Below are 57,671 nucleotides of genomic sequence, written 5' to 3'. Positions count from 1 at the left end.
AGCGCTTCCGCAACCGCCCGACGCTCAAGCCGCTGCTGGAGGAGGTGTTCCGCACCCGCAAGACCGCGGAATGGCTGGCGCGGCTGGAGGAGGAAGGGGTTCCGGCGGGGCCGATCTACCGCATGGACGAGGTCTTCGCCGACCCGCAGGTCGGCCATCTCGGCATCGCCGTGCCCTGCGAGCATCCCGCGCGCGGCGCCATGCGCCTCGTCGGGCAGCCGGTCGGCCTGTCGCGCACCCCGGCCCGCATCGAACGGCCCGCCCCCGACGCGGGCGAGCACACGGCGGAGGTGCTGGGCGCCATCGGCCTGTCCGCGGCGGACGTCGCCGCCCTCAAGGCACAGGGGATCGTCTGATGGCCGAGCAGGAACCGGGAGCGGTTGGCGGCGTGGTGGGGCTTGACGTGTCCGGCGGAATCGCCCGCTTGACGCTCGACCAGCCCCGGCGGCTCAACGCGATGACGCTGGAGATGTGGCGCTCCCTGCCCGAGCGCATCGGCCGCGCCGTGGCCGACACCGCGGTCCGTGTCCTGCTGGTCCGGGGTGCTGGGGAGCGCGCCTTCTCCGCCGGGGCCGACATTTCCGAATTCGGCACCGTCCGCGCCGACGCGGCCCAGGCCGCCGCTTACGAGGAGGCGGTGTCGGCGGCGACCGAGGCGCTCCTCAACGCCCCGGTGCCCACGGTCGCGGCCATCCGCGGCATCTGTTTCGGCGGCGGGCTGGAACTGGCGCTGTGCTGCGACCTGCGGCTCAGCGACGACGGCGCGCGCTTCCGCATGCCGGGGGCCCGGCTCGGCCTCGGCTACGGCTTCCCCCTGGTGCGCCTTGTGGTGCAACGGATGGGCGCCGCGGCGGCCGCCGACCTGCTGTTCAGCGCGCGCATCGTGACGGCGGACGAGGCGGCGAGCCTCGGCATCGTCCAGCGCGTGGCCGCCGCGTCCGCCTTCGACGGCGCTGTGGAGGACTATATCGGCCTGATCGCCGGAAACGCGCCGCTGACGCTGCGCGCGGCGAAGCGGGCCATGCTGGAAGCGCTGCGGACCGACGGTCCGCCCGACACCGAAGCGGTGGACGCCCTCGTCGCCCGCTGCTTCGCCAGCGCCGATTACGCGGAGGGGCGTGCCGCCTTCGCGCAAAAAAGAGAACCCGGTTTCAAGGGAACGTAAGGCGGAGGATCGGCCCCACGGGGCGGCGAACCATAAACAGGGAGACAAGTCATGAACTGGAAGCATCTGGGTCTCAACACCATCGGCGCGGTCATCGCCGGATGTCTGGCCTTGTCGCCCGCCGCGCACGCGGCGGAACCCGCTCCCCTGCCGAAGCCGGTCGAGCTGACGGTGGGTTATCAGAAGGTGGGCCATCTCGCCCCGGTGGTGATGATCACCGACGACCTCAAGAAGCTCGGCGTCGAGCTGAAGACGGTCGAATTCGCCCGCTACGCCGACGCGCGCACCGCGCTGCTCGCCGGCTCCCTCGACATGGCCACGGTCGGGCCGGCCGACCTCGCGATCTCGCTGGCCCAGGGCGCCACCGACATGGTCGGCGTCATGGGCGTCGGCAGCTCGCCGAAATACGTGATCGGCCGCAAGGGCGTTAAGCTCGACAGCTGGGACGACCTGAAGGGCAAGAAGGTCGCCATCGCCCCCGGTTCGGCGGTGTGGTTCCAGTTCGCCGCGACCCTGACCGAGAAGAACATCCCCTACAACAGCTTCCAGGCCGTCAACATCCAGGGCGGCGGCGCCAACTTCGATCAGGCCCTGCAGCGCGGCGAGGTCGACGCCATCGTCACCTGGGAGCCCTTCGAATCCATCCCGGTGATGGAGGGCTACGGCTTCTTCGCCAAGAATCTCGAATACAGCCAGTCCAAGTCGGTCGGCGCGGAACTCGGCATGCTCGCCGCCAACCGCAAGTCGATGGCCGAGAAGCGCCCGGCCATGGAACGCTTCGTCTGGGCCTATCTCCAGGCGCAGAAGAAGCTCGCCGCCTCGCCGGACGAGTTCACCAAGGCCTACGCGTCGCTGACCGGCCTCGACACCAAGCTCGCCGCCGAGGCGTCCAAGGTGATCGAGCTTGGCTCCGTCACCACGGTCGACCAGATCAAGCGTCAGGCCAAGGCCTTCAACGAGCTGGGCGTCATCCCGAAGGACGTGTCGGGCGAGATCGAGAAGTACTGGGACGCCTCCTTCGTCGAGAAGGCTCAGTGATTTGGAACGCCGCCGCCCGCTTCGGCGGGCGGCATTCCGACCGTGTGGCGGCCGACAAGAATGGCGGAGGACTGGAGTGATGAATGACGCGCCCGCAAGAGCCTTGGACGCGGCCCCCGTGCCGGCGGCTCCCAAGGTGAAGAGCCGGGGCCTGTTCCCGGCGGGACGCACCGGGGCGGCGATGCGCGCGGCGCTGCTGCCTGTCCTGGTGATCGTGGCGTGGCAGCTCGCCGGATCAGGCGGCTCGCTGGCCGGCGGCGTCCTGCCGACCCCCGACCGGGTGTGGGACGCCTGGGTCGTCTGGGCCTTCGGCCCGCAGGGCATGGGCCTCAACCCCTACAGCGGCACCTGGCTGAGCAACGTGCTGTTCTCGTCCATGCGCGTCGCCCAGGGCTTCGTGCTCGCCATGGCCATCGGCATCCCGGCGGGCGTCATGATCGGCTGGAGCCGCGCCGTGTCCGGCACGGTGGACCCGACGATCCAGCTTCTCCGCCCCATCCCCATCACGGCGTGGCTGCCCTTCTCCATCGCGGTGTTCGGCATCCAGGACATGGGCGCGATCTTCCTGATCGCACTCGGCGGCTTCTACCCGGTCGTGGTGAACGCCACGCACGGCGCCCGCGACGTCGACCGCAACTGGATCCGGGCGGCCGAGATGATGGGAGCCAGCCGCTTCGACGTGCTGCGTCGCGTGGTCCTGCCGGCGGCGCTGCCGGCGATCTTCACGGGCCTGCGCATCGGTCTGGGCATCGCCTGGACGGCGGTGATCGTCTCCGAGATGGTCGCGGTCAAGTCGGGGCTCGGCTACGTGCTGTGGGACGCCTACTACGTCGGCCGCATGGACGTGGTCATCGCCGACATGCTGTCGATCGGGGCCATGGGCCTGCTGAGCGACCGCCTGATCGTCACCGTCGAGCACTGGGCCCTGCGCTGGCGCCGCCTCCAATCCGCCTCGCGCTGAAGCACGGAGACAAACATGGGCACCATACGTTTCCGCGAGGTCGTCAAGACCTATCCCGGCAAGCAGCCGGTCATCGCACTCGACCGCGTCAATCTCGACATCGGCGAAGGCGAGTTCGTCGCCCTGCTCGGCCCTTCGGGCTGCGGCAAATCCACCCTGCTCAACCTGATCGCCGGCTTCGAGGAGATGACCTCCGGCGCGCTGTCCTTCAACGGCGGCACGGTCGACAGCCCCGGCCCGGAACGCGCCGTCGTTTTCCAGGAGGCGGCCCTGCTGCCCTGGCTGACGGTGGAGCAGAACATCGCCTTCGGGCCGAGCGTCCAGAAGCGCCCGCGCGCCGAATACGAGCCGAAGATCCGCGAGCTTCTCCGCCTCGTCGGGCTGGAGCGCTTCGCCCATTCCCTGCCCTCGCAGCTCTCCGGCGGCATGCGCCAGCGCGTCGGCATCGCCCGCGCCCTGGTCATGGACCCCAAGGCGCTGCTGATGGACGAGCCGTTCGGCGCGCTCGACGCCCAGACGCGCATGAGCATGCAGCAGCTTCTCCTCGACGTCTGGCAGTCGCTCGGCACCACGGTGCTGTTCGTCACCCACGACATCGACGAGGCGATCCTGCTCGCCGACCGCATCTGCATCATGTCGGCCCGGCCGGGGCGGATCACCCGCGAGATCACCGTGGACCTGCCGCGGCCCCGCTCGGTGGACCAGCTCACCGACCCGGCCTTCATCCGGCACAAGGCCGCCATCATGGCCGAGATGCGCGAAGCCCAGAAGGAACACGCATGACCAACCCCCGGATCAGCTACCGCCTGTCCGACGCGCGGCCGGCTCTGCCCGACTTCCAGGGGCGGCGGATCATCGCCCATCTGGTCGTCAACGTGGAGAACTGGCGCTTCGACGAGGCGATGCCGCGCACCATCATCACCCCGCCGCACGGGCGGGAAACGGTGCCGGACGTGCCGAATTTCAGCTGGGCCGACTACGGCATGCGCAGCGGCCTGCCGCGCATCCTGAAGCTGTTCCGCGACCGCGGCGTGCCCGCCTCGACCAGCTTGAACGCCGGCGTCATCGACGCCTACCCGCAGGCCGCCGAGGCCATGCTCGCCGCCGGCTGGGAGTTCATCGGCCATGGCATGCACCAGAAGGCGATCAACCACGCCGGCGACGGCGAGGAGGCGCTGATCGAGGCGGCGCTGGACCGCATCGAGCGCTTCACCGGCACGCGCCCGCGCGGCTGGCTGAGCCCCGGCCTGCGCGAAACGGTGCAGACGCCCGACCTGCTGCGCCGCCAGGGCATCGACCATGTGTTCGACTGGGTGGTCGACGACCTGCCGAGCTGGATGCGCACCGCCCACGGCCCGCTGCTCGCCATGCCCTACAACCTGGAAATCAACGACTCCATCGTCTATGCCATCGAGAAGCACGCGACGGGCGAGATGCTGAGCCGGCTCGGCCACACGCTGCGGCTGTTCGAGCGCGAGTGCGCGGAGAACCCGTGCGTCCTGGCCATCGGCCTGCACCCGCACCTGATCGCGGTGCCGCACCGGCTGCACGAGCTGGAAGCCATGCTCGACCTGCTGCAGGCCTCGCCGCACGTCGCCTTCGCCACCGGCCCGCAGATCGCGGACTGGTACGCGGCGGCAGAACCGGCAACCGACCAAGCGGAGGGCTGAGCAATGGACTTGAACCTGTCCGGCAAAAGGGTCCTCGTCACCGGGGGCTCAAAAGGCATCGGGCTCGCCTGCGCCGAGGCCTTCGCCGCCGAGGGCGCCCTGCCCGTCCTGGTCGCCCGCGACGCGGCGGCGCTGGAGACGGCGGCGGCGGGCATCCGCGAGCGTCACGGCGTGGCGGTCGAGACGATGGCCGCCGACCTTGCGAACGGTGAGGCCCGCGAACGGCTCGCTGCGGCGCTTCCCGACATCGACGTGCTGATCAACAACGCCGGGGCGATCCCCGGCGGCAGCGTCCTCGACCTCGGCATGGACGAATGGGAAGCGGCGTGGAAGCTGAAGGTCTTCGGCTACATCCACATGACGAAGCTCTTCGTCGAGGCGATGCGGAAGCGCGGCGGCGGCACCATCGTCAACGTCATCGGCATGATGGGCATGACGCCGCGCTGGGACTACGCCTGCGGCTCGGCGGGCAACGCGGCGCTGATCGCCTTCACCCAGGCGGTGGGCGCCCGCAGCACCGACTGGAACGTCCGCGTCTTCGGGGTGAACCCCTCGGCGACGCGCACCGACCGGGTCGCGGCGGTCTACCGCAAGCGCGCCAAGACGCGCTTCGACGATGAGGAACGCTGGGCCGAAGCCCTGGGCGATCTTCCCTTCGGGCGCCTCGCCGAACCGACGGAGATCGCCTCCCTGGTCACGCTCCTCAGCTCGCCGCGCGTCACCTACCTGTCGGGCGCGGTGGTCGACATGGACGGCGGCGGACGCTTCCGCTGATCCGGATCGCGCGACGGCCCTTCCCGGTCATGCCGGCCAGTCAAAACGGATGGGCCGCGTGCGATCGCAGCCGCTCGGTCAACGCCTCAGCCAGTTGGGCGACGGCGGGCTCCCAGTCGCCGGGGCCGGGCTGGTGGAACAGCCGGAGCGTCGGGTACCAGGGGCTGTCCGCACGGTGTTCGAGCCAGCGCCAGCAGCCGGAGAACCGCGACAGCACCCACACCGGCAGGCCCAGCCCACCGGCCAGATGGGCCACCGACGTGTCCACCGTGACGATCAGGTCCAGACAGCGCATCAGCGCCGCCGTGTCCGCGAAATCCGTCACCGCGTCCATCGGGTCGATCAGGTCCATGCCGGGCGGCGGCTCCTTGGCCTGCTCCGCGGGGGTGCCCTTCTGCAGGCTGACGAACAGAACGTCCCCGGCGGCGGCCAGCGGCGCCAGGGCGGCCAGGGTCAGGCTGCGCCGCCGGTCGACCGCGTTGGCCTTGGGGCTGTGCGGGCGCGGGTCGCCGGACCACACGAGCCCGACCTTGAGCCGCCCGTCCGCGGGCAGGCGCGCCCGCCAGTGCTCCACCTCCGCCGGATCGGCGGTCAGGTAGGGGACCGCCGTGGGGATGCTGCCAAGCTCCGTTCCGAAGGCGCGCGGCAGGCTGAGCAGCGGGCAGTGGAACTCTGTCGCCGGCAACCCGCCGTACAGGTCGTACACCCCCTCCAGCCCGGGAAGGCGCTCCATCAGGCGCCGCAGGCCGTTGTGCACGGCCAGATGGACGCGGCCGCCCCGCGCCGCCACCAGCGGGGCGTAGCGCGCGAACTGCAGCGTGTCGCCATGCCCCTGCTCGGCGTGCAGCAGGATGGTGCGTCCCTCCAGCGGTTCGCCGGTCCACAGCCGGCCGGGCGCTTTGGGAACGGGAATCTCGCCGATCCGCCAGCGTTCCTCGTAATGCTCCCACCCTTCGCGCAGGCGGCCGCTGGTCAGCAGGACCAGCGACAGGTTGAAGCGGGCCTGGGCGCTCCCCGGGTCGCGGTCGATGAGCGTGCGGAAGCCGGCTTCGGCCTCCTCCAAGCGTCGCAGGTCCAGGCACAACACGGACAGCGCGTTGAGGGCGGCGCCATGGTCCGGCACCAGCGTCAGGGCGCGGCGGCACAGCGTCTCCGCCGTCCGGAAATCCGCCAGCCCGGCCGCCGAGGCGCGGATCGTCTCGCCCATGTTGGCGTAGGCCACCGGATGCTCGGGGGAGAGCGCCACCGCGCGCCGGTAATGATCCAGGGCCTGGGCGGTGTCGCCGCGCTCCTGCAGGGCGCTGCCGGCGTTGTTCCAGGGGTCGGGGTAGCCGGGGCGGAGCTGGATGGCCCGGCGGTACTGGCGCCCCGCCTCCTCGCGACGGCGCAGCCCGAGCAGCGCCCCACCGCAGTTGTTGAGCGCCTCCGGGAAATCAGGAGCGAGGGCGAGCGCCCGTTGCAGCATCGGCAGGGCGGCGGCGTGCCCGCCGCCCTTCAGGCACAGGTCGGCGCGCTCGCGCCACGCCGGCGCCGACTCCGGGGCGAGGCGCAGGACGCGCCCGAGCAGCCGTTCGGCCAAATCCCGGTCGCCGCGCCGGCCGGCCAGCCGCGCGGCGTGGCCCAGCGCCTCCGCGTCGGCGGGGGCCAGCGCCAGCGCCCGTTGGGCGGCCCGCTCGGCCACGGTGGCCGCGCCCTGCTCCAGCGCCGCCTGAGTGAGGCCGCGCCAGGCGTCGGGCAGGCCGGGCGACAGACGCACCGCCCGACGGGCCAGACGGACGCCGTCGCCCGGCCGGCCGGCGGCGACCGACAGCTTGGTGAGGTTGACCCACGGCTCGGCATAGCCGGGGTCGAGCATGGTGGCCTGACGGTAGGAGCGGCCGGCGGCCTCGGACCGGTCGGCGGAGCGGTGTCGCTCGCCCAGCGAGTTGCGGAAGACCGCGCGCGCCGGCTCGACGGCGACGGCACGGTCGAGCCAGCGCCCGGCCTCCTCACGATCGCCGCCCCGGTCATCACCGGCCAGAGCTGTCAGCCCGAGAAGATGCAGCGCGTCGCCCCGCGCCGGATCGGCGGCGAGCGCCCGGCGGTAGCCGCCCGCAGCCTCCGCCAAGCGGCCGGAGCGGTGGGCGGCGAGCGCCGCCGTCAGCCCCGCGCCCAACGGGTCCGGCGCCCGTTCCGCCACCCGTTGCGTCGCCTGCCGGGTGTCCGGTCCCGGCAGGGCTCCGCGCTCGGCGGCCAGAGCGGCCAGAGCGGCGGCCAGCCGGGCGATGGGCGGCTCCCAGACGCCCGGCTCGTCCTGGTAGAACAGGCGCATGGTCGGGTACCAGGGGCTGTCCTCGCGGTGACCGAGCCAGCGCCAGCAGGCGTCGAAGCGCGACAGCACCCACACCGGCTTGCCCAGCCCGCCCGCCAGATGGCAGACCGAGGTGTCCACCGTCACCACCAGATCCAACTCGTCGATGAAGGCCGCGGTGTCGGCGAAGTCGCGGATGTGGCCGGTCCAGTCGACCACCGCCATCCCCGGCGGCGGCGCCTTGGCCTGGGCGCCGGCCTCGCCGATCTGCAGGCTGTAGAAGGCAACGCCCGGGATGCCGGCCAGCGGGGCCAGGGCATCGAGCGTCAGGCTGCGCCGCCGATCGACCGAGTTGGCCTTCATGTCGCCCTTGCGCGGTTCGCCCGCCCAGACGAGGCCGACCTTCAGCCGCCGCTCGCCGGCCAGCCGCTCCCGCCACGCCGGGCGGTCGGCCGCGCTGGCGCGCAGGTAGGGCATGGCGGCGGGGATGCTCTCCAGCCGGGTGCCGACCAGCCGGGGCAGGCTGAGCAGCGGCGCGCACAGGTCGCAGGCCGGCGGTTCCTCGTCCATGCCGTGCACGGCGGTGACGCCGGGGGTGTTGGCGAGCAGCCGCTTCAGCAACGGCTGGACATGCAGGACCACGCGCCCGCCGCGCTCGGCCAGCAGGGTGGCATAGCGGACGAAATGCAGGGTGTCGCCGTGCCCCTGCTCGGCGGTCAGCAGGATGCTGCGGCCGTTCAGCGGGCCGCCGTCCCAGGCCGGGGCGTGGCTCGGGTAGCTCGCCCCCCACATCGACCAGCGCGCCTCGTAGAGCGACCAGCCGCGGGCGAAATCGCCCCGCTGCAGCAGCGACATCGACAGATTGAAGCGGGCCACGGTGCTGGTGGGGTCCAGATGCAGGACGCGCAGGCTCCAGCGGACGCTCTCGTCGCCGCCGTTCCCGGCGTGCAGGAGCAGGGCGGCGTTGGTCAGGACGCCGGGGTTTCCCGGGTCCAGGGCCAGGGCGCGCCGGATCGCGGCGGTGCCGCGCCGGAAGTCGCCCATCATCATCCAGGTCAGGGCATCCTGCGCGTCCGCCGCCGACGCCATCGGGTCGATGCGGCGGCAGCGCGACGACGCCAGCAGGGCTCCGTCGGAATCGCCGGCGTGCATCAGCCCGGAGGCCAGCTGGCCCAGGGGCTCGGCCCCGCCGGGTGCCAGCGCGACGGCGCGGCGCAGCGCCTCCTGGCCGCGGCGGGCTTCCTTGATCTCGCACAGGGCGATGCCGTGGGCGGCCTGGAGACCGGCGTTGCCGGGATCGGACAGCACCGCCCGGCGCAGCAGCCGGACCATCGCCTCCGGCTGGTTCAGGGGCTGGAGCAGCATCGCCAGATTGCGCCATCCCATCGCGAAGGCCGGGTCGGCGATCAGGGCACGGGCGGCGAGGTGCCGCGCCCCGCGTCCCGTGCCCTGATCCTGCATCATCAGCGCGAAGGCCGTCAGCGCCCTGGGATAGTCCGGACGCAGCCGCAGGGCCCGCGTGAAGGCGATGGATGCCCGCCCCTTCCGCCCGGTCAGGCGCAGCGATTCGGCGAGATTGTGCATCGCCTGCGCCCGGTCCGGCGCCAGAAGCATGACGCGGGCGAAGCAGCGCGCGGCGCGACCGTGGCGCCCGTCGGTGAGCGCGAGGCCGCCCAGCCGCAGCCACGCCTCCTCGTTGGTCCCGTCGGTGGCCAGGATGCCGCGCAGCACCGCCTCGGCGGCGGCGGGACGACCGGACCGTTCAAGCCGGATCGCCTCGGCGACGGGGCTGGCGAGGACGGCGGAACGACCGGGAATGGAGGAGAGCGGCATGGCGGCGGTTCGCGGCTGGAGGGTCTCGATCGGCGAACCTGGAGTACAGCACATCCACCGCCGCCAACGCACGCGGCTTCGCGGCCCCGCCGCCCCGGAAAACGGCGGGGCCGCGAACCGTAGTTGTGGTCAGCCGCGCGAGCGCCGCTCCCGCCACAGCAGGGCCAGCGTCACCACCAGGCCGGTGGCGAGCACCGCCACCGCCGGCGACGGCGCCCAGCCGAGCAGCCCGGCCAGGTCCCGGATGGCGGCGGACACGCCCTGCGCCTGGGCCGCCACGCCCTGCGCCTGCCCGGCGAGGTCCTGCACCTGCTGGGTCACCTGCAGCACCGGGCCCAGCGCCTCGGCCACCACGCCGAGTGAGCCGCCGACCGCCAGCGTCCCTGCGGCGGCGCGGACGGCGGCGGTCGTGACGGACGGCACCGCCGGCTCCACCGCCTGGGCCATCGGGCCGTCGTTGAGGGCGCTCCGCCAGTCCGCCCCGCGGAACAGCAGCTCCTCGGCGCGCCGGCGCCGCACAAGACCGGGCAGCAGCCGGCCACCGCCATAGACCCAGGCGCCGAACGCGCTGGCGGCCCCCTCGGCGTCGCCGGCGTTCAGCTTGCGCAGCAGGGTGGACGGCTTGCCGCTGCGCAGGCGGATGAAACCGTCCCTCCCCGGGTCCTTGCCCTTTTTGGCCCGGCCCGGCCCGACGTTGAAGACGAAGTCGATCAGCGCGGCCCGTTGCCCGTCGGTCAGGGGAACGGTCACCGCGCCGTCGACCAGCGAGGCCGCCTCGGCCAGATCGTCGGCCAGCAGGCGCTCGGCCCGTTCGGTGGTGACGGCGTCGCCGGGGGCGACATCGCGGGTGTGGCCGTAGCCGATGGTCCACACACCGGCGGGGCAGCGGTAGGCGGTTCGGGACAAGCCCTCGAAATGGCGGGCCAGATCGAACGCGGCGGGCGGCGGTGCCGCCCGGACGGTGGAGGGCGGCGAAGCCGCAAGGAGGGTGGTCATGGTCGCTCCTGCGAAGGGTCGGGACGGTTCCACACCGGTCACGACAAGCACGGCCGAAAACGACGACGCCCGCCGCGGCGGAGCCGGGCGGGCGCAGTTCGGGCGTTGATGCCCGTAGTAAGGATTATTTTCCTTTTCGTGTAAAGCGTTTTCTTAACATCGGGCGGTTCAGCCGAACATCACGTCCGGCACGGCCAGCGCGGCCAGTTCCGGCAGGTCGCGGGAGCGGGCGTCGGTGACCAGCGTGTCGATGCCCTTCACCGGGCAGAAGCTGACCCGGCTGGCCTGCCCGATCTTGCTGTGGTCGGCCAGGATCACCGTGCGTCCGGCGTTGCCGACCATGGCGCGGGCCACCTCCGCCTCGCGCGGGTCGAAGCTGGTGGCGCCGTAGCGGGGGTGCAGCGCCACCGGCGACAGCAGCGCCATGTCGGCGCGGTAGCGGTGGATCTCCGCCACCGTGCCTTCGCCGAAGGTGGCCGGCAATCCCTCGTCCACCCGGCCGCCCAGCAGCACCACCCGGCTGCGGTTCTGGTTGGCGACGGTCTGCGCCACGTCGAAGGAGTTGGTGACGATGGTCAGGCCGGGCAGGCTCGCCAGTTCCTCCGCCAGGGCCGACACCGTGCTGCCGAAGTCGAGGAACAGCGTCTGGCCGGGCGAGACCAGCCGCGCCGCCGCCTTGGCGATGGCCCGCTTCTCCTTCAGGCGGACCTGGCTGCGCACGGCGATCGGGGGTTCCGGCTCCGGCCCGACGGCGACGACGCCGCCATGGACGCGGCGCAGCTCGCCGCGCGATTCCAGCTCCACGATGTCGCGCCGCACCGTCTCGCGCGACACGCCGAGGTCGCCGGCGATGCGGTCGGTGGACACCCGGTGAAGCGCCGTCAGCAGGGCGCGGATGCGCTGGTGGCGTTCCTCCTGAAGCATCGCTCAGGCCGCCTTGCGCCGGGTCGCCAGCGCCAGGGCGCCGCGCATCGCCAGCGCCGCTGCCGCGACCGCCGCCATGATGCAGGTTGAGAAGGCCGCCGCCTGCGACACGAAGCCGGCCTCGTCCAGCCGCATCACCGTCACCGCGGCGAGGTTGGTCGAGGGCGTGACCAGGAAGATGATCGCCGACAGCGTGACCATGGAGCGCATGAACAGGAAGAAGAAGACCGACAGCAGCGTCGGCACCATCACCGGCACCACCACGTCGCCGAGCACCCGCAGGACGCCGCCGCCGAGGCAACTCGCCGCCTCCTCCAGCGCCGGCGGCACGGCGCGCATTCCGGTGACCATCGTGAGGAAACCCTGCGTGTGGTAGTGGTAGAAGTTGCACAGCGCCAGCAGAAGCACCGTGCCATACAGCATGTGCAGCGGCGTTCCCGCAAGGTTGAAGGCGAAGATGTAGGACAGGCCGAGCACCAGGCCGGGCACGCCGACCGGCAGGACGGCCAGCAGATAGACCGCCTTCGCCACCCCCGGCGGCATCCGCCGCAGCCCCAGGACCAGGGCGAAGAGCAGCGCCGTGCCGATCGCCGCCGCCCCGGCCGACACGGCGAGCGAGGTCCACAGCGGGTCGTAGCCGCCGCTGAGCGTGATCGAGTAATGCTTGAGCGTGAGGTCCAGCCGGTAGGGCCACAGCCGGACGAAGCTGGCGAAGACCACCGTCGCCACCACCGCCACGATGGACAGGGCCAGCGTCATGGAGGCGAGGAACAGCGGGATGTCGCGCACCGGCACGTAATCGGGGACCGGCGGCAGGGCGCTTTCCGAGGCGGTGCCGAACTGGCGCTGGGCGGCCACCCGCTCGATGTAGACGGCGATGCCGGTGGGCAGCAGCAGCAGAATGCCGACCGCGGCGCCGATGCCGAACCTCATCTGGCCGGTGACCTGATTGTAGATCTCGGTCGCCAGGACGGAGAAGTCGCCGCCGATGGTCACCGCGTTGCCGAAATCGGTGATCGTCACGGTGAAGACCACGAAGCCGGCGCTGAGCAGGCCGAACCTCACGTTGGGCAGGGTGATGCCGAAGAACTGCTGGAGCCTGGTCGCCCCCATCACCTCCGCCGCGTCGTAGTAGCGGGCGTCGGACTGGCGCAGCGCCGCCTGGATGATCAGCACCGCCTGGGGCAGCGCGTAGAGCACGTTGGCGATCAGCAGGCCGGGGAAGCCGTAGATGTTCAGCCGCGTGCCGATCAGGTTGCTGACCAGCCCGTTGCGGCCCAGCAGGAAGATCAGGCCGAGGCCGAGCACCAGCGACGGCGCCAGCAGCGGCAGCGACAGGGCCGCCGCGACGAAGCGCTTGCCCGGGATGCGCGTGCGCTGCACGGCGTAGGCGACCATGAAGCCGAGCAGCAGGCAGACCACCGTGGTGGCGCCGCCGACCAGCAGGCTGTTGCCGACCGCGCGCAGGATGCCCGGCGTCTGGAACAGGGCCAGATAGTTGGCGAGGCCGACGCCGCCCTCCTCCTCCAGGACGCTGCGCCAGACGATGGTGCCCAGCGGCAGCAGGAAGAACAGGACCAGCGCCACCACCGGCACCAGCACGCAGGCGCCGTAGAGCAGCCTCTCGTCCAGCGGGCGGCGCAGGCGGCGGGGCCGGGCGGCGTTGGGCGTCTTGCCGGGAAGGGTCAGGGCGGGCATGGTCATGCGCGCACCCAGGCGCAGGCCTCCGCCGCCACCGACACGTCCACCGTGGCGCCCGGTCCGACGCCGGGGTCCTGGTGGGTTTCGGCCAGCAGCTCCCGACCCCGCCAGGACAGGCGCAGCCGGCGGATGTTGCCGAGGAAGGTGAGGTCGATCACCCGCCCCTCCCCATCCGCCGCCGGGGCGACGGCAATCCGCTCCGGACGGACGCAAGCCTCATAGGCGTTCTCCGCCCCATCCGGGCGGCCGGGCAGCAGGTGGGGCATGGCGTCGCGCACCCAGCCGGTCGGCAGCAGGTTGCTGCTGCCCATGAAGTCGGCGACGAAGCGGGTGCGCGGGCGCAGGTAGAGGTCCTGCGGCGTGCCGACCTGCTCGATCAGCCCGTGGTTCATGCAGACGACCTTGTCGGCCAGGGTCAGCGCCTCCTCCTGGTCGTGGGTGACCATGATGGTGGGGATGCCCAGCCGGCGCTGCACGTCGCGGATCTCCGCCCGCAGGTCGGCGCGCACGCGGGCGTCGAGCGCCGACAGCGGCTCGTCCAGCAGGATCAGCGACGGATCGACGGCCAGCGCGCGGGCCAGCGCCACGCGCTGCTGCTGCCCGCCGGAGAGCTGCCAGGGGTAGCGGTCGGCGAGTTGCGGCAGTTTGATCAGCTCCAGAAGCTCCTTCACCCGCGCCGCGATGCGGTCGCCGGGCGCCTTGCGGATCTTCAGGCCGTAGCCGATGTTCTCGGCCACCGTCATGTTGGGAAAGAGCGAATAGGACTGAAAGACGATGCCGAAGCCGCGGTCGCGCGCCGGCACGGCGCCGAGGTCCCGCCCGCCCATCCGCAGCTCGCCCGTGTCGTAGGGCATCAGCCCGGCGACGATGCGCAGCAGCGTGGTCTTGCCGCAGCCGCTCGGCCCCAGCAGGCAGACGAATTCCCGCTCCTCCACGGTCAGGTTGATGCGGTCGAGGGCGACGAAGCCGTCGAAGGTCTTCAGGAGGTTCTTGATCTGCAAATCCATGGCGCGGCCATCTGGAGCGGGGGATGACTCCCTCTCCCGCCCCGGGAGAGGGAAGGGGCCCGCGCGAAAGCGCGGGAAGGGTGAGGGTGCCGCCAAGACTGCGTGCCTTGATTCTTGCGCGCCCCTCACCCGCCCGCGTTCGCGGGCACCCTCTCCCGGGACGGGAGAGGGGAACAGGCCTCAGCGGCCGATGCTGCCCTGCCAGGTCTTCAGGATGGCGTCGCGCTCCGCCGCGGACTTGGCGAAGTCCATCGGGTAGAGGACCTTCTGCACATCCGCCGGCAGGCCGGCCTCCTCCGCCGCCTTGGCGACCGGGGCGCCGGGGATCGTCACGATCTCCTTGTACTTGGTGTAGAGCGCGGCGGCCTTGGGCGACAGGGTCCAGTCGAGGAAGCGCTTGGCGTCCTCCTTGTTCTTCGACGTCTTCATCAGAGCCGACGCCTCCAGCTCGTAGCCGGCGCCGTCCGTCGGAATGACCATCTTGAGCGGGAAGCCCTCCTCGACCGACTTGATGGCCGCGAAGGCCAGCGAGGCGCCGATGGCGAACTCGCCCGAGCGGGCCGACTTGCAGGGCTTGGAGCCGGACTTGATGTACTGGGCGACGTTGCCGTCCAGCGTCTTCAGGAACTGCCAGCCCTTCTCGTTGCCCTGGCTCTGCAGGATCGCGGCGATCTGGAGATAGCCGGTGCCCGAGGAGACCGGGTTCGGCATCACCACCTCGCCCTTGTAGACTGGGTTGGTCAGGTCCTTCCAGGAGGTCGGGACCGGCAGGTTCTTGGCCTTCAGAAGCTCGGTGTTGACGCAGAAGGCGGCCATATAGCCGGTGGCGGCGAACCAGCGCGCGTCCGCCCCCTTGTAGGCGGCCGGCAGCGCGTCGGAGCCCTTGGCGGCGTAGGGCTCGACCAGCGCCATGACGCGCGGGTCCAGCATGTTGGTGACGGCCCAGCCCCAGATCACGTCGTGCTGCGGGTTGGACGCCTCGGCCAGCATGCGGGCGCCGAGGTCGCCGGTGGACAGGCGCAGCACCTTCAGGTCGATGTCGGGCAGGTCCTTCTTCGCCGCCGCCACATAGTCGGCGATCTCGTCCTCCTCCAGCGCCGTGTAGACGGTCAGCGTCCCCGCCTGCGCGACGGCCGGCAGCACCGCCGCCCCCATCAGAACCACGCCGGCCAGCAGCGACTTCCCAGCAAACTCCACCATCGCCAACCCCTCTGTTCCGCATGCCCTTTCCCGGCGCCCCGGCCGGTGGCGAGCCCGTGCCCGCCGTGGATTTAAGTGGAGGTTTGCACTTCTGTGCGTTTGTGTCTACCATGATTGCACAGTTGGCGTGCATTTGCGCAGCCGCACAGAAATAAGGCAAATCATGAGCCCCACCACCAAGGACGCGACCATCGACCGTGCGGCGTTGACCGGGGAGTTGGCCGGCTTCGCCGCCGCCCTGGCGGACGAGGCGCGCGCGCTGTCCCGCCGCTGGTTCCGCACGCCGGTCGCCATCGACACCAAAGCCGACGACAGCCCGGTAACCATCGCTGACCGCGAGGTGGAGGCCGCCCTGCGCCGCCGCATCGCCGAGCGCTTCCCGGACCATGGAATCTTCGGGGAGGAGCATGGCCGCGACCGGCTCGACTCGGAGATCGTCTGGGTGATCGACCCCATCGACGGCACGCGCAGCTTCATCAGTGGCTGGCCGGTCTACGGCACGCTGCTGGCGGTGCTGGAGCGCGGGGTCCCGGCGGTCGGGGTGATCGACATGCCGGTGCTGGGCGAACGCTGGACGGGACGCGCCGGCACCCCCACACTCTACAGCGACGGGACGGGAGCGGAGCGGCCCTGCCGCACGCGCGACTGCCGCCGGCTGGCCGACGCGACGGTCTACACCACCTCGCCCGACGCCTTCGACGCGGCGGGCCTGCGGGTGTTCGAAACGGTCAGCCGGCAGGCGCGGACGCGGCGCTTCGGCGGCGACTGCTACATCTACGGGCTGGTCGCGTCCGGCCACATCGATCTGGTGATCGAGGCCGGACTCCAGCCCTATGATTATCTGGCCATGCAGCCGGTGATCGAGGGGGCCGGCGGGCTCATCACGGACTGGGAGGGCAAGCCGCTGACCATGGAGTCGGACGGCCGCGTGGTCGCCGCCGCCACCGCCGACCTGCACGCCGAGACCATCGCCGCCATCGCGCGGGCGGCGGGTTGAGCGGACGAACCGAGGAGGGGGAGAGGGGACGCCATGGCATTCGCCCACACTCTGGCCGGGACGCGGCACCAGTTTCCCGATCTGAAGACGCTGCTCGCCCGCGCCTCGCCGCCGCGCTCGGGCGACGCGCTGGCCGGGCTGATCGCCGCCAGCGCGGCGGAGCGGGTGGCCGCCCAGATGGCCCTGGCCGACCTGCCGCTGCGCCATGTCCTGACCGAGGCGGTCGTCCCCTACGAGGCGGACGAGGTGACCCGGCTGATCGTCGACGGCCACGACGGCGCCGCCTTCGCCCCGGTCGCCCATCTGACCGTCGGCGGCTTCCGCGACTGGCTGCTGTCGGAGGCGGCGGACGCGGCGGCCCTGACGGCCCTCGCCCCCGGCCTGACGCCGGAGATGGTCGCGGCGGTGTCGAAGATCATGCGGCTGCAGGATCTGATCGCCGTCGCCGCCAAGACCCGCGTCGTCACGCGCTTCCGCAACACCATCGGCCTGCCGGGGCGCCTCTCCACCCGGCTGCAGCCCAACCACCCGGTGGACGACCCGCGCGGCATCGCCGCCAGCGTCCTCGACGGGCTGATGTACGGCAGCGGCGACGCGGTGATCGGCATCAACCCAGCCACCGACAGCGTGGAGACGATGACGACCCTCCTGGAGATGCTGGAGGAGCTTCGCCTGCGCACCGGCGCGCCGATCCAGTCCTGCGTGCTGGCCCATGTGACCACGGCGTTGAAGGCCATGGAGCGCGGGGCGCCGGTCGATCTGGTCTTCCAGTCCATCGCCGGGACGGAGGCGGCCAACCGCGCCTTCGGCGTCTCGCTGGCCCTGCTGGACGAGGCGTGGGAGGCTGGCAAGGCGCTGAACCGCGGCACGGTCGGCGACAACCTAATGTATTTCGAGACCGGCCAGGGCAGCGAGCTGTCGTCCGGCGCGCATGAGGGGGTGGACCAGCAGACGGTGGAGGCGCGCTGCTACGCCGTCGCCCGCCGCTACCGGCCGCTACTGGTCAACACGGTGGTCGGCTTCATCGGGCCGGAATACCTCTACGACGGCAAGCAGATCACGCGGGCCGGGCTGGAGGACCATTTCTGCGCCAAGCTGCTCGGCCTGCCGATGGGCTGCGACGTCTGCTACACCAACCACGCGGAGGCCGACCAGGACGACATGGACGCCCTGCTGACCCTGCTCGGCGTGGCCGGCTGCACCTTCATCATGGGGGTGCCGGGAGCCGACGACATCATGCTGAACTACCAGAGCACCTCCTTCCACGACGCGCTCTATGTGCGTCAGGTGCTCGGCCGCCGCCCCGCGCCGGAGTTCGAGGCGTGGCAGCAGGCCGCCGGCATCGCCGATTCCGCCGGGCGCCTGCGCTTCGACCCCGCCGCGTCGTCCCTTCTGCCCGCCCTGCCCCTGCCGGAGGAACAGCCATGACCGAGTCCGAGCCGGTGCCCCTTTCCTCCCCCGCCCAACCGGGCCCGGCCCAGCCCGATCGCTGGGCGCATCTGCGCCGCCACACCGACGCGCGGATCGCGCTGGGCCACGCCGGGAGCGGCCTGCCCACCGCCGCCCACCTCGCCTTCCAGGCCGCCCACGCCCAGGCTCGCGACGCCGTGCACACGCCGCTCGACGCCGCGGCGCTGCTGGCGGCGCTGGCGGAGCGCGGCTGGCCGGCGGTCGCGGTGACCAGCGCCGCGCCCGACCGCGCCACCTACCTGAAACGCCCGGACCTCGGCCGGCAATTGTCGGAGGAGTCGCAGCGCCGCCTGTCGGAGCCGGTCCGCGCCCCCGACGTGGCGCTGGTGGTCGGCGACGGGCTGAGCGGCACCGCTGTCCAGGCCAACGCCGTCGCGGTGCTGGAGGCCCTGATCCCGAAGCTCCAGGCGGCCGGGCTGCGGGTCGGGCCGGTGGTGGTGGCGGAGCAGGCGCGGGTGGCGCTGGGCGACCCGGTCGGCGCGCTGCTCCAGGCACGGGCGAGTGTCGTCCTGATCGGCGAGCGGCCGGGACTGAGCGCCGCTGATTCATTGGGCCTCTATCTGACCTGGGAGCCACGGCCGGGCCGGGTGGACAGCGAGCGCAACTGCATCTCCAACGTCCGAGTCGGCGGCCTCGCCCCCGCCGCCGCCGCCGCCCAGGCGGCCGCATTGCTCGGCGCGATGTTCGCCCAGCAGCGCTCGGGTATCCGGCTCGATAGCCCGGCTCCCGCCGCCCCGCCGGAACTGCCGGGGGCCGGCGCCCCGTAACCGATTCGCACCGGTGCGGCGGCGGAATGTTCGCATTCGTCTTAATCCCATTGCGACAACCGGCGATGCCAAGCACAATCCCCCGGCAAAACAACCGGGGGCTCGGGGTGGCTGCGATGGGAAAGACGCGTGTGCTGGTGCTGGGCGGCGGGCTTGGGGGCGTGTCCGCCGCGCTGACTCTCACGGCGACCGAGGCGTTGCGCGAGAAGTTCGACGTGACGCTGGTCAGCCATGGCTGGCGGCTGGGCGGCAAGGGGGCCAGCGGCCGCAACGCCAAGCAGGGCCAGCGCATCGAGGAGCACGGGCTGCACATCTTTCTGGGCTTCTACGACAACGCCTTCCGGATGGTGCGCGGCGCCTACGCGGAGTGGGACGAGCCCGCCGACTACGCCTTCCAAACCTGGCAGGACGCCTTCCGCCCGCTGTATCAGGTGACGCTGATGCAGGACATTCCGCGCTTCGGAAAGACCCGCTGGCACTCCTGGAACCTCGATTTCCCCGAGCGCTCCGGCACCCCCGGCGACCCGCGGTCGCTCGGCCCGAACGGCTTTGAGGCCTTCCTGATCGGTGCGCTGCAGAACTTGGTCGCCAAGCACGACCATCTGCCCGGCCACCTCACCGCGAAGCTCGGGCTGGACGCCCTTGAGAAGGCGCGCGCCCACATCGAGGAAGCCGGCGACGGCGCCCTCGACCACGGGCTGATCGTCGATCTGCTCAAGCTCGTCCAGAAGGGCTTCCAGGCGGTCCTGGAACCGCTGCTGAAGCTGTCGGACGAGGGCTGGGAGTTCGCCTGCTTCGCCGATTTCGGCCTCGCCTTCGCCATCGGCTGCTTCGCCGACGTGCTGCCCTACGGCAAGGACGGCTTCGACCGCATCAACGGCGAGGACTTCCGTGAGTGGCTGCAAAAGAACGGCATCTCCGACACCTTCGCGTGGTCGGCGCCGGTGCGCCTGCTCTACGACATGTGCTTCTCCTACAAGAACGGCGAAGCGACCGACGGGCCGGAGAACGCGCGCTTCGCCGCCGGCGCCGCGGCGGAGATTCTTCTGCTGATGGGCTTCGCCTACAAGGGCGCGCCGCTGTGGAAGATGAACGCCGGCATGGGCGACACCGTCTTCACGCCCGCCTGGTTCGTGCTGAAGCAGCGCGGGGTGGACATCAAGCTGTTCCACCGCCTGACCAAGCTGGAAACCTCGGAGAACGGCGCCTGGGTGGAGCGGGTGCGCCTGAACCGGCAGGTCGATCTCGTCAACGGCACCTATGACCCGTTCGTCAAGGTCGGCTACGGCGACGACGGGAAATGGCTCTACTGCTGGCCGTCCGAGCCGGACTGGAGCCAGATCGTCGACGGCGACAAGATCCGCGACGCCGGCATCAACCTGGAATCGGTGTTCTGCCACTGCACCGCCGGGGAATCGGTGCTGGAGGTCGGCAAGGATTTCGATCTCGTCGTGCTGGCCATGCCGCCCGCCGCGCTGGCCGACCCGGCGGCCGAGCTGATGGACGCCAATCTGCGCTTCAAGCAGATGGTCGAGGTCACCCCGGCGGTGCCGACCCAGGCGGTCCAGCTCTGGATGACGCCGAGCATCGAGGAAATGGGCTGGAAGGCCGGCCCGACCGCCATGACCAGCTATGTCGAAGAACTCGACAGCTGGGGCGAGATGAGCCACCTCATCCCCGCCGAATCCTGGCCGCCCGGCACCGTCAAGGCCGTGGAGTATTTCTGCGGCACCGCCCGCTGGCCGGCCGGCGCCCCGCCCTACGCCTGCGGCCTGCCGCAGCGGATGGCCGCGGACGTCCGCCGGGATGCCACGCAGTGGCTGAACGCCAACATCGGGGTGCTGTGGCCCAACACCGTCAAGGACGGCGTGTTCGACCAGAGCCAGGTCTATTCCTCCTACTACCGCTACAACCTCGATCCGTCGGAGCTCTACGTGCAGTGCTTCCCGGCGACGGTGGAGACCCGGCTGAAGCCGGGCGACAGCGGCTTCGTCAACGCCTTCCTGGCGGGGGACTGGACGCGGACCTGGTTCAGCGCGGGCAGCGCCGAGATCGCCGTGCTCTCCGGAAAGCAGGCCGCCGAGGCCATCGCCCGCCAGACCATCGACCTCACCCCGTCCGATTGAGAATCCTGATTCAATGCGCGTGATCGCAGCCTTTGCCGCGGCGGCCACTCTGGCCGCCGCGTTTCCGTCCCATGCCACCGACGTCTACACCTTCGAAGGATTCGGGGCCGTGTCCATGGGCATGGGCGGCACCGGGGCGGCGTCCGACATCGGCGGCGCCGCCATGATCCTCAACCCGGCGACCCTGACGCAGCGCTCCTCCTCCTATGTGGAGGGCGGGCTGGTGGTCGCCGCCCCGACCGGGCTGCGCGCCACGCAGACGCGGACGGGCGAGGTGGCGCACGGCAAGGACACCTTCCCCTTCCAGGGCTACTACATCCCCCAGGGCGGGTTCGTCTGGCGGCACGAGACTCTGGCCCTCGGGCTTGGCGCCTACGCCCAGGGCGGTTTCGGCACCGAGTACGGCGAGGGCAGCTTCATGGCCCGCCTGCCGTCCGGCGTCGACACCGGGCTGCGCACCGGCAGCGAGGCGATGTTCATGCGCGTCCCGCTGGCCGCCGCCTGGGACGTGACGCCGAAGGTTACGGTGGCGGGCGCCATCGACTACGTCCGGGCGGGCCTGGGCTTCCGCGTCCTCCAGGGGGCCGACCAGCTCGGCGCGTTGGCCACCACCGGACGGCTGACCGGACAGGGGCCGATGCTGGGTGCGGCCAGCGCCATGGTCGGGATGGGCGGCGGCGTCTATTTCGACATCTTCGATCCGTCGATCGCCCGCGCCGGCGTGGAGGGCGATGGGGTGAGCGGCCGGTTCGGCCTGACCTGGAAACCGCAGGCCGACACCACCGTCGGCGCCTTCTACCAGTTCCGCACGGCGCTCAACAACCTGACCGGCGACGGCTCGGTGATCGTGCTGGCGCCCGACGGCTCACGGCTGACCCAGCCCGCGAAATACACGCTGGGGAATTTCCAGCTCCCCGCCGAGTTCGGCATCGGCGTCAGCCACCGGCTGCGGCCCGACCTGACCGTCGCCTTCGACTACCGGCGCGCCTTCTGGGCGCAGGCGCTGCGCCAATACAACATCCGCGTCGACGTGCCGGGCCTCGGCACGGTGTGGGAGACGCTGCCGCAGCGCTACCGCGACATCAACATCTTCGCGGTCGGCGCCGCCTACCGGGTGACCGACGCGTTGACCCTGCGCGCCGGCTTCCGCTGGGCCGACAAGGCGGCCCCGGCACAGGACATCGTCTCGGTCGTGCCGGTGGTCATCACCAAGCACGCCGGCCTCGGCGTCGGCTACGCCGTCTCCGAGACGGTGCGGCTGGACGCTGCCTTTTCCCACGGCTTCCAGGAATGCGTGAGCAACGGCACGCCGCCCAACGGCTCCGCCGTCAATCCGGGGAAGTTCTGCAACGGCACCGACATCGTGGCGCTGAACGTCAGCGTCGCGTTTTAAAAAAAGCGCCGGCCCTTTCCGGGGCCGGCGCCCTGTGCCTCACTCCGCTTGCCAGACCACCCGGCCGGGGTTGGCGCGGAAGTCCATGTGGATCTGCATGGCGAAATCCACATGGACGGTGGCGCTGCCGTCCGGCCCGGCCGCGAAGCCGAAGTCCGAGATGACCTGATGGCTGGCGTAGTCGGCCACCCGCAGCGTGAAGTCACCCCGCATCGGCCACGCGCCGCGGAAGCGGTCAACGTGCATCGGGCAGTCGATCAGCGCCTGATAGCAGGCCAGCTCGCTGTCCGGGGCGCCGCGGAACTGCTTCAGGTTGATGACCGGCACCGTGCCGGCCAGCAGCGATTCCACCGCCTTGACGGCGACCTCCACCCCCTCGACCAGACCGCCGGGGCGCAGCAGGGCCTTCAGCGCGTCGCCGAGATCGGCGGCAAGATCCTCAAGGCTCTGCCACGCCGAACCGGGGGTCCACGGCCCGCCCTCCACCGTCAGCAGAGGGGCGAACACCCCCTCGCAGTCGGAGGACAGGGTGCGGAACAGCGTCGTCTCGCAGACGAAACGCGGCGCCTCGGCCCCCTCCTCCGGCAGCGTGATGCGGCCCAGCGACTTGGCGAAGCCCCAGCCCTCCCGCCCGCAGACCAGCGGAATGGTCGCGTCCGGGAAGACGTAGGGCATCCACAGCACCAGCCGCGGCCAGTGGCCGGGCCGATGCTCGATCAGCGGCAGCCACAGCGAGGCCTCCCGGTAGGGAATCCAGCCGAACGGCTCGGTCGGGCTGGTGCAGCGCCCCACCGACAGGAAGGTGCACAGCGCCACCGGCCCGGCCACCGTGTAGCGCACCGCCCCGGCGGGCGCCGCGTTCAGCAGCGTGTCGACCAGCGCCTGGGTGTTCACCGGGTTGCTGCGCACGACGAAGGCGGTGGCAAGGCTGTCGGTGAAGACGCCGGGTGCGGCGATCGACACCTCGCCGTGCCCGGCGAAGGAGACGTAGCGGGGGGCGGTCACGACGGCGCCCCGTTCAGGAAGTTCTCACCGGAGATGAACAGCGGCGTTCCGGAGATGGCCCGCGCCGCCTGCATGCCGGACATCACCGTCGCCTCGATGCAGGAGGTGTTGAAGCCGGTGCGGACCCAGCAGCCGGCCAGGAACAGGTTGTAGAACCCGCTCGCGTCGGTGCGCAGCCGGTACTGGGTGGAACCGGCGGCGCTGCCCGGCAGCGTTTCGGTCGGATCGACGTTGGCGCGGATGATCTGGTGCGACAGCCGCTCCCGCCCGGTGCCGTTCCACGGATCGTAGAGGACGTTCCAGTTGAAGCCGACACCGCCATGGCCGGACACCGTCGCCTTCGGCCAGAAGTTGCCCATGTAGGCGTCCAGCCACTCCGCCGCGCTGTTCGTGACGTTGTCCAGCGCCTCCTGCGGCACCGCGAGGTCGGTGGTCGGCCGGGCGACCAGACCGGTCTGCCAGACGCCGCAGATGTAATGCACCGACTTCGGCGCGCCGGTCTCGCCGGGGCGGAACTCGTAGGGCAGCGTCTGCCCCATCTCCGCCCAGATCGACCACGGCTCCGGCCCGGCGACGGCGGCCGGCTGGCCCGGCTCCCAGCCCAGCCCCTGGAGGTCAGGACCGCACCACAGCTGCATGGACAGCGTCGGGATGATGCCGATGTTGCTGGTCATCGCGTTGAAGGCCGGCGAGGCCGCCTGCAACTCCGCCGCCAGGGTCGGCTGGTCGTTCATCGCCTTGAAGCCGCCCATGGAGATACCGAGGACGGCGACGTCGAAGTCGCGGCCGCGCTGCAGCGTCTCGGTCCCGACCGGCTCCCACGCGCACCAGTGCGACTCCAGCGAGGAGTTGTTGGTGGCGAGCGCCGCCTGGACCTTGTCGGCGTCCTTGATCTGGTCCCACAGCGGCTCCAGCGGCCAAGCCAGCAGGAACTTCCTGTCCTCCAGCGGCACGGTGATCAGCGGCTGGTAGTCGTCCCCGCCGTCGGCCAGATCAACCTGCCGGGCGAGACGCACGGTCTCGACCAGCGCGCGGTCGTCGGACAGGCCGATGTCCTCGACGCGGCGGAAGAACTTCACCTTCACGCCGTTCTGCAGCAGGGTCTGGTAGATGGGCGCGATGATGACCTCGCCCATGCCCGCTTCCATGTTCCACATCACCGATTCGCGGCAGGTGGCGAACATGCGCACGCAGGACTGCGCCGCGACGCCGGCGCCCCAGTTGGGCTGACGGTAGTCGCCGTCCTTGTACTGCATGAAGGTGTCGTAGCAGGTGCGCAGCGAGCAGCTCTGCTTCAGCGCCGCGGCGTCGCCGCCATGGCGGATCAGCCAGTCGGTGAATTCCAGCTCGTCCAGCGAATCGGCGGTGCGCTTCTCAATCCCGAAATCGGCGATGATGCCGACGGTGAAGGGAAGCACGAAGGCCAGCAGGTCGCGCGCCACATGGTTGCTGGGCAGGGTGGCCGCCGCGGCCTCGATCAGCCGCAGCAGCGTCATCAGGTCGTGGAAATGCTCGACCGGCGGAGCCGCCGACGGGTTGGACCCAGGCCTATTTTGCGCCCCGTCGGCCAGCGCCCGGATCAGCCGGTGGGCGGCGATGGCGGCGTCTTTCGCGGTGGTCACGGCGGCGCCCTTCACCAGCGCCTCGGCCTGCGCCAGATGGCGGACCTCCCGGTCCTTCCAGCTTCGGATCGCGTCGGCGAAGCGGGTGGCGAGCGAGGCCGGAAGGACCTGCTGGTCGGCCGGCAGGACGGGCATCGGCGCGACGGTGCGGCCGTCGATGTGGACCAGCTTGCCGTCGACGATCAGGCCGCTCAGCTCGTCCCAGTTCTCGAACACGTCGCGCACCACGCCGACCAGCGACGCGATGGCCTGCGGCAGGGTCGGCATGACGTTGGCCGAGCCCGGCTCGCCGCCCAGCACCGGCCAAGTCAGCGGCCAATAGGCCGGCTTGCCGCCGTCCAGCACCATGCCGATGGGGGTGAAGCGCTGCGGCTTCAGCACGTCGCGCCAGGACTGGAAGGTGTTGTCCGGCGAGCGCTTCCAGACGTCGAAGACGTCCTGGAGCATCTTGAAGGCGTTGTTGTAGAAGCCGAACCAGACGTGCAGGCCATGCTCCTGGATGCGGTTCCACTGGTCGCGCCCGGTGGCGCCCTTGCCACCCAGCCGCCAGCCCATCTGATAGATAGTGACGTCGTAGCGCGCCCGCTTCTCGTCCGTGTCGGACAGGAAATGCGCCGTGGTGAGGGCGCCGACGCCACCACCCAGAATTGCAACCCTCGTCTTCGCCATGCTCTCCCCCGACCGATCCGGCATCCCCGCGACGGCGCCGCGGAGTTTTCCCGGCACTCGTCAGAAATTGTGGGGGAGGTTAGCATAAATTGTCGTACCGCGATTGAACTATTACGCCGTTTCGCCGATGCTCCCGTCCTATGACCCGTGCGATCGCAAAGCAAAAATCGTGCAAAGACCCGGCTGCCACGCCCTGCGCTTGCTCCACCCTGGCGCGACCTTCTATAACGGATGTCGCAACCACGCGACATGAGGATGCTGCGTCGTGATCGGGGCCATCCCAACCGCAACCGTGCCGGCGTTATCGGGCTTCCGCGTTGTCGAGACGCTGCATGTGGGGTCGCGCTCCACCGTGCTGCGCGCCGTCCGGCGCGACGACGGCCTGCCCGTCATCTGCAAATTCCTGTCCGGGGCGGACATCGGCGGCGAGGACAAGGCGGCCTTCCTGCGCGAATTCGCCATCACCCGCCGGTTGCGCCACGCCGGGGTCGTGGAGGCGCTGGACTGCGTGCCCCACGGCACTGGGCTGATGATGGTGTTCCGCGACATCGGCGGGACCGCGCTGGACAGCCTTCCGGACGTGCGGACGGAGGACGTCGCGGTCTTCCTGCGAATGGCGCTCCAGGCGGTCGACGCGCTGGCCGCCGTGCACGATGCCGGCGTCGTCCACAAGGACATCAGCCCCGGCAACCTGATCTGGAACCCGGCGACCGGCCAGTTCAACCTGATCGACTTCGGCATCGCGTCGGAGCTGTCGCGCGAAGAAGCGGGCGACCCGGACGTCGGCACCATGGAGGGCACGCTCGCCTACATGGCGCCGGAGCAGACCGGGAGGATGAACCGGTCGGTGGACTATCGTGCCGACTTCTACGCCCTGGGCGCCACCTTTCACGAATTCCTGACCGGCCAGCCGCCCTTCCCGTCCGGCGACCCGCTGGAGCTGGTGCATTGCCACATCGCGCGGACCCCCGTCCCGGCGCACAAGCTCAACCCGCTGGTGCCCGAGCCTCTGGCCGCCATCGTGGCCCGGCTGATGGCGAAGAACCCGGAGGAGCGCTACCAGAGCGCCTTCGGCCTGCGCGCCGACCTTGAACGCTGCTTGAGCGAATGGCGCAGCCACGGCCGCATCGAGCCCTTTGCGCTGGCCAGCCGGGACGTCCGTCCGGTGCTGCGCATCCCGCAGAAGCTCTATGGCCGCACCGCGCAGTTCCGCGTCCTTCTCGACGCCTTCGGGCGCGCCGCCGCGGGCGGGTTCGAAGCCCTGCTGATCTCCGGCTATTCGGGGGTTGGCAAATCGGCGCTGGTCCGGGAACTGCACAAGCCGGTGATCGCCCGCCACGGCTTCTTCATCACCGGCAAGTTCGAGCCGCTGAAGCGCGACATTCCCTACGCCCCGGTGATCGAGGCCTTCAAGACCCTGGTGCGGCAGACCTTCGCCGCCGGTCCGGAGTCGCTGGCGCGCTGGCGGGCCCGCCTCCTCGCCGCGCTCGGCCCCAACGGGCGGGTCATCACCGACGTGATCCCGCACGTCGAGCGGCTGATCGGCCCCCAGCCGCCGGTGCCGGAGCTGGGTCCGGTGGAGGCGCACGAGCGCTTCATCTATGTGTTCCGCAATTTCGTCCGCGCCTTCGCCGGGGCGGGGCACCCGCTGGTGCTGTTCCTCGACGATCTGCAATGGGCCGACCTCGCCACGCTGAAGCTGCTGGAAGGGTTGGCGGGCGACCCGGACCTCGGCCATTTCCTGCTGGTCGGCACCTGCCGCGACACCGAGGTCGACGCGCTCCACCCGCTGCGCCACACCATCCAGACCTTTGGCGAGCGTGGCGTTCCGGTGCGCGACGTGTCGCTCGGCGGGCTCGACGCCGACGCGGTGGTGGCCCTGCTGTCCGACACGCTGCACGCGGCCCCCGACGACGTGCGCCCCCTGGCCGAGCGGCTGATCGCCAACACGCTGGGCAACCCCTTCTTCCTCGGGCAATTCCTGGAGTCGCTGGAGCAGAGCGGGCTGATCGCCTATGACGGCCTCGCCGGGGTGTGGAACTGGAACCTGGAGGCCATCGAGTCCCAGCGGATGGAACGGATGGTCGACGACGTCGTCACCTTCGTGGTCCGCCGCATCCGCGAGCTGCCCGCCGAAACGCTGACCGTCCTCCAGACCGCCGCCTGCATCGGCAGCGCCTTCGATCTCGCCACCCTGGCCGACGCGAGCCGGCGGACCTCCACCGCGACGGCGGCGGCGCTGTGGCCGGCCCTGCGCAGCGGGCTGGTGGTCCCGGTGGGCGACGCCTACCGCTACGCCGACATGGACAGCGTCTCGCCGCGCGCCACCTACCGTTTCGTCCACGACCGCGTGCAGCAGGCGGCCTACAGCATGCTGCCGGACGCCGAGGCCCTGGCCTGCCACCTCGCCATCGGCCTCGTCCTGGAACGGGGCGGCGATCGGGCCACGGATCGGCTGTTCGCGATCACCAACCAGTTGAACCGCGCCGTGTCCCTGCTGTCGCCGGAGCAGCGGGAGCGGCTGGCCCGCTACAACCTGCTGGCCGGACAGGCGGCGCGCGCCTCGGCGGCGCTGGGGCCGGCCTTCGACTATCTCATCACCGGGGTCGGGCTGCTGCCCGCGGACGGCTGGTCGCGGCTGTACGAACTGGCGCTCAGCCTCCACGCCGAAGCGGCGGAGATCGCGGCGGTGAACGGCGACGTCGCCGCGGCGACGCCGCTGGCCGACGCCATCGAGGCCAACGCCCGCACCGTCCTCGACCGTGCCCTGGCCTTCGAGACACAGATCCAGATGCATGTGTCGCGGCAGAACCTGCCGGCGGCGCTGGACGCCTGCCGCACCGCTCTGGGCCAGCTCGGCAGCCCGATCCCCGAGCGGGCGGACACCCGGCATGTGCTCAAGGAACTCGCCACGACCAAACTCGCGCTGCGCGGCAAGGGCGAGGAGGATCTCGTCAACCGCCCGCCCCTCACCGACCCGCGCCTCCTGACGATCGGCCGCATCGTGTCGCGCGTGCTGGCGAGCGCCTATCTGCACGACACCAACCTCTACACGGTGCTGCTGCTGCGCATGGTCCGGCTGTCGGCGACCGAGGGTATCCTGCCGGCCTCCGGCATCACCTACGCCACCTACGGGCTGCTGCACTGCGCGATGCTCGGCGACGTCCCGGCGGGCGCCATGTACGGGCGGGTGGCGCTGCGCGTGCTCGACCGGCTGAACGCCAACCAGGGCCGCGCCCAGACGCTGTTCGTCGTCCATCTGTTCATCGAGGTCTGGCACCAGCCGGTGGCCAAATCACTGGCCGGCCTTCTCAACGCCCACCGGATCGGCCTGGAAACCGGCGACATCGAGTACGCCGCCTATTGCCTGAACAACGCCGTCGCGCAAGGGCTGTTTCTCGGCCATCCGCTGCGGCAGCTCCAGCAGACCGCGGCGGGCCACGCCGCCGCCATCGCGCGCCTGAACCAGCAGACCGCGGCGGGCGTGCTGCGGCCCCACCAGCAGCTCATCGCCAATCTGCTCGGCGAATGCGACGACCCCACCGCCTTCGCCGGACCCCACGTCACGGAAGCAAGCGACGTCCCGGCCCTGGCCGCCAGCGGCAACCGCCTTGCCCTGGACACGATGCACAGCCACCTCGCCTATCTGAACCTTTTGTTCGGTCGGATCGACGAGGCGCGGCGCTGCATGGCGAAGCGCCGTCCCTTCGCCGACGCCTCCATGGGCATGGTGATGAACCTGCGCATGCGGGTGATCGCCGCGTTGATCGACTTCGCCGCCTGGGACCGCCTGCGCCCCGCCGAGCGGCTGCGGGCGCGGGCCGTGGCGCTCGGGCTGGAGCGACGGCTGCGCGGCGCGGTGCGCCACGCCCCGACCAACTTCCGCCACCTGCTGGCGCTCGTGGTGGCCGAACGGCTGCGCGCCACCGGGCGGCTGGACAAGGCGCACCGTCATTACCAGACCGCCGCGGAGAGCGCTCGCGAGCAGGGCTTCACCCACGACGAGGCCTTCGCCTGCGAGCGGGCCGGCGAGGCCGCGCTGGCGCGCGGCGACCGCTTCACGGCGAAGGCGATGCTGTTCCAGGCCCGCCACGCCTACCGGCGCTGGGACGCGCTGGCGAAGGTCCGGGCGCTCGACGCCCGGCTGGCCGAGCTGTTCGGCGAGACGGCGGCGGACCAGGGTCCCGTCGACGACGGCTTCCCGCCGCGACGCCCGGTCACCGCCACGTCGCGGCGGCGCTCCTCCTCCTCCGGGTCCAGCTCCCACATGGTGGATGTCGAGACGGTGATCCGCACCTCGCAGGCGCTGGCGCAGGACATCCGGCTGGGCGACCTGCTGTGGACGCTGATGAAGCTGGTCATCACCAACGCCGGGGCGACGCGGGGCTGCCTGCTGCTGCCGACCGACGGCGCGTGGCGGATCGAGGCCGACGCCACCAGCGAGGGTGAGGCCGCGGAGGTCCTGCAGTCCCGCCCCCTCGACGACGCGGCGCCGATCCTGGTGCGCGGCGTCGTCGACGCGGTCATCCAGACCGGGGAGCCGGTCGTCCTGGCCGACGCCGCCAACGACGGCGATTTCCAGTACGACGCCTACACGCGGATGGCGCAGCCGCGCTCCGTGCTGTGCCTGCCCTTGCGCAACCGCAACCAGATGGTCGGCATCCTCTATCTGGAGAACAACCTCGCCGCCGACATCTTCAGCCCGGAGCGGCTGGAGCTGCTCAACCTCCTGTCGGTGCAGATCGCCATCTCCATCGAGAACGCCCGCCTCTACGACGGGTTGGAGCGGCTGAACCGCACGCTGGAAGCCCAGGTGGCCGAGCGGACCCGCGAGGTGGCCGAGCAGTCGCAGCTGCTGCGCGCGACGCTGGCCAGCATGTACGACGGCTTGGCGGCCTTCGACGCCGAGGAGCGGCTGCGCGTCTGGAACGAACGGGCCATGGCCCTCTTCAGCCTGCCGGACACGCTGCGCCGGGTCGGCCTTCCCTACCGCGAGCTGAGCGCCGCGGTGAACGCCTCCGGCCAGCTTCTGACCGCGCTGATGCCCTCGCCCCTGGTGAGCAGCCCCAGCGAGATCGAGTTCGCCGACGGCCGGGTCATCCAGGTGCGCAGCAATCCCATGCCGGACGGCGGCATGGTCCAGGTCTATGTGGACGTGACGGTGGACCGCAGCCGTGAAAGCGAGCTGCGCGATGCCCACGAGCAGCTCCACACCGCCCATGGTCAGCTCAAGGCCGCCCAGCAGCAGCTCGTCCAGGCGGAGAAGATGGCCTCGCTGGGACAGCTCGTCGCCGGTGTGGCGCACGAGATCAACACGCCCATCGGCATCGTGATGACCAGCGCCTCCTATCTCGGCGAGAAGATCAGCGCGCTCGAAACGCTGTCCGACACCGGCAAGATGCGCCGGGCCGACTTCCAGGACTTCATGCAGGCCGCGCGCGACGCCGCCACGCTGATGATCAGCAACGCCACCCGCGCCGCCGATCTGGTGCAGAGCTTCAAGCAGGTCGCCTCGGACCAGACGCGCAGCGACCGCCGCCGCTTCGACCTGCGCGGCTATCTGGAGGAGGTTCTGGTCAGCCTGCGCCCGACCTGGCACCGCCCCGGCCACGAGGTGCGGCTGGAGTGCCCCAAGGGCATCGAGCTGGACAGCTATCCCGGCGTGATCGCCCAGATCGTGACGAATCTCATCACCAACTCGGTCAACCACGCCTACCGGGAAGGCGAAAAGGGCCGGATCGCCATCACCGCTCAGGCGGTGGAGAACGACGGGGTGCGGCTGGTCTACCAGGACGACGGCTGCGGCATCCCGGCGGAGAACCACGGCAAGGTCTTCGAGCCCTTCTTCACGACGCGGCGGGGCACCGGCTCGACCGGGCTCGGCCTGCACATCGTCTTCAACCTCATCACCAGCCAGCTCGGCGGCACCATCCAACTCGACAGCCAGCCCGGCGAGGGAACGCGATTCACCGTCGAGTTCCCCAGCCGTGCCCCCGGAAAGGCCCCTCAGGCCTGAGCTGGTACCATTGGCGACCTTGCGGGTGACCGGACGGGCCAGCCTTGTGCCTGGGCATTGCTCGCCGATCATCTGGACGTGGCGGTCGTGTTGGCTGGCGGCGCCCCGGCCAGCTCCAGCGAGGAAGCTGAATCCTTCACCCACAGTCCGTCCCGATCGCCAGACCGGCGGTTTTCCCACCAACGCCGCGCCGATCCCTCTTTATAGAGGCTGACGGCTGCAACCTTCGCGTCCTGTGGAACTGTGCCGATCCATGCAACCATCGGTGCGCCGGCAACGGGAGCGGAGACGGTCATGACAGGGGCAAGGACAGGCGGGGCCGCCTCCCCCAGCCGGATGAAAGCCGCTCTGGCGGCACTCCTTGCCGCAATCGCGCTGATCGGCGGCCTGTGGCTGGCCGGCCCGTCCGGCGGTAACCGCGCCCGCGCCGCCGAGACCGCCCAGAACAGCCAACCCCCGCCGGTGACGGTCAGCCCGCCGCTGCGCAAGGAGATCGTCGAATGGGACGAGTTCACCGGCCAGTTCCAGGCGGTGGACTTCGTGGAGATCCGGGCGCGGGTCAGCGGCTATCTCGACTCCATCGCCTTCCAGGACGGCCAGATCGTCAAGCAGGGCGACCCGCTGTTCGTCATCGACCCCCGCCCCTTCGAGGCGGCTCTGGCCTCGGCGCGGGCGGAGCAGCAGCAGGCCGAGGCCAAGCTGGACCTGTCGAACCGCCAGCTTGCCCGCGCGTCGGAGCTGCGCCGCAGCGACAACGTCGCGGCCAGCGTGTTCGACGAGCGCCAGCAGCAGGTCCGCGTCGACGCCGCCGGGGTCGAGGTGGCGAAGGCCGCCGTCCGGACGGCGGAGCTGAATGCGAACTTCACCCGCATCACCGCCCCGATCGCCGGCCGCATCAGCCGGCGCGAGGTCAGCGTCGGCAACCTGATCGTCGGTGGCGACAGCGGCACGACGACCCTGCTGACCACCATCGTCTCGCTCGACCCGATCTACTTCACCTTCGACATGAGCGAATCCGATTACCTCGCCTACCAGCGGGCGGCGGCGCGCGGCGCCTTGAGGTCGCAGCGTGACGGCGGCATCGAGGTCGAGGGCCGCCTGTTCGACGAGCAGAGCTGGACCCTGAAGGGCACGCTCAATTTCATCGACAATCAGGTGAGCCCCGGTGCCGGCACCATCCGCGCCCGCGCCGTCTTTCCCAACCCGTCGCTGCTGCTGACGCCCGGCCAGTTCGGGCGGCTGCGCCTGCCCGGATCGGACCGCTACACCGCCACGCTGATCCCCGATCAGGCCGTGGTCAGCGACCAGGCCAACAAGATCGTCCTGACGGTCGGCAACGACGGCACGGTGGTGCCGAAGCCGGTGCGCCTCGGCCCCATCGAGGACGGGCTGCGCGTCGTGCGCTCCGGGCTGGAGGAAACGGACAAGGTCATCATCAACGGCCTCGTCCGGGCCCGGCCGGGCACCAAGGTGACCCCGCAGGACGGACGGATCGAGCCGCCGAAGCCGCCGGCCGGTTGAGCGGAGCCGGGACCATGAACATCTCGCACTTCTTCATCAACCGGCCGATCTTCGCGGCGGTCCTGTCCATCTTCATCACGCTGATCGGGGTTTTCGCCTATCTGACCCTGCCGGTCGCGCAGTATCCGGAGATCGCGCCGCCGACCATCGTCGTCAACGCGACCTACCCCGGCGCGTCGGCGCAGGTGGTCGCCGACACCGTGTCCGCCCCCATCGAGCAGGAGGTCAACGGCGTCGAGGACATGCTCTACATGGCCTCGCAGGCGACCAGCGACGGACGGCTCCAGCTCACCATCACCTTCAAGCTGGGCACCGACCTGGACAACGCGCAGGTGCTGGTGCAGAACCGCCTCGCCGTGGCCGAGCCGCGCCTGCCGGAGGATGTGCGGCGCATCGGCGTGACCGTGCGCAAGAACTCGCCCGACATGCTGATGGTGATCCATCTGAACTCGCCGGATGGAACGCGCGACCAGCTCTACATGTCCAACTACGCGCTGCTGCAGATCAAGGACGTGCTGGCGCGCCTGGACGGGGTGGGCGACATCCAGGTGTTCGGCGCCCGCGACTACGCCATGCGCGTCTGGCTCGACCCCGACCGGGTGGCGGCGCGCGGCCTGACCGCCGGCGACGTGGTGCGGGCGATCCAGGCGCAGAACGTCCAGGTGTCGGGCGGCGTCATCAACCAGCCGCCAGTGCCGGCCCCCGGCGCCTTCCAGCTCAACGTCGAGACGCTGGGCCGCCTGACCGACCCGCGCGAGTTCGGCAACATCATCGTCAAAACCGACGGGGCCGCGGTCACCCGCCTGCGCGACGTGGCGGGCGTCGAGCTGGGCGCGCAGGACTACAACCTCAACGCCTATCTGGACCGCCAGCAGGCGGTGCCGCTGGTCATCTTCCAGAGGCCGGGCTCCAACGCGCTGGAAACCGCCGACCGCATCCTGGCGACCATGGCGGACCTGTCCAAGGGCTTCCCCAGCGGGATGCGCTACGACGTGGTCTACAACCCGACGGAGTTCATCGCGCAGTCGGTGGAGGAGGTCTACAAGACGATCTTCGAGGCCGTGGCGCTGGTCGTCATCGTCGTCATCCTGTTCCTTCAGACGTGGCGCGCCTCCATCGTGCCGATCGTCGCGATCCCCGTTTCGCTGATCGGCACCTTCACGGTGCTGGCAGCACTGGGCTATTCGCTGAACACGCTGTCGCTGTTCGGGCTGGTGCTGGCGATCGGCATCGTCGTGGACGACGCCATCGTCGTCGTGGAGAATGTGGAGCGGTTCATCCGCCAGGGCATGAAGCCCAAGGACGCCGCGCACGAGACGATGAACGAGGTCGGCGGCGCGCTGATCGCCATCGCCCTGGTGCTCACCGCCGTGTTCATCCCGGCGGCCCTGGTCAGCGGCATCTCCGGCCAGTTCTTCCGCCAGTTCGCGGTGACCATCGCGACCGCCACGGTGATCTCCTGCCTGGTGTCGCTGACCCTCAGCCCGGCGCTGTGCGCGCTGCTGTTCAAGCCGCACGAGGCGCACCCGGCCAAGCCGTCGCCGCTGATGCGCCCGGTCAACGCCTTCTTCGGCGGCTTCAACCGCGGCTTCGACCGTTTGTCCAACGGCTACGCCGGGCTCACCGGGCGGCTGGTGCGGCTGCCGGTGATCGTTCTGGCGGTCTATGGCGTGCTGCTCGCCCTGACGGGATGGCAGTTCAGCCGGGCGCCGACCGGATTCATTCCGAACCAGGACCAGGGCTATCTCATCACGGTGGTGCAGCTGCCGCCCGGCTCGTCGCTGGCCCGCACGGACGAGGTGGTGCGCACCGCGGTGGACACGCTGCTGAAGACGCCGGGGGTGATCCACGCCGTGCCCTTCGCCGGCTTCGACGGCGCCACCTTCACCAACGCGCCGAACGCCGGGGCGATCTTCGTCACCCTCGCCCCCTTCGCCGACCGCATCCCGAAGGGCCAGACCGCCGAGTCCGTGCTGGGCGACCTGAGAACCCGGCTGGGCGCTATCGAGGACGCCTTCATCATCACCATCCCGCCGCCGCCGGTGCGCGGCATCGGCAATTCCGGCGGCTTCAAGATGATGGTGGAGGACAAGCGGGGCCGCGGCCTGCCCGCGCTGGAGGAGGCGGTGAACGAGCTGGCCGGTGCGGCGAACCGCATTCCGGGCCTCGTCGGCGTGTTCTCGCTGTTCAACACCAAGACGCCGAAGGTCTTCGCCGACATCGACCGCCAGCGCGCCGAGATGCTGGGCGTCACCGCCGACCAGGTGTTCGAGGCGCTGCAGATCTATGTCGGCTCCTCCTTCGTCAACGAGTTCAACCTGCTGGGCCGCACCTACCGGGTGACCGCGCAGGCCGACGGGCGGTTCCGCCAGACCCCGCGCGACATCGCCAACCTGAAGACCCGCAACGCGCAGGGCGACATGGTCCCGATCGGCGCTGTGGCGGAGTTCCAGAACATCACCGGACCCTATCGCGTCGCCCGCTACAACCTCTATCCGGCGGCGGAGCTTCAGGGGAACACACTGCCCGGCTTCTCCACCGGCTACGCGCTGGCGGCCATGGAGAAGGCGGCGGCCGACACCCTGCCGGACGGCTTCGGCTTCGAATGGACCGAACTGGCCTACCAGGAGAAGGCGGCGGGCAACACCGGCCTGCTGGTGTTCGGGCTGTCCGTCGTCTTCGTCTTCCTGGTGCTGGCGGCGCAGTACGAGAGCTGGGCGATGCCGCTGTCGGTCATCCTGATCGTGCCGATGTGCCTGCTGGCCTCGGTGACCGGCCTGCTGATGCGCGGGCTGGCGGTGGACATCCTGGCGCAGGTGGGATTCGTCGTGCTGGTCGGGCTGGCCGCCAAGAACGCCATCCTCATCGTCGAGTTCGCCCGCCAGAACGAGCTGTTCGAGGGCAAGGACCGTTTCGAGGCCGCGGTCGCGGCGGCGCGCACCCGGCTTCGCCCGATCCTGATGACGTCCTTTGCCTTCATCCTGGGCGTCGTGCCGCTGATGATCGCCCAAGGAGCCGGGGCGGAGATGCGCCAGTCGCTGGGCACCGCGGTGTTCATGGGGATGCTCGGGGTCACCCTGTTCGGCCTGATCTTCACCCCCGTTTTCTACACGGTGATCCGCCGCCTGTTCAGCGGGCCCCTGGCCGTCAACCAGCATCCCGCCGACCAGCATCCATCGCGGACCGCGGAAGCGCCCGCCCGGGGGCCCGTTGCAGCGGACCCCGCGGCGTCCGGGAGGTACAATCCGGCGACCCGTGAAATCCCGGGAACCCCCGCCCCCGAGCGTTGATCCCCGGAGCGTTGATCGGGTGCTGCCGCGCGGCTGTGGCGCGTCCCAGAGGCGCCGGCCGGAAGCACCCGTCCTTAACATGGGAAACGATCATCCCCCAGGCGTCGCGCCGTCACCACGGGAGACCATGCGCAGATCGATCAGCGCCCGGCGTGCCGAAGTGCCGAGGTTGCAGGCAGCGCCCGCAGCAACCGATCGACCGCTCCCATGGCGCTCGACGTCCGGATTGCCCCGCCAGATGTTCCTACCCGCACACCGGTCTCCTAGCTGCGGTCGTAAGCCGCGAGCGCTACCGGCAAAGCCTGGATCACAGCGTTGCCGACCGCGGGAAGACCCGCCAGCACGGCACTGGCGACCTCGTCCCGCGTGGCGCCCAAACGCTTGGCGTCGGCGACATGGAACGGCAGTCCGCTCTCGAGACGGGCGGCAGCCAGAATTCCGATGTAGACGAGCTCAGCGGTTTTGGCGTCCAGGGCGGAGGCCACCTCCAGCCTTTTCACCGCTTCGAGCCATGCCTGCTGATGGGCCGGCGCTTCTTTGCTGAACGTTTGGAAAGCATTGCTGACGTGTGGCGTGTCGGTCATCGGCTCAGTCCGCTCCGGTCGCAGGCTCCTTTGGGGCTTCCGCCGATCGGTGCCTGCGACCCAATGATCTGGGTGTTTCATCCCCAGGATGTTCACTTGCCGACCATGACACCCTGGGGTCGCCGCACGGAAGTGCGCAAATTGTCCGAGATGCGAAATCGCGACATGAGCGTTGCGTCGCACCGCGCACCAATGCCCTGAGATGGCGGAAAATCACGCCGTCTCGGGGTGGCGCCTCTCGAACTCCCAGACGCGCTCGAAACCCATCAGGCGGGTGAAGTCGGGGAAGGGGTAGAGGTCGCCCGGATACTCGGCGCTCGACCCCTTGGCGAGGATTTCGCCGTAGGCGCTGCGCAGCGCCGCGGCCATCGCCAGGAAGCCGGTGGCCGGGAAGATGGCGATGCGGTAGCCCAGCGATTCCAGCTGCGCCCCGGTCATCACCGGCGTGCGCCCGCCCTCCACCATGTTGGCGATCAGCGGCTTGCCGATGGTCCGGCAGATCCGCTCCATCTCCGCCTCGCTCTCCGGGCTTTCCACGAAGATGATGTCGGCACCGGCCTCGGCGTAGGCGTCGGCGCGGCGCAGCGCCTCGTCGAGGCCGAGCGTCGTGCGGGCATCGGTGCGGGCGATGATCAGGAAATCGCTCGACGACCGCGCCTCGCAGGCGACGCGGATCTTGCGCACCATGTCGGCCATGGGGATGACCCGGCGGCCCGGCGTGTGGCCGCACTTCTTCGGGAATTCCTGGTCTTCGAGCTGGATGGCGGCGGCCCCGGCCTCCTCATAGCCGCGGATGGTGAAGTCGACGTTCAGCAACCCGCCGTAGCCGGTGTCGCCGTCGGCGATCAGCGGCGTGCTGGTGCCCCGCGCAATCGCCCGCACCCGGCCGACCATGTCGCTGTAGGTGGCGAGCCCGGCGTCCGGCAGGCCGAGATGGCTGGCGACGGTGCCGTAGCCGGTCATGTACAGCGCGTCGAACCCCATGCCGTCCGCCACCTTGGCCGAGATCATGTCGAACACGCCGGGGGCCGAGATCAGGCCCGGCTGCGACAGGCGTTGTTTGAGCGACTTGGGCTTGAGGGATGTGGTCATGTCGTTGGAATCTCCGGAAGTCTTTACGAGGCCCGCCGGTGCATGCGCCGGTCGATGTGCAGCAGGCCGGCGCTGATGAGCACGGCGGTGGTGGCGAGGATGAGCACCACGGCCATCATGGTGCGCACGTCGTGCCCGCCGATGGCGTTCATGACGAGGTAGCCGAGGCCGCGCTGCGAGGCGAACATCTCGCCGATCAGCACGCCCAGCAGGGTCAGCGAGAAGCCCACCCGCAGGCCGGACACCAGTTCCGGCAAGGCCGCGGGCAGGATGATGGTGGAGACGAGCTGGGGCGGCGACAGGCGCATCACCCGTGCGCTGCGCAGCATCACCGGCGGGATGGTGCGGACCGCGTTCATCGTGAAGATGATCACCGGGATGATGCCGTGGATCGTCCCGAAGGCCACCTTGGCCGACAGGCCCAGCCCGAAGGCGAGCAGGATCACCGGGTAGAGCGTGATCTTGGGCAGCGAATAGAGCGACACCAGGATCGGCTCCGCCACCTCCCCGGCCAGCCGGTTGATGCCGAGCGCGATGCCGATGGTCAGCCCGCCGAACACCGCCAGCAGCAGCGAATAGAGCAGCGCGATGCCGGTCTCCGCGACGTGTGGCCAGAAGGTGGCGGAGCCCAGCAGCTCCACGGCGCGGGCCAGCGTGTCGGCGGGCGAGGTCAGGGCGACGCTGCCGACGATCCAGTGCAGGACCTGCCACAGGGTCACCAACGCGACGATGACGAGGAGCGTATCGGTCTTTCTGTGCATGGCCGTCAGCGCCTCCGCCGCTGCATGATCCGGCGCTCCCAGGTGAAGAGCACCGCGTTGAGCACCGTCACCAGGACGATGATGAACAGCATCAGCGCGTACATCCGCGCGTTGTCGAAGTTGTTGAAGGCATAGGCGATGCTGTAGCCGATGCCCGAGGAGGACATGATGAACTCCGCCGCGATGACGCCGATGAAGCAGTAGGCGATGGCGAGCTTGGCCCCGGTGAACAGGAAGGGTGCGGCGCTGGGCAGCTTGACCATCAGCGCCGTGCGCACCGGGTCCATGCCATGGACGCGCGCGGTTTTCAGCAGGACGCGCGGAATCCGGTCCAGCCCGTTCAGCGTGTTGATCAGCATCGCCACCACGCCGAACAGCGTGCCGATCACCACGATGGGCGCCGCCCCCAGGCCGAAGATGACGATCAGCACCGGGTAGAAGACGAAGAAGGGCACCGCGTAGTAGGTCGCCAGGAAGGGGTCGAGCGCCCGGCGTACCCGCGGCATGGCGTGGATCGCCACGCCGCCGATGAAGCCGAGCAGGATCGAGGCGATCACCGCCATGGCGACGTTGCCCAGCGTCTCGCCGATGTCGGCGCTGGCCGCCCCCGAGGCGAGAAGGCGGTAGAGATCGCCGGCCATGACGCTGGGTGCTGGCAGGACCGTCTTGGCGATGACGCCGGCCCGGCACAGCACCTCCAGCAGCAGGACGGCGCCGCTCACCACGATCAGGCGGAGCCAGCCCGCCCAGCTCACGACCCACCCCCAGCGAGGCCCGCCGCCTTCAGGCTCTCCTCGCGCAGCAGGCGCCACAGCCGGGCGGTGATTTGGCCGAAGGCGTCCTCGCTGGCGATGCGGGAATCGCGCTCGCGTGGCCAGCCCGTCTCGATCTCCTCGATGATCCGTCCGGGCCGGGACGACATGACGCCGATGCGGTCCGACAGCATGGCCGCCTCGTCCAGCGCGTGGGTGATCAGCATCACCGTGGCGCCGGTCTCGCGCCACAACTTCAGCAGCTCGTCGCCCATGATCAGGCGGGTCTGGGCGTCGAGCGCGCCGAACGGCTCGTCCAGCAGGATCAGGCGCGGGCGCATCACCAGCGTGCGGGCGATGCAAACGCGCTGGCGCATGCCGCCGGACAGCTGCACCGGATAGGCCTTGGCGAAGTCCTTCAGCCCGACGAAGCCGACGGCGTAGGTGACCCGCCGCTCGATCTCCGCCGGATCGACGCCCGCCCGGCGCAGGCCGAAGGCGATGTTGTCCCACACGGTCAGCCAGGGAAAGGTGGCGTCCTCCTGGAACACCACCCCGACGCCGTCCGGGACCTTGCCGGCCACCGGCTTGCCTTCGAAGCTCACCGACCCCTCGGTCGGCACGGACAGGCCGGACAGCACGTCGAGCAGCGTGGACTTGCCGCAGCCCGACGGCCCGACGACGGAGAAGAACTCCCCCTTCCGCAAGGTCAGGTCGACGGGGCCCAGCGCGTGCACCCCGCCTTGGCCGGGAACGCCGTAGATGCGGCTCACCCCCTTCAGTTCGGCGTGGACAGCCGGAGCGGGGTTGGCCCCCGCCTCCTCGTGCAGGTCGCGCTTGGCGGCGACGTTGGCTTTCATCGGGGGCTTCCTCCCGGTCATCGTGATGCGTCAGGCGGATGTTCTTCAGGGCGGTTATTTCAGAAAATTGGCGTCAGAGTGCTTCGACCAGTCGACCTCGCCCTTGACCTCGCCGATGATCTGCAGGCCCTTGATCAGGTTGTCCATCCCGTCATACTCGAAGTCACCGGCGCTCCAGTATTTGATGGTCGCCAGATTCTTCAACGCCTGCAGCGCCACCGCCTCGTCGATGTCGTAGTATTTGGTCATGATCTTGGCGGTCTCTTCGGGATTGGCGTAGACGAAGTCCACTCCCTTGCGCCGCGCCTCGATCAGCTTCCGCAGCTTGTCGCCGTTCTTCGCGGCGAAGTCCGACGTGGTGACGCCCACGGTCTGCACCATGGTCGGCAGCTCGGTCTCGACCGCGAAGACCATGCGGTACTTGTTCTGCACGCGCGCCCAGATCGGGTCCATCACCGGGGCGGCGGCCACCGCGCCCTGCTCCAGCATGGTCAGGCCGCCGCCGATGCCGCCCGCCGACACGCCGTCCACAGTGATGCCGTGCTTGTCCTTCACCATGGTCAGCAGCATGTCGGTGACCGACTTCGGGCTGGTGAAGGCGACCTTCTTGCCGTCCAGATCCTTGGCGGTCTTGACCGGGGAGTCCGGCTTGGTCACCCACAGGATCTCGCCCGCCGTGCGGACGCCGGTGTGGATGATCTTCACGTCCAGACCCTGGTTGATCGCCGCCACCGCCGCCGACAGGGCGACCTCGCCGTAGGGCATCGGCGCCGCCATGACGTTGCGCATGGTCGTGCCGCCGCCCTTGGAGGTCAGGACGCCGGTGATGTCCAGCCCCTGCTCCTTGTAGTAGCCCTTCTCCATGGCGACGGCGTAGGGAGCGCCGTACATCAGGACGCCCCAGTGAGTGACCGTGATCTCCTCGGCCTGCGCCGGGACCAGGGTGGCGAGCGCCACTCCCATGGCCGCCGCCCCCAGGACCGCCTTGCGCTTCATCGTGGTCATGAACGACATCGCTGTTCCTCCCAATAGCCGCTGGCCTTTCCGGCCATGCGCGTTGACCCGGACCCGTCAGGCGGTGGGCAGGGCGTGAATCCACGGGCGCTGCGCCCGGTCGCGCGCCTCGAACGCCGCCATGGCGGCGTCGTGGCGCAGGCTGGCCCCGATCTCGTCCAGCCCCTCCAGAAGCGCCTGCCGCCGCGCTGCCTCCATCGTGAAGGGGAACTCCCGCCCGTCCGGGGCGGTGACGCGGCACGTCTCGATGTCCACCGTCATGGTGGCGGCCGGCGTTGCCTGGACGACGGCGACGAGTTGGGCGAGCGCCGCCTCGTCCAGGGTCACCGCGGCCAGACCGTTCTTCTGGCAGTTCTCGTGGAAGATGCTGGCGAAGCTCGGCGCGATCACGCAGCCGATGCCGAAGTCCATCAGGCTCCACACCGCGTGCTCGCGCGACGAGCCGCAGCCGAAATTCTCGCCGGCCAGCAGGATCTTGGCCTCCCGCCAGGGGGCCTGGTTCAGGACGAAGTCCGGCCGTTCCCGGCCGTCGTCGTCGAACCGCCATTCGGAGAAGAGGCCCGCGCCCAGCCCGCTGCGGTGGATGGTCAGCAGATGCGCCTTGGGGATGATCGCGTCGGTGTCGACGTTGGCGCGCGGCAGCGGTGCGGCGATCCCGGTGATGCGGTTGACGGGTTCCGGCATGTCAGGCGCTCCCTTCCAGGCTGCGGACATCGACGATGCGGCCGGCCACGGCCGCCGCCGCCGCGGTGGCCGGGCTGGCGAGGTGGGTGCGCGCCCCCGGCCCCTGGCGGCCTTCGAAATTGCGGTTGGAGGTGGCGACGCAGCGCTTGCCCGGCGGCACCCGGTCGGCGTTCATCCCGGCGCACATCGAACAGCCCGGCTCCCGCCATTCGAAGCCGGCGGCGGTGAACACCCGGTCCAGCCCCTCCGCCTCGGCCTGCCGCCGCACTTGGCCGGAGCCCGGAACGACCAGCGCGCGCAGGCCGGCGGCGACCCGGCGGCCCTTCAGAACGGCGGCGGCGGCCCGCAAATCCTCGATGCGGCTGTTGGTGCAGGAGCCGATGAAGACCATGTCCACCGGCAGATCGCGGATCGGCGTCCCCGGCTCCAGCCCGATGTAGTCGAGCGCCCGGCGCATCGCCTGCCGGCGCTTGGGGTCGGCCTCGCGCTCCGGATCGGGAACGGTCTCGCCGACGCCGATGCAGTCCTGCGGGCTGGTGCCCCAGGACACCTGCGGCGTGAGGCCGGAGACGTCCAGTTCGATCTCGGCGTCGAAGCGGGCACCAGGATCGCTCGCCAGGGCGCGCCACGCGTCCACCGCCTGTTCCCACAGGTCGCCCGCCGGAGCGAAGGGCCGCCCCTGGAGATAGGCGAAGGTCACCTCGTCGGGCGCGATCAGGCCGAAGCGCGCGCCCAGCTCCACCGACATGTTGCAGACGGTCATCCGCTCTTCCATGGAGAGCGCGCGGATGGCCGGACCGGCGTATTCGACGCCGTAGCCCGTTGCCCCGGCGGTGCCGATGGTGGCGATCAGCTTCAGCACCATGTCCTTGGCCGACACGCCCGCCGGGCGGGTGCCGGTGACGGTGATGCGCATGGTCGGCGGGCGGCGCAGGATGGCGGTCTGCGTCGCCATGACATGCTCGACCTCCGACGTGCCGATGCCCCAGGCCATGGCGCCCAGGGCGCCGACCGTGCTGGTGTGGCTGTCGCCGCAGACCAGGGTGGCGCCCGGCAGGGCGATCCCCAGTTCCGGCGCGATCACATGCACGATGCCCTGGCGGATGTCGCCGAGGTCGAACAGCGCGACGCCGGTGGCCTCGGCGTTGGCGCGCAGGGCGCGGATCATCTCCGGCCCGCCCGGCACCGTGTCGTCGGTGCGGCCGTTCTCGGTGGAGACGATGTGGTCCGCCGTCGCGAAGGTCAGGTCGGGGCGGCGCAGCCGGCGCCCGGCGGCGGCAAGCCCGGCGTAGGCCTGCGGGCTGGTGACCTCGTGCAGCATGTGGCGGTCGATGTGGAGCAGCACCCGCCCGTCGCCCAGATCGGCGACGACGTGCTGGTCCCAGATCTTGTCGATGATGGAACGCGGCGTGGTCATGGCGTTGCCTCCCGTCATTCGGCCCGTCATTCGGCGGCCCGGTAGGCCTGTTCCCGCTCGTAATAGTCGGGGAAGCCGACAAGGGTTTTCAGCGCCTCGAAATCGGCCTGGGCCACGTGGCCCTCCCGCCCGTCCGCCACCGCGGCCAGGGCGGTGCGCATGGCGTCGATGGCCGCCGACATCAGGGTCAGCGGATAGGCGGCGAGCTTGAAGCCCAGCGCCTCCAACTCGTGCGGCGGCAGAATCGGTGTCTGGCCGCCGCGCACCATGTTCGCCATGGCCGGCCGGTCGATGCCGGCGCAGAAGGCGGCCATTTCCGCCGCGTCGTGCGGAGCCTCCATGAAGATGATGTCGGCGCCCTCCTCCACGAAATCCTGGCAGCGCTCCAGCGCCGCGTCGAAGCCGTGCACGGCGCGCGCGTCCGTCCGCGCCAGGATCAGGATGTCGTCGGACCCCGAGCGGGCGGCGTCGACGGCGGCGCGGATCTTCATGCGCGCCTCGGCCCGCCCGACGACCTGCTTGCCCTTGGTGTGGCCGCAACGCTTGGGGCTGACCTGATCCTCGATCAGGACGGCGGCGGCCCCAGCGCGGGCGTAGTCGCGCACGGTGCGCTGCACGTTCATGGCGTTGCCGTAGCCAGTGTCGCCGTCGCCGATCACCAGCAGGCCGGGGGCCGCCTGACAGACGTTGCGGAGCTGGTCCAGCATCTCGGCGAAGGAGATCAGCCCGGTGTCGGGCATCCCCAGCCGGGTGGCCGAGACGGCGAAGCCGCTCATCAAGCTGACGCGGAAACCGGCCTGCTCGATCAGCCGCGCCGACAGCGCGTCGAAACAGCAGGGCATCAGGTGAAGGCCGGGAGCCTCCAGCGCCGTTTTCAGGCGTTGTGCGGGTGTCGTCACCGGTTGTATCCCTCCCTCGCCGCCGCGTCCGCCGGCGGCGTCCAACAGGGCGCACCGGAAGCGGGCGATTGATTTGTTGTGCCCACGAACATAATGCGTCATTGTATACAACGCAACCCGTAAAGTTCGGGCGCCGAACAGAAGGGCAAGGGAGGTCAGCATGGCGGACAGCGCCGGGGCTCTGGCGCCCCAATGGGACAACGGATCGAGCGGTGGCTCGAACCGCGCCGCCGACCGCGCCTACCGCTTCATCCGGGAAGGCATCCTGGCCAGCCGCTGGCCGCCGGGCGCCCATCTGCGCGAGCAGGAACTGGCCGAGTTGACCGGGGTCAGCCGCACCCCGGTGCGGGAGGCCCTGCGCCGCCTGTCCGCCGACGGGCTGCTTCAGCTCGTGCCCAATCTGGGCGCCAAGGTGAACGCCTGGACGATCCAGGACCTCGACGAGATTTTCGGGCTGCGCGCGACGCTGGAAAGCCAAGTGGCCGGTCTCGCGGCCAGCCGCGCGGAGCCCCAGCATCTGGCGGAGCTGGGGGCGCTGTGCGACGCGATGGAGGCGGTCGTGGGGGACGGCGACGCGGTGGACTTCTCACGCATCACGCCGCTGAACGACCGCTTTCACGGCCTGTTGATCGACATCGCCGGGGATCGGCGCCTAGGCCAGATGATCCGGCAGGTGGTGGAGATGCCGCTGGTTCTGCGGACCTTCGCCCGCTACAGCCGGCGCGACCTCGCCCGCAGCATGAACCACCACCGCGAGATCGTCGAGGCCCTGACCGCCCGCGACGGGGAATGGGCGTCGTCAGTGATGCGCGCGCATGTGCGCGCCGGGCGGGCCGTCTTCACGGTCCCGAAGACAGAGTGAGAGTCATTGTATACAACGATGACACGCCGATACGGGGAGATGGATCGCCCCGATCAACGCAGCACAAAGGTCCCGGCGCCCTCAAGGGACGCCGGGACAAAGGTCAGGACGCTACTAAGAGCGGTCGGTCAGGCGACCAGGAAGCCGGCGCCGACCGGATCGTTGCGGTCGATGACCCAGCGGGCGGTGCCGAGGATGCTGGCCGTGCCCTTGACGGTCGGGCGCACGGCGCGCACGCCGTTCAGGCGAGTCTCGCCGAGCAGGCTGCCCTCGAAGGTGCCGGTGCCGAGCAGGCCCTCGGAGCGGATGGTGTCGCCGATCGCCATCTTCCCGCGCGCCTCGAACATCGCCATCATCGCGCTGGTGCCGGTGCCGCCCGGCGAGCGGTCGAGCTGGCCGGCGCTGAAGACGTGGACGTTCTTGTAGAAGGCGCCCTCGATGGTCGGCTCGTGCCAGAAGGTCACAAAGTTGAAGTTGTTGATGTGCGCCGAGGCCGGGTGCTGGATCGCCACCTTCTGGCGGAGTTGCTCGCGCGCCAGGATGCCGTAATGCGACAGGGCGGTGCCGTTCTCCGCCCCGATGCGCAGCGACGTGCCGGTCAGGTCGATGATGCCGAAATAGTTGCCGCCCCACACGATGTCGGCCTTCAGCGGGCCGATCTCCGGCAGCTCGAACGCGACGTCCTGCGCGGCGACGTAGGCCGGGACGTTCTCGAACTTGGTCCACAGCACCCGGTCGCCCTCATGGGCCACCTCGGCGACGACGAGGCCGGCGGTGGTTTCGAAGCGGATGGTGGTGCGCCCGTTCTCGCCGCGGCGGACGAGGCCGTTGGCGACCATCGCCATGGCGACGGCGATCGTGCCGTGGCCGCACATGTGCGAATACTGGGTGCCGTCGATGTAGATCAGGCCGGCGTCGTAGTCCGGGCCGGACGGCGGGGTCAGGAAGACGCCGAACATGTCCTTGTGGCCGCGCGGCTCGCGCATCAGGGCTTCGCGCAGCCAGTCGTAATGGGTCTCCAGGAACTGGCGCTTCTCCAGGATGCTGGAACCGGCCGGATAGGGGATGCCGCTGTGGATGATGCAGAGCGGCTCGCCCTCGGTGTGGGTGTACAGGACATCGAATGCGTCTTGCATGCGCATGGAAGGACCCTTTCGTGGATCGGATTCAGTGTTGGATCGGGGGGATGAAGCGGGGGGTGCCGGGACCGGCGGTCAGCGCCGGTCCGACAGAAGATGCAGCCCGACGGTGAGGTCGAGGATGATGATCGCCAGGGCCGCCACGCCGATGGTGATGGAGGACACCGCGGCGATGACCGGGTCGATCGTGTATTGGACGTAGTTGAAGAGCTTGACCGGGATGGTCGTCATCTCCGCCGTGGTGTTGAAGATGCTCAGCTCGACGTTGATCCAGGAGGAGATGAAGGCGAAGATCGCGCCGCTCGCCAGGCCGCTGCGGATCTGCGGCAGCGTAACGAGGAAGAAGGTCTCCATCGGGCGGGCGCCCAGGTCGGCGGAGGCCTCCTCCAGCGCCCGCTGCTCCGGGGTCAGCTGCGGCAGGACGGAGCGCAGGACGAAGGGCATGATGATGACGATGTGCCCGACCAGCAGCGCCGTGAAGCTGCGCATCAGGCCCAGCGCCGCGCAGTATTGCAGCAGGGCGGCGCCCAGCACGACGTGCGGCAGGACCAGCGGCGACATCAGCAGCGACAGCAGGAACTTCTTGCCCGGAAATTCGCAGCGGGCGATGGCCAGCGCCGCCGGAACGCCGAGCAGCAGGGCCGCCGCCGTGGCGACCAGGGCCAGCAGGGTGCTGGTGCCGAAAGCCGCCAGATAGGAGCCGTCGCCGAGCATCCGCCCGTACCAGTCGAGCGTCAGCCCCTGCGGCGGGAAGGCGAGGTAGCTGGTGGCGGTGAAGGAGGACCCGACGATGACCAGGAGCGGCAGGATCAGGTAGGCCATGACCGACCAGGACACCACCCGCAGAAGAAGCCGGGCGATCATTGGGCTTTCCTCCCCGTTGCGCTGGCCCCGGCGTTGCCGATCCAGCCGGCCAGACCGACCAGGACCAGCGTCATGACCAGCAGCGTGATGCTGAGCGCGCCGCCGTAATTCACGTCGAAGACCGTGCTGTACTGCTGGAAGATCAGCATGGGGAAGACCGTGATCTTGCCGCCGCTCAGCAGGGCCGGCGTGACGTAGGCGCTGACCGCCAGGGTGAAGACCATGACGATCCCCGACATCAGCCCCGGCAGGCAGAGCGGAAAGGTGACCGTCCGGAAGGTGTCGAAGGGCGTGGCGCCGAGGTCGGAGGAGGCGTCCTCCAGCGCCGGGTCCACCGCGGCCAGCGCGTTGCCGACGGCCAGCACGATGAAGGGCAGCAGGATGTAGACCAGCCCGATCACGATGCCCAGCTCGGTGCCGAGGAAGCGCATCGGGCGGTCCAGGATGCCGACCCCGACCAGCGCGTCGTTGACGAGGCCGTTGCGTCCCAGCAGCACCATCCAGCCGAAGGAGCGGACGATGTTGCTGGTGAACAGCGGCAGCACCAGCAGGATGACGCAGGTCCGCCGCAATGCCCGCGACTTGACCACCCGCACCAGATAATAGGCCAGCGGATAGCCGAGCAGCGCGCAGGCCACCGTGGTCAGCCCGGCGATGCGGAAGGTCGCCGCCAGCACATCCCAGTGATACTGGTCGAACAGCACCCGCGCGTAGTTGCCCAGCGACGGCACGCCGCCTGCCATCAGGCTGGACGACACGACCACGATCATCGGGACGGCGAAGAAGGCGGCGAAGAAGGCGACCGGGGCCGCCAGCAGGGGCAAGGCTCGGTTCATGGCGGCACTCATGGTCGTGCTCATGGTCCGGACCGGTGGGTGGCCGGTTCGGCGATGATGTGGACGTGGCCCGGACGGAAGCCGACGAAAACCGGCGCCCCCGGATTCAGCCCCTCCCCCGCCATGCCCAGCCGGCGGCTGGCCAGCAGATGCTCGCCGACGCGCACCGTCACGACGGTCTGCCCGCCGGTGTCGATGACGTCCTCGACGAAGCCCTGGTCGGTGATCAGACCCGGCGCCTCCGGCTCCTTCAGCAACTCCACATGCTCGGGCCGCAGCACCGCGGTGTAGCGCTGCCGCGTGTCGGCCCCGAGATGGGGCAGCAGAGCCGATCCCACCGCCAGCCGCACCCCGGCGTCGCCCTCCGCCGTTCCCGGCAGCAGGTTGGCCTCGCCGATGAAGTCGGCGACGAAGCGGCTGGCCGGGCGGGTGTAGATGGCCCGACCGTCGCCCACCTGTTCGATCACGCCGCGGTTCATGACGACGATGCGGTTCGCCATGCTCATCGCCTCCTCCTGGTCGTGGGTCACGAACACGAAGGCGATGCCGAGCTTCTCCTGGAGATGCTTCAGCTCGATCTGCATCCGCTTGCGCAGCTTCAGGTCGAGCGCGCTCAGCGGCTCGTCGAGCAGGAGGAGCTTCGGGCGGTTGACGAAGGCCCGCGCCAGCGCGACGCGCTGCTGCTGGCCACCCGACAGCTCCCGCGGATGGCGTCCCGCCGCGGAGTCCAGCCCGACCAGCTCCAGCGCCTCGCGGGCGCGCTCCAGCGCCTCGCCCCGCGGCACCCCGTGGCGGCGCGGCCCGTAGGCCACGTTGTCGAGGATGCTCAGATGCGGGAACAGGGCGTAGTGCTGGAACACCGTGTTCAGCGGGCGCCGGTGCGGCGGCAGCCGCGTCACGTCCTCTCCGCCGATCCGGATGGCCCCGGAATCGGGGGAGAGGAAGCCGGCGATGCAGCGCAGCAGGGTCGTCTTGCCGCAGCCGCTCGGCCCCAGCAGGGCGACGAACTCGCCATGGGCCACATCCAGCGACACGTCCCTCAGCGCATGGTATGTGCCGAAATGCTTGTCGATGGAGCGGATGGAGAGCAGGGCGTCGGGCTTGGGCGTCGCGGACATGGAGGGGCTCCCCGGCTGGCTGCGGTTCACTGGCGGGCGAGTTCGCGGTTCCAGGCGTCGGTGATCGCCGCGCGGTCGCGGTTGATGTCCGCCCAGTTGAAGAGCTGGAGGTTCTTGACCGACCCGCCGACGCCCCAGGGAAGCTTGCGCTCGACGTCCGGCGACACGGACACGCCCTGCACCGCCGGGCCGAGATAGAGCTTCTCCGCCAGACAGGCCGACGCTTCCGGGGTCAGGGCGGTGTCGATGAAGCGCTGGGCGTCGGCCTTGTGCGGGGCGTTCTTGACCAGATGCAGGCGGGCGTCGGTGGCCCAGACGCCTTCCTTCGGGACGGCGAAGCCGATGGGCAGGCCCTTGTCGGCCAGATCCCAGGCGCCGACGTTGAAATGCGCGCCGATGATCGCCTCGCCGCTCTGGTAGGCGTTGCTCGCCGCCCCCGAGCTGTCGAAGTAGAGCGCGGTCTTCAGCGTCTTCAGCTTCTCAAACGTCTTGGACAGGTCGCCCGGCGGGTTGCCCCACATGCGGTTCAGGAACATGACGAAGGGCACACCGGAGGAGTTGGCCGGCGACGGGATCGTCACCGTGTCCGCGAACTCCGGCTTCCACAGATCGTTCCACGAGGTCGGCGGGGTCTTGATCTCCTTGGTGTTGTAGGTCAGGCCGAGCGAGTAGTAGCCGGACCCCACGGCGAAGATCGACTTGTCCGCCTTGTAGATCGCCTCCGGCAACGCCTTCGCCAGGTTCGGCACGCCCGTCGGGTCGATGGCCTCCAGCACGCCCGCCGCCTGCGCCATTTCGCTGATGCCGCCGTCCATGTAGGCGACGTCGAGCGTCGGCGCGTCCTTCTGCTGCTGCAGCTTGGCGAAGGTCACGGTCGAGGTGCCGATCTCCGGAACGACGCGGACGCCGGTCGCCTTGGTGAAGGGCTCCGCGACGCAGGTGCGGAACGCCTCGCCCCAGTTGCCGCCGTACCAAGCGACGCGGATTTCGCCCTGGGCCGCGGCCGGCAGGGCGTACAGGGAGACCCCGGCCGCCAGGACGGCGGTCAGGGCGGCAAAGCGTGAGACGGTGCGGGTGGCGGCGCGCGTATGGGTCATGACCGGTTCCTTCGTGGTGTCGGTCCAGCGGGCGTCAGAGCCGTGGTTCGTTCGAAAGCTAATTGTTCCGACGTATTTTCCGATAGAAGAATGCTGCCGAATCCTTGAATATTTCCGACATGCCGACGCCCAGACCCGACACGACGGACGCCCCCGACCGCGACGCCCCGCCCTCCGCCGATCCCCGGTTGCGCATCGGCTTCGTGCTGCTCGATCAGTTCACGCTGACCGCCTTCTCCGGGTTGATCGACGCGCTCCGGCTCGCCGCCGACCCCGGAGGGCGCAGCCGGCAGATCGACGCGAGCTGGACGGTGATGAGCGTCGGCGGGCAGCCGCGCCAGTCCAGCTGCGGCGTGCTGGTGACGCCCAACAGCGACCTGCTCGCCCCGGCGCCCTTCGACTATGTGGCGGTGTGCGGCGGCAATGATTACCGGAACGAGGTGCCGGGGCCGGTGACCGCCTATCTGCGCGCGGTGGCGGCGCAGCGGGTGCGGCTTCTCGGCATCTGCACGGGCACCTTCGCCATCGCGCGCGCCGGCCTCGTCGGGACGCGCCGCGTCTGCGTCCATTGGAACGTGCTGGACACCTTCCGTGAGCGCTTCCCGTCCGCCAACGCCTCGGTGGACCATCTCTTCATCGACGAGGGCGACCTGATCACCTGCGCCGGATCGACGGCGGCCATCGACCTCGGCCTCTATCTCGTCGGACGGCACTGCGGCGGGCAGAAGGCGCGGCAGGCCGTCCGCCACATGATGCTGCAGGACATCCGCCCCGGCGCGCTGCCGCAGGCCCATTTCTACGCCAACCTCGACGGCGTGACCGACGCCCGCGTCCGTCAGGCGACGCATTTCATCGAGCAGCGTCTGGACTCCCCGCCCTCGGTCGAGGCCATCGCCCGCTATGTCGGGGTCAGCGCCCGGCAGCTCGAACGCTCCTTCCAGGCGACGCTGGGAATCTCGCCGTCGGCCTTTCAGCGCCGGCTGCGGCTGGATTACGGCCGCTGGCTGCTGGAGCACACACGCCGCACGATCACCGAGATCGCCTTCGACTGCGGTTTCGCCGATGCCGCCCATTTCTCGCGCGATTTCAAGACCCAGTTCGGCGAGATGCCCAGCCGGGCGCGCAAGGGCAAGAGCGACGGCGCGTGAGGCGGCCGTTCAGGACACCCGGCATTCGGCAGGGCTGAGGCGAACCGCATTCGGCGTCGCGGCCACCTGGGGCAACCGCACGGCAAAGGCGGTTGACGTTGGACGACCGGCAGAACTTTTCAAAGATCTGCCCGCGATCGCTCGGCGAAATCGCCGGCACCCGGGTTGTGGACGCGCAGCCCACCATGCCGCCCGCGACCGAAAGGGCCACCGACAGGAGCGGCGGGTCGGCCCGCCTTGCCCGACATCGGTCTTCGCGTGGGCGGAAAGACGATCAAGCACGGCCAGCCCTGCGAATCATCTTGGCAATGCGACCGCGGTCGCGGTAATGACTGACGGTCAGTCATAATTGAGGTGCCTATCATGCCACGCACGAGCAAGCCTTCCGAGGTCCGGTCCGTCGAAATCCTCAGCGCCGCCGCCCGGCTGTTCCGCCAGCATGGCGCCGGTGCGGTGTCGGTCGATCAGATCGCCCGCGAGGCCGGCATCGCCAAGGGCACCTTCTATCTCCACTTCCAGTCCATGCGGGACCTGCTGGCGCGCATGGCGGAGGCGGCGGTGACGGCCATGGCCGAAAACGTCGAGCGGGTCATCGCGGGGCACGAAGGCCCGCCGTGTGAAACGCTGGTCCTCGCATTGGCCGCGCTGAAAGCGGTGGAAACGGACAACGCGCCGCTGACTCAGGCGCTCGATCACCCCGACAACGTCGAACTGCAGGAGCGGGCCAACATCGCGCTGGTCCGCAAGATCGGTCCGCTGCTCGCCGGTGTGATCGACCGCGGCTGCGAAACCGGCGACTTCGCCGTCGAGGACCCGCTGTCGACCATACAGTTCATTCTCGCCGGTCAGGCCCTTCTGCTCGGAAACCCGCGCTTCGGCTGGTCACCGGACGAGCACGGCATGCGTCTGATGGCGACGCTGCGCCTGACCGAACGGGCGCTCGGCGCGCGGCCGGACAGCCTCGTCTCGGCGTTTCTGGCCGTCCTGGCCGGAGCCGCACCGGGCACGGCCGGGTCGGGAAAGGGCCCGTCATGAGCGACGACGCGATCATTCAACGCTACGACCGTCCCTGGGCCTTCTATTCCCTCGCCACGCTGGGCCCATGGACGGCCTGGGGCGGCGCGGCGTGGCTGAGCCATCAGGAGGGAATCGGCCGCGCCGGCCTGACCGCCGTGGCGGCGCTTCTGCTGCTGGGGTTGCTCCTTCCGTTCCTCACCGCGTGGCGGCTGACGCGGACCGACCCGGTTCTGCGCGACGACCTGCACCGCCGTCTGGTCCGGCCCGACCGGCGGCAGTTGCGCCTCGCGACGCTGGGCGCGGGCATCATGCTCGGCAGCATCCTTCTGGCGCAGGCCCTGTCTCTGCTGCTCGGCTACAGCACCGATCAATTCCGCCTTGCGGCCAACGCGTCCTTTTCCGCCGGCATCCTGCCGGGCTGGTTTCCCCTGCTCCTGGCCCCGATCATCGAGGAGTTGAGCTGGCATTCCTACGGGACCGACTGCCTCCGGCGCAGCATGTCGCTGTTCTGGACCTCGATCGTCTTCGCCCTCTATTGGACCGTCTGGCACGCGCCGCTCGGCATGGTCGCTCACTATTACCAGGCGCAGGTCGCCGAAACCGGCTGGATTCACGCGCTGAACTTCGCGCTGAGCCTCATCCCGTTCGTGCTGATCATGAACTGGCTCTATTACCGGTCGAACCGCAGCATTCCGGTCGTCATCGTCTTCCATCTGAGCGCGGGGCTGTTCAACGAGATGTTCCAGACCCACCCGGACACCAAGGTGATCCAGACGGGGCTTCTCGTCGCGCTGACCGCGGCCCTGATCATCGCCGATCCGGGCTTTTTCTTCGGAAAGCCCCGTCCGGGTGGGATGCCCCGCATTCCCCAGGCGACTTTGCGGCCGGAGTGAGCGGGCAGCGATCAGACGGAGGCCGGACCAGAGCTTATGAGCCTTCCGCCGCTTTGGTGTCCGCCCCCCACATCCGAGCCAGAGCGCACAGCAGGGCCTCCGAATAGGGTGTGCCGATGATCTGCACCGACGCCGGCAACTGCCCCGGCTGCCCGGCGACGGGCATGGCGACCGCCGGGCAGCCCCCGAAATTGGTGAGGCTGGTGAAATCGGCCTGATTGGGCGGGGGGTCCACGTCGAAGGAAAAGGCCCGCTGCGGCGCCGTGGGCAGCAGCAAGCCGTCATAAGCCGCGAGGGCCTTTCGGCAGGCGTCGCCCGCGCGCTTGATGCGGTCCAGCGCGTCGACGAGCCGGGCGGCGGACAGCCCCGCTCCGTAGGCGAGGCAGTCGCGGAAGTCGGCGCTGACCCCCGCGACGGACGGGTCGAGCAGATCGGGCAGGATGGCGGCGGCCTCCGCCTCGATGAGCAGCAGGCCGCCGCGCCGGGCGCGGGACGGCTCCCAGCCGGCCAGATCGACCGTTTCGACCACGGCACCGCGCCGCCGCAGCCACTCGACGGCGATCTGCAGGGCCGCCTGGACGCAGGGCTCGCTGTCCACCTCGGCGATCTGGCGCGGCACCGCGAAACGCAGGGCGGCGGGCTCCGCCACGACGGCGGGCCGGGAGACGCCGGCCATCGCCTCGTGCGCAGCCAGCAGCAGCGCCGGGTCGTCGGCGACCGGACCGATCGTGTCCAGCGTCGGGCACAGGAAGGCCAGCCCGGCGCGGTCGAGGCTGCCGTCCGTGGGCTTCAACCCGTAGGTCCCGCAATAGGCGGCGGGAATGCGCACGGACCCCATGGTGTCGGTGCCGAGCGCCACGTCGACCAGGCCGGCGGCGGCGGCGGCGCCCGATCCGCCGCTCGACCCGCCGGGCGTGAAGCCTTCGCGCAACGGGTTCTGGCAGCGCCCGAAATGCGGGTTGTCGCTGGTCGCCCCCAGCGCCCCCTCATGCATGTTGAGCGTGCCGAGAAGGACGGCCCCCGCCCGCCGCAGCGCCGCGACCACCGCCGCGTCACGGTCGGCGATGCGGTCGCGGTAGGCGCCCACTCCCGCGGTCCAGGGCAGCCCGCGGACGGCAAGGTTGTCCTTCACCGCGACCAGCCGCCCGTCGAGCGGACCGAGGGGGGTGCCGCGCGCGGCCCGCCCGTCGGCGGCGCGGGCGGCCGCCAGCGCCCCATGGGCATCGACGGCGGTGACGATGCGGGTCCGCCCGTTCTCGCGGGTGATGCGCTCCAGCGCGGCCTCCGTCCGGTGTTCGGCGGACGCGGGGCCGGGTGGAGCGTGGAGGGACAGCGGCTCGGGCATGTCAGGCCCCCTTGCGCCGGTCGATCAGGCGGATCGGCTTCTGCCGCCTCTCGATCTGCGTCACCTCGGCGGTGTCGCCCGGCGCGCACAGGCGGATGGCGATGGCGACCCCCAGCCGCATGCGCAGCTCCTCCTCCATCCGGGCCGCCAGGGTGGGGTCCTGGCTGCGGGTCTCCACGGCGACGGACATCTCGTCGCGTCCGTCGCGGCTCTCGACCTCGCAGTAGTATTCGCCGGAGGCGTCGGCGAACTGGCTGGTGAGCACCGAGCCGATGCCCTGCGGGTAGATGTTGATGCCGCGCAGCTTCACCATGTTGTCGCTGCGCCCGAGGAAGCCGGCCATGCGGCGCATCGGGATGCCCAGCGGGTTGTCGCCGGGGATGAAGCGGGTCACGTCGTGGGTGTTGAAGCGGATGATCGGGAAGACGTCCGTCTTGTAGAGGCAGGTGCAGACGATGTCGCCCAGCGCGTCGCCCTCCACCGGCGCGTGGCTGTCCACGTCCAGCAGCTCGATGAGCTGGCCGTCCTCCATGATGTGCAGGCCGGAGCGGTCCGGCCCCTCGCCGGCGATGGCGCCGGTGTCGCCGACGCCGTACCAGTCGTAGACCTCGGCGCCGCCCCAGATGCGCGACATGCCCTCCGCCGTCTCCGCGCCGAGATGGCCGCTGATGATGCGGACCGGGATGTCCTCGCCGGGGGTGATCCCCGCCTCGATCGCCACCTCGGCCAGCCGCTTGATGTAGTCGCCGAAGCCGACGATGGCGGTCGCCCGGAACGCCTTCATCAGCGTCACCTGGTTGAGCGAGCGCGTCTCGATCCCGGTGCCGGCGCTGAGCAGCGGCGCGCCGACCCAGTGCATCACCGCCTCGCGGATGTAATGGCCGCCGTTGACCATGCCGTGGCCGTAGACGGAATGCACGACGTCGCGCGCCGTGATGCCCTGCAGACCGTAGATCCGGCCGAGGAACAGCGACTGCACCTCGCGGCTCTTCGGGCCGAACAGCAGCGGCTGCGGCTTGCCGGTCGTGCCGCTGGTCGTCTGGAAGACGAGCGGCGGGCGGGCGTCGTCGGGATGGGCGTCCAGCCCGTGGAAGTCGCCGAGCGGCGGGAAATGCTCCACCGACTCCATGAGGTCGTCCTTGGAGTAGGTCGGCAGCTTTTCCAGATCGTCGAGGCCGCGGACGTCGCCGGGCTCGATGCCGTGGCGGCCCCACAGGCGCCGGTAGAAGGGCACATGCCAGCCGAAGGCCATCAACTCGCGGAATTGCAGATCCTGGAAGGCGCGCAGTTCGTCGCGGCTCATGCCGCGGTAGCGCCGCAGGAAGTCGGGACCGAGCGGGTAGCGGGCGCGGATGGTCGGAAGGTCGAGCGCGTCGAAATAGTTCATCGTCGGGATCTCAGCGGTTCGGGATGCCGGCGGCGACGTCGGCCAGGGAACCCCCGTCGCCGAGCGCCAGCGTTCGTGTCGTCAGGTCGGCCGCGCGGTCGGGGTCGAGCCCGCCCGCCGCGAACAGGCTCAGAGCCTTGCCGCGCAGGGTGTCCAGGGACACCGGATTCTCGGGGTCGCCCAGCGCGTCGCGGACGTGGAAGCGCCGACGCTCGCCGGTCGTCAGGGTCAGCGTCAGGGTGGCGCCGTAATGCTCGGGATAGGCCGCGGTCAGCGCGTCGGAGCGCGCCACCCGCACCCGCCGCCGCAGCGCGGCGACCGGCGCGCGGTCCAGTGCCTGCGGCCGGAAATCCTCCAGGGCCGGCGGACCGGAGGCGAGGCACACCGCCGCGACATGCTGCAGGCTGAACTTCGCCTCCAGCTCAGTCGCCGGTTCCGGACGGTCGCAGAAGCGCAGGGCGTCGCCGTAGCTCTCCACCAGGAGATCGTCGATGTCCCCGGCCGCGATCCCGGCGTCACGCGCCAGCAGGGCGGCGTCGACGGTCGGGTGGCTGTGGCGGCAGGACGGCCAGGGCTTGATGCTGGTCTCGTGGAGCAGCCAGGGGGCGTCCGGGTCGGCCAGCACCAGCGACGGGTCGCCGCCGCCGGAGGCGAGCGTCTCGAAGAAGCCCTCCGCCCCCTCCAGCACGAAGCGGCTGCCGGTCAGCCCGGCCCGCGCCGCCGCCGCGGCGCGCAGGCCGTTCTGGGCGGCGGTGGCGTTGTGCCACTGCTTGGTCATCACCGGCTCCAGCCGGCAGCGCCACAACCCGCCCGCCGTCGCCCCGGCGTTGCCGAGAGCGGCCACGGTGGCGGCGCGATCCAGACCCAGCAGGGCGGCGACGGCGGCGGCCGCCCCGAAGACGCCGCAGGTGGCCGTGGCGTGGAAGCGGGCGTAATGCGGCGTCCCGGCGGCGCGGCCGATGCGGATCGTCGCCTCGTAGCCGCGCACCACGGCGTCGAGGAAGGCCTCCGCCGGGCGCCCGAAGGCCTGGGCGGCGGCCAGCGCCGCCGGGATGACGATCGGTCCCGGATGCAGGATCGAGGTCCGGTGGATGTCGTCCATCTCCAGGATGTTGCCGAGCCCGCCGTTGATGAAGGCGGCGTCGAGCGGGGCGGCGGGACCGTCGACCCCGACCACGGTGCAGGCGCCGGCGCCGGCCAGCGCAGCCTGCCCCCGCAGCGCCGTCCCGGCCGGGGTGGCGGCCCCGCCGACGGCGCAGGCCAGCCAGTCCAGGACGTGGCGGGCGGCGCGCCGCCGGTCGTCGGCGGTGACGGGCCGCGCCAGCAGTCCGTGCAGCTCCTCGGTCAGCGACGGCCCGGTCGCCGGGGCGCCCATCACGCGAACTCCGGCGCGCGCTTCTCCAGGAAGGCCGCGTAGCCCTCCCGGAAGTCGGCGGAGGCGAAGATCCCGGCGATGGCGGCGGACAC

General features: G+C 70.4%; 45 protein-coding genes (2 of these 45 cut by a window edge). 19 read left to right on the top strand and 26 right to left on the bottom strand.

Features of this window, described 5'->3' with window-relative positions; all coding sequences use genetic code 11:
* The 7 genes from FBZ83_RS13695 to FBZ83_RS13665 form a co-directional block, all read left to right on the top strand.
* A protein-coding gene (locus tag FBZ83_RS13695; protein ID WP_145683710.1) for a CaiB/BaiF CoA transferase family protein crosses the window boundary here: on the top strand, positions 1-356 show its final stretch. Its footprint begins 838 nt before the window's first position; only the last 356 of its 1,194 coding nucleotides appear in the window; its start codon lies beyond the left edge, outside the window; the stop codon is at positions 354-356.
* Positions 356-1,165, top strand: a complete 810-nt coding sequence (locus FBZ83_RS13690; protein WP_145683708.1) for an enoyl-CoA hydratase — start codon at positions 356-358, stop codon at positions 1,163-1,165. The genes FBZ83_RS13695 and FBZ83_RS13690 overlap by 1 nt, the downstream gene beginning before the upstream one ends.
* Before the next feature lie 51 nt (positions 1,166-1,216).
* Positions 1,217-2,203 carry an ABC transporter substrate-binding protein gene (locus tag FBZ83_RS13685; protein ID WP_145683706.1) on the top strand — a complete coding sequence of 329 codons (987 nt, stop codon included), beginning with the start codon at positions 1,217-1,219 and terminating at the stop codon, positions 2,201-2,203.
* 79 nt (positions 2,204-2,282) lie between these two features.
* On the top strand, positions 2,283-3,164 hold the full coding sequence (locus FBZ83_RS13680; protein WP_186466076.1) for an ABC transporter permease: 882 nt from the start codon (positions 2,283-2,285) through the stop codon (positions 3,162-3,164).
* A 15-nt stretch (positions 3,165-3,179) separates the two neighbouring features.
* A complete protein-coding gene (locus FBZ83_RS13675) occupies positions 3,180-3,947 on the top strand; it encodes an ABC transporter ATP-binding protein (RefSeq protein WP_040137559.1) in 768 nt (255 codons plus the stop codon).
* Positions 3,944-4,834 (top strand): polysaccharide deacetylase family protein, encoded by an 891-nt coding sequence (locus FBZ83_RS13670; RefSeq protein WP_145683704.1) that lies wholly within the window; start codon positions 3,944-3,946, stop codon positions 4,832-4,834. The genes FBZ83_RS13675 and FBZ83_RS13670 overlap by 4 nt, the downstream gene beginning before the upstream one ends.
* Positions 4,835-4,837: 3 nt before the next feature.
* On the top strand, positions 4,838-5,608 hold the full coding sequence (locus tag FBZ83_RS13665; RefSeq protein WP_145683702.1) for a short-chain dehydrogenase/reductase: 771 nt from the start codon (positions 4,838-4,840) through the stop codon (positions 5,606-5,608).
* A 40-nt stretch (positions 5,609-5,648) separates the two neighbouring features.
* Here the strand turns inward: FBZ83_RS13665 and FBZ83_RS13660 are convergent, their stop codons facing one another.
* The 6 genes from FBZ83_RS13660 to FBZ83_RS13635 all read right to left on the bottom strand — a co-directional run bounded on the left by FBZ83_RS13660 (position 5,649) and on the right by FBZ83_RS13635 (position 15,559).
* On the bottom strand, positions 5,649-9,731 hold the full coding sequence (locus tag FBZ83_RS13660) for a tetratricopeptide repeat protein (protein ID WP_186466075.1): 4,083 nt from the start codon (positions 9,729-9,731) through the stop codon (positions 5,649-5,651).
* 129 nt (positions 9,732-9,860) lie between these two features.
* The gene (locus tag FBZ83_RS32470; RefSeq protein WP_145683697.1) at positions 9,861-10,727 is read right to left on the bottom strand and encodes a lysozyme; all 867 of its coding nucleotides are present in this window, start codon (positions 10,725-10,727) and stop codon (positions 9,861-9,863) included.
* A gap of 168 nt (positions 10,728-10,895) precedes the next feature.
* The gene (locus FBZ83_RS13650; protein ID WP_145683695.1) at positions 10,896-11,651 is read right to left on the bottom strand and encodes a DeoR/GlpR family DNA-binding transcription regulator; all 756 of its coding nucleotides are present in this window, start codon (positions 11,649-11,651) and stop codon (positions 10,896-10,898) included.
* Between the two features lie 3 nt (positions 11,652-11,654).
* Positions 11,655-13,355, bottom strand: coding sequence for an ABC transporter permease subunit (locus FBZ83_RS13645; protein WP_145683693.1), 1,701 nt, complete (start codon positions 13,353-13,355; stop codon positions 11,655-11,657).
* Complete coding sequence (locus tag FBZ83_RS13640; protein WP_145683691.1) at positions 13,352-14,359, bottom strand: ABC transporter ATP-binding protein; 1,008 nt, start codon at positions 14,357-14,359, stop codon at positions 13,352-13,354. Before FBZ83_RS13640 ends, FBZ83_RS13645 begins: the two co-directional genes overlap by 4 nt.
* Before the next feature lie 180 nt (positions 14,360-14,539).
* Positions 14,540-15,559 carry an ABC transporter substrate-binding protein gene (locus FBZ83_RS13635; RefSeq protein WP_186466074.1) on the bottom strand — a complete coding sequence of 340 codons (1,020 nt, stop codon included), beginning with the start codon at positions 15,557-15,559 and terminating at the stop codon, positions 14,540-14,542.
* Positions 15,560-15,722: 163 nt separating this feature from the next.
* Between FBZ83_RS13635 and hisN the strand changes: the two genes are divergently transcribed.
* The 5 genes from hisN to FBZ83_RS13610 all read left to right on the top strand — a co-directional run bounded on the left by hisN (position 15,723) and on the right by FBZ83_RS13610 (position 22,312).
* A complete protein-coding gene (gene hisN, locus FBZ83_RS13630; RefSeq protein WP_145683688.1) occupies positions 15,723-16,556 on the top strand; it encodes a histidinol-phosphatase in 834 nt (277 codons plus the stop codon).
* A gap of 33 nt (positions 16,557-16,589) precedes the next feature.
* Positions 16,590-17,984 (top strand): ethanolamine ammonia-lyase subunit EutB, encoded by a 1,395-nt coding sequence (locus FBZ83_RS13625; protein WP_145683686.1) that lies wholly within the window; start codon positions 16,590-16,592, stop codon positions 17,982-17,984.
* Positions 17,981-18,793 (top strand): ethanolamine ammonia-lyase subunit EutC, encoded by an 813-nt coding sequence (gene eutC / locus FBZ83_RS13620; protein ID WP_145683684.1) that lies wholly within the window; start codon positions 17,981-17,983, stop codon positions 18,791-18,793. Before FBZ83_RS13625 ends, eutC begins: the two co-directional genes overlap by 4 nt.
* A 116-nt stretch (positions 18,794-18,909) precedes the next feature.
* On the top strand, positions 18,910-20,919 hold the full coding sequence (locus FBZ83_RS13615) for an NAD(P)-binding protein (RefSeq protein ID WP_247888294.1): 2,010 nt from the start codon (positions 18,910-18,912) through the stop codon (positions 20,917-20,919).
* A 13-nt stretch (positions 20,920-20,932) separates the two neighbouring features.
* Positions 20,933-22,312, top strand: coding sequence for an OmpP1/FadL family transporter (locus FBZ83_RS13610; RefSeq protein ID WP_145683682.1), 1,380 nt, complete (start codon positions 20,933-20,935; stop codon positions 22,310-22,312).
* 39 nt (positions 22,313-22,351) lie between these two features.
* On the opposite strand, the gene FBZ83_RS13605 is transcribed toward FBZ83_RS13610, so the two are convergent.
* Positions 22,352-23,317: an acetoacetate decarboxylase family protein gene (locus FBZ83_RS13605; RefSeq protein WP_145683680.1), complete on the bottom strand. Its 966-nt coding sequence runs from the start codon at positions 23,315-23,317 to the stop codon at positions 22,352-22,354.
* The gene (locus tag FBZ83_RS13600; protein ID WP_145683678.1) at positions 23,314-25,608 is read right to left on the bottom strand and encodes an NAD(P)-binding protein; all 2,295 of its coding nucleotides are present in this window, start codon (positions 25,606-25,608) and stop codon (positions 23,314-23,316) included. The genes FBZ83_RS13605 and FBZ83_RS13600 overlap by 4 nt, the downstream gene beginning before the upstream one ends.
* Positions 25,609-25,873: 265 nt before the next feature.
* Between FBZ83_RS13600 and FBZ83_RS13595 the strand changes: the two genes are divergently transcribed.
* From FBZ83_RS13595 to FBZ83_RS13585, 3 genes are all read left to right on the top strand, one after another.
* Positions 25,874-31,624, top strand: coding sequence for a trifunctional serine/threonine-protein kinase/ATP-binding protein/sensor histidine kinase (locus tag FBZ83_RS13595; RefSeq protein WP_145683675.1), 5,751 nt, complete (start codon positions 25,874-25,876; stop codon positions 31,622-31,624).
* Positions 31,625-31,918: 294 nt separating this feature from the next.
* Positions 31,919-33,145, top strand: coding sequence for an efflux RND transporter periplasmic adaptor subunit (locus FBZ83_RS13590; RefSeq protein ID WP_145683673.1), 1,227 nt, complete (start codon positions 31,919-31,921; stop codon positions 33,143-33,145).
* Between the two features lie 14 nt (positions 33,146-33,159).
* Positions 33,160-36,435, top strand: a complete 3,276-nt coding sequence (locus FBZ83_RS13585; protein WP_145683671.1) for an efflux RND transporter permease subunit — start codon at positions 33,160-33,162, stop codon at positions 36,433-36,435.
* A 263-nt stretch (positions 36,436-36,698) separates the two neighbouring features.
* Here FBZ83_RS13585 and FBZ83_RS13580 read toward each other — a convergent pair whose 3' ends face one another.
* From FBZ83_RS13580 to FBZ83_RS13540, 9 genes are all read right to left on the bottom strand, one after another.
* Entirely contained in the window at positions 36,699-37,019 is a 321-nt protein-coding gene (locus FBZ83_RS13580; RefSeq protein WP_145683669.1) for a carboxymuconolactone decarboxylase family protein, read from the bottom strand.
* A 213-nt stretch (positions 37,020-37,232) separates the two neighbouring features.
* Positions 37,233-38,111, bottom strand: coding sequence for an isocitrate lyase/PEP mutase family protein (locus FBZ83_RS13575; RefSeq protein ID WP_145683667.1), 879 nt, complete (start codon positions 38,109-38,111; stop codon positions 37,233-37,235).
* A gap of 23 nt (positions 38,112-38,134) precedes the next feature.
* Entirely contained in the window at positions 38,135-38,872 is a 738-nt protein-coding gene (locus FBZ83_RS13570; protein ID WP_145683665.1) for an ABC transporter permease, read from the bottom strand.
* Between the two features lie 5 nt (positions 38,873-38,877).
* Positions 38,878-39,627 carry an ABC transporter permease gene (locus tag FBZ83_RS13565; protein WP_145683663.1) on the bottom strand — a complete coding sequence of 250 codons (750 nt, stop codon included), beginning with the start codon at positions 39,625-39,627 and terminating at the stop codon, positions 38,878-38,880.
* A complete protein-coding gene (locus FBZ83_RS13560; protein WP_145683661.1) occupies positions 39,624-40,484 on the bottom strand; it encodes an ABC transporter ATP-binding protein in 861 nt (286 codons plus the stop codon). The genes FBZ83_RS13565 and FBZ83_RS13560 overlap by 4 nt, the downstream gene beginning before the upstream one ends.
* A gap of 54 nt (positions 40,485-40,538) precedes the next feature.
* Positions 40,539-41,498 (bottom strand): ABC transporter substrate-binding protein, encoded by a 960-nt coding sequence (locus FBZ83_RS13555; protein ID WP_145683659.1) that lies wholly within the window; start codon positions 41,496-41,498, stop codon positions 40,539-40,541.
* A gap of 57 nt (positions 41,499-41,555) precedes the next feature.
* Positions 41,556-42,182: a 3-isopropylmalate dehydratase small subunit gene (gene leuD, locus FBZ83_RS13550; RefSeq protein ID WP_145683657.1), complete on the bottom strand. Its 627-nt coding sequence runs from the start codon at positions 42,180-42,182 to the stop codon at positions 41,556-41,558.
* Between the two features lies 1 nt (position 42,183).
* Positions 42,184-43,599 (bottom strand): 3-isopropylmalate dehydratase large subunit, encoded by a 1,416-nt coding sequence (gene leuC / locus FBZ83_RS13545; protein WP_145683655.1) that lies wholly within the window; start codon positions 43,597-43,599, stop codon positions 42,184-42,186.
* 26 nt (positions 43,600-43,625) lie between these two features.
* The gene (locus FBZ83_RS13540) at positions 43,626-44,498 is read right to left on the bottom strand and encodes an isocitrate lyase/PEP mutase family protein (protein ID WP_145683653.1); all 873 of its coding nucleotides are present in this window, start codon (positions 44,496-44,498) and stop codon (positions 43,626-43,628) included.
* Between the two features lie 160 nt (positions 44,499-44,658).
* On the opposite strand from FBZ83_RS13540, the gene FBZ83_RS13535 reads away from it, so the two are divergent.
* Positions 44,659-45,360, top strand: coding sequence for a GntR family transcriptional regulator (locus FBZ83_RS13535; RefSeq protein ID WP_145675297.1), 702 nt, complete (start codon positions 44,659-44,661; stop codon positions 45,358-45,360).
* A 128-nt stretch (positions 45,361-45,488) separates the two neighbouring features.
* Here FBZ83_RS13535 and FBZ83_RS13530 read toward each other — a convergent pair whose 3' ends face one another.
* The 5 genes from FBZ83_RS13530 to FBZ83_RS13510 all read right to left on the bottom strand — a co-directional run bounded on the left by FBZ83_RS13530 (position 45,489) and on the right by FBZ83_RS13510 (position 50,414).
* Complete coding sequence (locus FBZ83_RS13530) at positions 45,489-46,496, bottom strand: proline racemase family protein (RefSeq protein ID WP_247888293.1); 1,008 nt, start codon at positions 46,494-46,496, stop codon at positions 45,489-45,491.
* Between the two features lie 78 nt (positions 46,497-46,574).
* Entirely contained in the window at positions 46,575-47,363 is a 789-nt protein-coding gene (locus FBZ83_RS13525; protein WP_145683651.1) for an ABC transporter permease, read from the bottom strand.
* Complete coding sequence (locus tag FBZ83_RS13520; protein ID WP_247888292.1) at positions 47,360-48,199, bottom strand: ABC transporter permease; 840 nt, start codon at positions 48,197-48,199, stop codon at positions 47,360-47,362. The genes FBZ83_RS13525 and FBZ83_RS13520 overlap by 4 nt, the downstream gene beginning before the upstream one ends.
* A 20-nt stretch (positions 48,200-48,219) precedes the next feature.
* Positions 48,220-49,317 carry an ABC transporter ATP-binding protein gene (locus tag FBZ83_RS13515; protein ID WP_145683647.1) on the bottom strand — a complete coding sequence of 366 codons (1,098 nt, stop codon included), beginning with the start codon at positions 49,315-49,317 and terminating at the stop codon, positions 48,220-48,222.
* Between the two features lie 26 nt (positions 49,318-49,343).
* A complete protein-coding gene (locus tag FBZ83_RS13510) occupies positions 49,344-50,414 on the bottom strand; it encodes an ABC transporter substrate-binding protein (RefSeq protein ID WP_145683645.1) in 1,071 nt (356 codons plus the stop codon).
* A gap of 119 nt (positions 50,415-50,533) precedes the next feature.
* On the opposite strand from FBZ83_RS13510, the gene FBZ83_RS13505 reads away from it, so the two are divergent.
* The 3 genes from FBZ83_RS13505 (at position 50,534) to FBZ83_RS13495 (ending at position 53,472) form a co-directional block, all read left to right on the top strand.
* Positions 50,534-51,562 (top strand): GlxA family transcriptional regulator, encoded by a 1,029-nt coding sequence (locus FBZ83_RS13505; protein WP_145683642.1) that lies wholly within the window; start codon positions 50,534-50,536, stop codon positions 51,560-51,562.
* A 363-nt stretch (positions 51,563-51,925) separates the two neighbouring features.
* Positions 51,926-52,597: a helix-turn-helix domain-containing protein gene (locus FBZ83_RS13500; protein ID WP_145683640.1), complete on the top strand. Its 672-nt coding sequence runs from the start codon at positions 51,926-51,928 to the stop codon at positions 52,595-52,597.
* Positions 52,594-53,472, top strand: coding sequence for a CPBP family intramembrane glutamic endopeptidase (locus FBZ83_RS13495; protein ID WP_145683639.1), 879 nt, complete (start codon positions 52,594-52,596; stop codon positions 53,470-53,472). The genes FBZ83_RS13500 and FBZ83_RS13495 overlap by 4 nt, the downstream gene beginning before the upstream one ends.
* Positions 53,473-53,506: 34 nt before the next feature.
* Here the strand turns inward: FBZ83_RS13495 and FBZ83_RS13490 are convergent, their stop codons facing one another.
* The 4 genes in view from FBZ83_RS13490 to FBZ83_RS13475 are tightly spaced (at most 10 nt apart) and all read right to left on the bottom strand, a layout consistent with a single transcriptional unit that may run on beyond the window.
* Entirely contained in the window at positions 53,507-54,817 is a 1,311-nt protein-coding gene (locus FBZ83_RS13490; protein ID WP_145683637.1) for an amidase, read from the bottom strand.
* 1 nt (position 54,818) lies between these two features.
* Positions 54,819-56,204, bottom strand: coding sequence for a phenylacetate--CoA ligase family protein (locus tag FBZ83_RS13485; RefSeq protein ID WP_145683635.1), 1,386 nt, complete (start codon positions 56,202-56,204; stop codon positions 54,819-54,821).
* Between the two features lie 10 nt (positions 56,205-56,214).
* Complete coding sequence (locus tag FBZ83_RS13480) at positions 56,215-57,579, bottom strand: MmgE/PrpD family protein (RefSeq protein WP_145683623.1); 1,365 nt, start codon at positions 57,577-57,579, stop codon at positions 56,215-56,217.
* Positions 57,579-57,671, bottom strand: partial view of an enoyl-CoA hydratase/isomerase family protein gene (locus FBZ83_RS13475; protein WP_145683621.1) — the final stretch only. It continues 714 nt past the right edge of the window; the window shows 93 of its 807 coding nt (coding positions 715-807); its start codon lies beyond the right edge, outside the window; it ends in the stop codon at positions 57,579-57,581. Before FBZ83_RS13475 ends, FBZ83_RS13480 begins: the two co-directional genes overlap by 1 nt.

The sequence above is a fragment of the Azospirillum brasilense genome (assembly GCF_007827815.1).
Classification (GTDB): Bacteria; Pseudomonadota; Alphaproteobacteria; order Azospirillales; family Azospirillaceae; genus Azospirillum; species Azospirillum brasilense_C.
The sequence above is the reverse complement of the archived record's forward strand: the minus strand, read 5'-3'. Positions and strand labels throughout refer to the sequence as shown.

Bases quoted from the DNA above. Each gene is read 5' to 3' on its own strand.
- FBZ83_RS13585 (WP_145683671.1), top strand. From the start codon at position 33,160: ATGAACATCTCGCACTTCTTCATCAACCGGCCGATCTTCGCGGCGGTC.
- FBZ83_RS13570 (WP_145683665.1), bottom strand. From the start codon at position 38,872: ATGCACAGAAAGACCGATACGCTCCTCGTCATCGTCGCGTTGGTGACC.
- FBZ83_RS13645 (WP_145683693.1), bottom strand. From the start codon at position 13,355: ATGACCATGCCCGCCCTGACCCTTCCCGGCAAGACGCCCAACGCCGCC.
- leuC (WP_145683655.1), bottom strand. From the start codon at position 43,599: ATGACCACGCCGCGTTCCATCATCGACAAGATCTGGGACCAGCACGTC.
- FBZ83_RS13530 (WP_247888293.1), bottom strand. From the start codon at position 46,496: ATGCAAGACGCATTCGATGTCCTGTACACCCACACCGAGGGCGAGCCG.
- leuD (WP_145683657.1), bottom strand. From the start codon at position 42,182: ATGCCGGAACCCGTCAACCGCATCACCGGGATCGCCGCACCGCTGCCG.
- FBZ83_RS13675 (WP_040137559.1), top strand. From the start codon at position 3,180: ATGGGCACCATACGTTTCCGCGAGGTCGTCAAGACCTATCCCGGCAAG.
- FBZ83_RS13555 (WP_145683659.1), bottom strand. From the start codon at position 41,498: ATGTCGTTCATGACCACGATGAAGCGCAAGGCGGTCCTGGGGGCGGCG.
- FBZ83_RS13690 (WP_145683708.1), top strand. From the start codon at position 356: ATGGCCGAGCAGGAACCGGGAGCGGTTGGCGGCGTGGTGGGGCTTGAC.
- FBZ83_RS13600 (WP_145683678.1), bottom strand. From the start codon at position 25,608: ATGGCGAAGACGAGGGTTGCAATTCTGGGTGGTGGCGTCGGCGCCCTC.
- FBZ83_RS13660 (WP_186466075.1), bottom strand. From the start codon at position 9,731: ATGCCGCTCTCCTCCATTCCCGGTCGTTCCGCCGTCCTCGCCAGCCCC.
- FBZ83_RS13640 (WP_145683691.1), bottom strand. From the start codon at position 14,359: ATGGATTTGCAGATCAAGAACCTCCTGAAGACCTTCGACGGCTTCGTC.
- FBZ83_RS13505 (WP_145683642.1), top strand. From the start codon at position 50,534: ATGCCGACGCCCAGACCCGACACGACGGACGCCCCCGACCGCGACGCC.
- hisN (WP_145683688.1), top strand. From the start codon at position 15,723: ATGAGCCCCACCACCAAGGACGCGACCATCGACCGTGCGGCGTTGACC.
- FBZ83_RS13485 (WP_145683635.1), bottom strand. From the start codon at position 56,204: ATGAACTATTTCGACGCGCTCGACCTTCCGACCATCCGCGCCCGCTAC.
- FBZ83_RS13670 (WP_145683704.1), top strand. From the start codon at position 3,944: ATGACCAACCCCCGGATCAGCTACCGCCTGTCCGACGCGCGGCCGGCT.
- FBZ83_RS13525 (WP_145683651.1), bottom strand. From the start codon at position 47,363: ATGATCGCCCGGCTTCTTCTGCGGGTGGTGTCCTGGTCGGTCATGGCC.
- FBZ83_RS13615 (WP_247888294.1), top strand. From the start codon at position 18,910: ATGGGAAAGACGCGTGTGCTGGTGCTGGGCGGCGGGCTTGGGGGCGTG.
- FBZ83_RS13610 (WP_145683682.1), top strand. From the start codon at position 20,933: ATGCGCGTGATCGCAGCCTTTGCCGCGGCGGCCACTCTGGCCGCCGCG.
- FBZ83_RS13495 (WP_145683639.1), top strand. From the start codon at position 52,594: ATGAGCGACGACGCGATCATTCAACGCTACGACCGTCCCTGGGCCTTC.
- FBZ83_RS13635 (WP_186466074.1), bottom strand. From the start codon at position 15,559: ATGGTGGAGTTTGCTGGGAAGTCGCTGCTGGCCGGCGTGGTTCTGATG.
- FBZ83_RS13680 (WP_186466076.1), top strand. From the start codon at position 2,283: ATGAATGACGCGCCCGCAAGAGCCTTGGACGCGGCCCCCGTGCCGGCG.
- FBZ83_RS13500 (WP_145683640.1), top strand. From the start codon at position 51,926: ATGCCACGCACGAGCAAGCCTTCCGAGGTCCGGTCCGTCGAAATCCTC.
- FBZ83_RS32470 (WP_145683697.1), bottom strand. From the start codon at position 10,727: ATGACCACCCTCCTTGCGGCTTCGCCGCCCTCCACCGTCCGGGCGGCA.
- FBZ83_RS13590 (WP_145683673.1), top strand. From the start codon at position 31,919: ATGACAGGGGCAAGGACAGGCGGGGCCGCCTCCCCCAGCCGGATGAAA.
- FBZ83_RS13480 (WP_145683623.1), bottom strand. From the start codon at position 57,579: ATGGGCGCCCCGGCGACCGGGCCGTCGCTGACCGAGGAGCTGCACGGA.
- FBZ83_RS13665 (WP_145683702.1), top strand. From the start codon at position 4,838: ATGGACTTGAACCTGTCCGGCAAAAGGGTCCTCGTCACCGGGGGCTCA.
- FBZ83_RS13515 (WP_145683647.1), bottom strand. From the start codon at position 49,317: ATGTCCGCGACGCCCAAGCCCGACGCCCTGCTCTCCATCCGCTCCATC.
- eutC (WP_145683684.1), top strand. From the start codon at position 17,981: ATGACCGAGTCCGAGCCGGTGCCCCTTTCCTCCCCCGCCCAACCGGGC.
- FBZ83_RS13490 (WP_145683637.1), bottom strand. From the start codon at position 54,817: ATGCCCGAGCCGCTGTCCCTCCACGCTCCACCCGGCCCCGCGTCCGCC.
- FBZ83_RS13560 (WP_145683661.1), bottom strand. From the start codon at position 40,484: ATGAAAGCCAACGTCGCCGCCAAGCGCGACCTGCACGAGGAGGCGGGG.
- FBZ83_RS13580 (WP_145683669.1), bottom strand. From the start codon at position 37,019: ATGACCGACACGCCACACGTCAGCAATGCTTTCCAAACGTTCAGCAAA.
- FBZ83_RS13535 (WP_145675297.1), top strand. From the start codon at position 44,659: ATGGCGGACAGCGCCGGGGCTCTGGCGCCCCAATGGGACAACGGATCG.
- FBZ83_RS13625 (WP_145683686.1), top strand. From the start codon at position 16,590: ATGGCATTCGCCCACACTCTGGCCGGGACGCGGCACCAGTTTCCCGAT.
- FBZ83_RS13575 (WP_145683667.1), bottom strand. From the start codon at position 38,111: ATGACCACATCCCTCAAGCCCAAGTCGCTCAAACAACGCCTGTCGCAG.
- FBZ83_RS13650 (WP_145683695.1), bottom strand. From the start codon at position 11,651: ATGCTTCAGGAGGAACGCCACCAGCGCATCCGCGCCCTGCTGACGGCG.
- FBZ83_RS13685 (WP_145683706.1), top strand. From the start codon at position 1,217: ATGAACTGGAAGCATCTGGGTCTCAACACCATCGGCGCGGTCATCGCC.
- FBZ83_RS13520 (WP_247888292.1), bottom strand. From the start codon at position 48,199: ATGAACCGAGCCTTGCCCCTGCTGGCGGCCCCGGTCGCCTTCTTCGCC.
- FBZ83_RS13510 (WP_145683645.1), bottom strand. From the start codon at position 50,414: ATGACCCATACGCGCGCCGCCACCCGCACCGTCTCACGCTTTGCCGCC.